This is a genomic window from Pseudomonas sp. OV546, from assembly GCF_900116845.1.
GTDB classification, from domain to species: domain Bacteria; phylum Pseudomonadota; class Gammaproteobacteria; order Pseudomonadales; family Pseudomonadaceae; genus Aquipseudomonas; species Aquipseudomonas petroselini.
In genome coordinates this window covers 284,470-341,633 of record NZ_FPCE01000005.1, presented here as the reverse complement: position 1 = coordinate 341,633, position 57,164 = coordinate 284,470, and the positions used below count along the sequence as shown (strand labels likewise).

Below are 57,164 nucleotides of genomic sequence, written 5' to 3'. Positions count from 1 at the left end.
TCATCAGTGGCATGGCCAAGGTCGACGGCAAATTCGTGATCGTGCTGGAAGTGGACAAGGTGCTGTCCATCGACGAGATGTCCAGCCTGGCCGAGGCCGGCCAGGCGCCAGCCCCTGACCTCGACCCGCGTTGAGGCTCGATCATGTCAGACACCGTCTCCATCGACGATCGCGAATTCGGTCAGTTCCAGGCCTGGCTGTACCGCGCGGCCGGCATCAACCTGTCGCCGGCCAAGAAAGCCTTGGTGGCCGGGCGCCTGTTCAAACGCCTCAAGCACTATGAGCTGCAGAGCTATGGTGAGTATTTCAAGCTGATCATGAATGACCAGCGCAAAGGCGAACTGCAGGTTGCACTGGATTTGCTGACCACCAACGAAACCTATTTTTTTCGCGAGCCCAAGCACTTCGACTTCCTGCGTCAGCACGTGCTGCCCAAGGCCGCGCCGGGCCGGATGTTTCGCGTGTGGAGCGCGGCCAGTTCCACGGGTGAAGAACCCTACAGCCTGGCGATGACCCTGGCCGAAAGCCTCGGCACCACGCCCTGGGAAGTGATCGGCTCGGACATCAGCTCCCAAGTGCTGGCCAAGGCGCGCACAGGGCATTACTCAATGGAACGCATCGAGACATTGCCCCAGCCGCTGCTGGTCAAGTATTGCCTCAAGGGCATTGGTCGCCAGGAAGGCACCGTCCTGATCGACAAGGCCTTGCGCAGCCGCGTCAATTTTGTCCAGGTCAACCTTAACGAAGCGCTGCCGGTTCTGGGGGAATTCGAGGTGATCTTCCTGCGCAACGTGATGATTTATTTCGATCAGCAGACCAAGAGCCAGGTGGTCGCGCGTCTGTTGCCGCTGCTTAAACCCGGTGGTTACTTGATCATCAGCCACTCGGAAAGCCTCCACGGTGTCAATGACACCTTGAAGCTGGTGGCGCCGTCGATTTACCGCAAGCCATGAAAAAGCCTGTGGGGACGACCGAAGTGATATTGGCACCTGGCCAAGTCAGCTTTGCGACGCGGCCGACGCGCCTGCGTACCTTGCTCGGCTCCTGCGTGGCGATCACCTTTTGGCATCCGCAACGGCTGATCGGCGGCATGTGCCACTTCATGCTGCCGGGGCGCCTGCGCAAGCATCAGCCCCTGGATGGCAGGTATGCCGACGAAGCCCTGGAACTGCTGCTGCGCCACGCGCAAGTCAATGGCACGCATGCACGGGATTACCAGGTCAAGTTGTTCGGCGGCGGCGAGATGTTTCCTGATCTGCACCGCCGCCTGCCGACGCAGGACGTGGCCAGCCTGAATATTCGCGCCGCGCTGGCCCTGGCCGAGCGCTATCACCTGCACCTGACAGCCCAGGACATGGGCAGTACCGGTTACCGCACGATCATGTTCGACCTGTGGAACGGCAACGTCTGGGTTCGGCACCAACCAATGGGATTACTTCAAGAAGATGCCTACCAAAAAAATCAGTGTGCTGGTGGTCGATGATTCGGCCGTGGTGCGCCAGGTACTGCTGGCGATTCTCAGCGATACGCCGGATATCCACGTCATGGGTGCCGCGTCCGACCCGATTTTCGCCATGGACAAACTCGCGCGGGAATGGCCGGATGTGATCGTGCTGGACGTCGAAATGCCGCGCATGGACGGCATCACGTTTCTCAAGAAAATCATGAGCGAGCGGCCGACGCCGGTGGTGATCTGTTCCTCGCTGACCCAGAAAGGCGCGGAAACCTCCCTGCAGGCGCTGTCGGCGGGCGCTGTGGAAATCATCACCAAGCCCTCAACCGGTTTAAAGAGTTTCCTGATTGAGTCGGCGGCCGAGTTGGTGGCAGCGATCCGGGCCGCAGCGAACTCCAACGTCAAGAACCTGGGAAAGCGCAGCGTCAGCCCGCCATTGACGCCGGCCAGCAAGCTCAGCGCCGATGCGATCCTGCCAGCCGGCAATGGCCATGCCATGGCCCAGACCACCGAGCGAATCGTCGCCATCGGCACCTCCACCGGCGGTACCCAAGCGCTGGAAGCCGTGCTGACGGCACTGCCGCGCGTGTGTCCAGGTATGGTTATCGTGCAGCACATGCCTGAGAAGTTCACCGCTTCGTTCGCCGAGCGCCTCAACAGCGTCTGCGCGATCGAGGTGCGCGAAGCACGCAATAGCGACCGTATCCTGCCCGGCCTGGCCCTGATCGCACCGGGCGGCAAGCACCTGATGGTCACCCGCAGCGGCGCCTATTATCACGCTCAAGTTATCGATGGACCGCTGGTCAATCGGCATCGGCCTTCCGTGGATGTGCTATTTCGCTCGGTGGCCCGGTTCGCCGGCAGGAATGCCACCGGCATCATCATGACGGGCATGGGCGACGATGGCGCGCGCGGGCTCAAAGAAATGCTTGAAGCCGGGGCCGCGACAGTCGCCCAGGATGAAGCCAGTTGCGTGGTGTTCGGCATGCCCAAGGAAGCCATCAAGCTCAACGCCGCTCAGCGCATCATGGCGCTGGAAGATATTTATCTGGCGATCTTGCATAAGTGAAGGTGGATGTTGGGCTGAGGTGAGAATTTTCTTCCTCCGAACGCTCGTAACGCGCCGGGCGGTACACCGGATATTGCTCGCCACAGGTATTCGATGGTTTGCGCTTTTTGTGTGCGCATGTCTGTGGTCTGTCGCTGTGCGTGGGAGCGCTTTGGGTCTGTCGGTGTCGTATTGTCCCGGTTTCTCAGCACGCGCAGAGCTGCTGTCCATTGCCATGAGAAATGGGGCTGGCGCTGTCGCGGGCAGGGCAGACCCCACAATGGATTGTGTTTCAGGTGTGTGGTGGGTGGTGAGTAGTCATTCCGCTGATAAGCCACTTTTCTGCAGGCGAAAAAAAGACCTTGAATTTCAAGGTCTTTTTTTAAGATGGGGCCCGAGGGAGACTGTCGGGCCCCATATAACCCGTGGTTTGCAGGTGGATGATACAGTTAGGGATACATGCTGGGATACAAACTCATCAGTCCTGAAGGTTTGAGGGGCAGTCGTAAGGCAAACAAGGTTGCTCACGAAGCCCTCGGATTCTGATTTACGTCGTGTGGCACGGGGCGCAGCAAAAGTAACAACCATTGATCCTCGCATCCGCGAACCTTCGCTTTGCTTCTGCAACGGCCCCAGTGCAGGTGAAATAACTTCCCAAAGGGATTTGGTTCTCCAGCAGAGGCATGAAAACGCAACTGGTTGTTGTGTTGTGTACTTCGTGATCACCGTTAGGCTGCTGGTTTTGATTAATGATGAAGGTCTGCATCTGTGCGGCCTCGCTTCCTTGTGGAGTAGATTGCCTAAGAAGAGCGCACCGCTGACACACCCTTACGGTAGGCACTCAACAGAATTGCAGGTTAGCTCGGAGCAGGCGTAACGCAACTGGGTGTGAGCTGAATCAGAGAATCCTTCTCAGGTCTTTTTACCTCTGTAACCTTTTATGCCTACAGCGCTCGCGCTGGTGAATTGCTTAAATGATGTCATCGCTTTCATTTTCGCTTGGAAAGCGCGCCGTTGACTGTCTTGCTTAAAAATTACGATCTCCCCTGGCGCGAGTGTGTCGTCGTCCAACAGATGTTTCCTAACATGCCAGAGGATGTCTCTCACATTGGGCGCAGTCGGATTATTGGTCAATGTTTTGGTGAGTAATTGAAGGACGTCAGTCGGTAGCCACAGATAGGCTTCGAATGTCAGCTTGTTCAGGGTCCGTTGGTCATCAGGGAAACTCATCCACTCAGCAAGGAGTGAAGCAATTGCTTCTGATTTTAGGCGAACCTGTTCTGATTTTTTCCACTCTTCGAGCTTTATCGCATACTCGTGTCCGATGGATTGTTTAATTCTCTCGGCAAACCAAGTACGCAGGAGCCAAAGAATCAACGCGGTTCCTGCGATGCCTCCAGCACTTCCGAGTAACGCTGCGAATAGAATATCCAAATTCAAGTACAACTCCTTAGGTCTCATATATACGGGTGCGCAAGCTGCCTAGGCGCTCGTGTTAAAATCCACATATACTTTTGTTTTGGAAGCGGAGCGTGCAGCTACCCGTTCATTTCTTAGACAAGAGGTGCATGAGCAATCTCCCTGCCTGCGAACTCGCTAGCTAAAAGATAAATGAATTGTTGAGGGATATTGGTAACTGTCTCCTGTATATGGCTACCAAACTTCCCTTTTAAAATTTCCTCGAATAAGTGCGGGCGGTATCGGGTGATCGAGCCAAAATAATAAAAGCAAGCATATACGGAAAGTAGTTGCTCGATGAGGTTGGGAACCTCATTGGGTGGGCAAAGATAAACATAATTTTTTCTGTAAGGCGGAATTCTAGTGGCAGTCACCCATAGTTTGTTTTTTATAAGATTTACTAGGTCCGAAATTTTGTCAGTTGCTCGGCCAGTGTAAGTCAGAGGTGTAATTTGTTCGAATTTTAAGAGTTTACGCCCATCGATTATTACGTTCGAAGCGACTTCGCGGAAGTTTTCCAGTAGCCCAGATTCTTCGAGGAGCCTTTTTCTAGTGATCCCAAAACGGCTAAGATCATCAGAAAATATATTGATGACTAACCATATCGATTTTGCTGTCTCGTTATGTATGTAGTCGATACGAGTTATTTCTACAAATCGCTCGTCTGCAGATGCGGCTTCACACCAAACTCGATGGCCTTGCAGTAATTGCGGAATTAATAGCTGCAGGTCATAAACTTTTCCTGAGGTTGGAAATTTGTTTCCGAAGAGGGCTTCTTGGAAATCATCAAAAACATTGGCGTCTGAAGGTTTTGATCTAAATGCTTTCAGAAACGAGCTATAAAATTCAGTGCCACCTGGATGTATTGCTTCTTGTATACCATGCTGCGCTCGAGAGTACTCCTGCTTTAAGCCTTTTAATAATACAAAAGCTTTTACTAGGTTCAAGAAGCAGTAGTAAATCAACAATGGTCGAGTTGTAACTAATGAGGAGTTGTTGGCAGATTTGAAGAAGTCTTCAGCCTGCGCTAAGAAGGCAATAGCTTGATCACGCGACACACCCGTTAGATTATCCTCAACTGCTTGCCGCATGACTCCCCAAGGGTTGGTGGAGAAAATACGAGACTGTAGTCCATAACGTCTATTAGTCCGAACGACTGGATGAAAAGAAAATGGAATGGGCCTACCTTTTACGGTTAAAACCGTGCCAGTTCTGGGAGTTGCTGTGCGGGACATGGTTCATCCTTGATTAAAATAGTTAGTCGTTTTTTCTCCCAGTCCATATGAAAGCGATCAGGAAGATTTGTGTATAAACTCACGCTCTGAGCTTATTTGTTCCTATGTTCCCGGAAATTTACTGATTTCGTGGAGGAACATCTTTTGTTTCGTTCCCTGGAATTTTGGTTCCCAATCATTATCTCGGCTATCACCTTTATAGCGATACTCGGTGCCAGAAATTATTATCTGGACGCCCGTCGCAGTGGCAAATATTTTTAGCGCTTCTATAAATCGTCCTAAATCGACGCCATGCATGTCTTGTTGTTTTGGTGTGTCGAAAATAATGAAAGATATTTTCTGTTTTTCCATCATGCAGAAACACTCCAGTAGAGCAGCATGATAAGCAAGAATCACCCTTATACGTGTGCTGCCGCCCAACTGCGAAATTCTTTCTCCACCAAAAACTGGAGTGAAATCGTTCTGAAACGTAATTTCGCTCGAAACATTATTTGTGTCCAGTATAGACATCCACTTCAACATACTGGAGTTGAGTGTATTGCGAAACTTTATGATCGAAGGATTGGTTTGTCCGCCAATTTCAAGTTCTTCTTTCACTGAAATTGCTTCATCTTGAAGTGTTAGCGCTTCCACATATTTGGTCGAGAGGGTTTCTAGGTGCAGTATTGATTGTTGCTCTTGCTCCAAGCTGAAAATTCTTGAGCTGGTTTGTGATACTGCTTCGACCAATGCCCTAATTTCCGAAGTGCCTGATAATCCATTTCGTTTATCAATTAGGGATGCTACTTGCTCCTTAAGCTCATGTCTTCGCTTTAGGATTTGCTCCGAGCGTAATTTGCCGATATTAACGTTTCGCTCCAAGTCTTTTAGCTGATCTTTGAGGTATAACAGGTTTTTCCCATAGGAATCTGAACTAAAAGAAAATAACTGGCAGCCCGCTGAGTTGCAAATTTCTTCAAAAGAGGTAAATACCCTTTTCGCTTCTTCGTTCAGGCTTAGAGTGTTAACTTCAGTTTCTATCTCCGCGTGGATCTGTTGAAAGCTTCGATCTCTTTTGGCAATGTCGGATAATTCTCTATCAAGAACTCTGATGGAGTCGTTGTTCATTCCGATGATTTCGTCTAGCGCCTCGGTGGAAGCATTTTTGTTAGCTGAGCTAGACTGCAGTTCTTCCAGTCGCTGATACAGTGCTTTCAGTTCTTGAGAGATTAATTCTTTATTCCCGGATCCGTGAATTTTGTGAGCGGCCTCGTATTCTTTTTTTAAAGAGTAAACCTGTCTATCCCGAACCTCTAATTCGCGTCTAGCGTCAATAAGCTTCTTTTTTTTGTCGAAAGCATTTTTTGGGGGGAGTCCGAGCAGTATCCGTAAAACTTCTGATGCTTGGTCTTTGAGAAATGAATGAGCAGGGCTGTAAAATTTACGATATCCGTCCTCTTGATCAAGATAAAAAATAGGTAGTAAAGAAGAGAAATAGGGATTTGCAGCTTTTTTTTTGTCTACTGCTACGAGAGGCTGTATGTCGAGATTGAGTATTTTAAATAAGTGTCGAGTGTAGTCGAGTTCGTTGTAGAAGCTTAGTGTCGGTTGGCCAGGGGTATATATATCTACATCAAAAGTCTTGGTAAAAGTTCGGCGCGCTGTAAATACTACCCCTTGTATGAATATTTCTAACTCCGCCCTTAGGCAATGGTCATAAATATCATCCCTGAAACTGCTTGGGTAGCCAAGGCAAAATACTATTGATTTTATAAGAGGAGATTTTCCGCAGCCGTTTGGTCCGAAAAGTTGAGTAACATCAGCTCCGAATTCCAAGTCTTCTGAGGCCCAGCCGTTTACACCGCGAGGCAGTATCCTCAGTCGTAAAAGTCTCATATTAACTCCATGTCTAATTGCCGATTCACACAAACGTTTCTATAAGCACGTCGTATCATGGAAAGGTTATAAGAAAGATCGTCGTCATTTGAAAAAGCACGCTCTATAACTTTTTGTCCTAAGGCTGTCGCTGTCATGCGGTTGTCAGATTTTCGAATTGTTACTAATTCTGAACGCTCTAGGAAACTTATTGCTTTGACGGTACGAATGCGCAATATCGCGGACCATCCGATGTGTTGCGAGGAACCCTTAAAGCCAACCATCGCGCTTTCAATCGATTCTCCTACCAGTTGGCCAATTTCGGTAATCGAAGGTTTTCTTTTTTCCTTTGATAATAATAATACGACTATTGCAATGAGTGGAAGTTGGAATAATGCTTCATTATTAAGATGATATTTTTTTTGGACTTCTTCGTTAGTGAACGAAATCTCTATGTTTCGTTTACTAACGCTTTCAAAAAACTGTTCATAATTCATGATTTGCATCTCACCAGAGCTGAAAAAAAACCTCCAAGTAAAAGGTTCGGGTCAAGGTCGAAGATAATACCTTGATCCGTGAGTCGCTTTTTCAGTTGAAGTATGATCGGATTGGCATCCGACAATTTTAAGCTCTTACCAGATTTGAAAATACTGTTGAATGATTCATCTATATAAGAATTTATGGAGATTATATCGAAGTCTGAAAGCCGATTGCGATTTTCTCTCAGCCATATATCCCAGCTGGTTTTGCATCTGGACGCATATTCTATTTCGTCATTGCTAGCGCCGGCAGATGCAAGTGCTCTTTGAATTACCGATGCTGATTTTATGGCTTTTGGATCGTCGCCTTTGAGTAGCGCCTGATATGCCTCTCTAGAAATACTTAAAAGGTCTAGTAGGTCGTTAATCTCTATTGACGCATTTTCATTGATAGTTGACTCACTCAGGTTAACTATTTTTCCTGAAGATTTTTTCGACGTCAGCTCTAACAATCCTATGATTATTTGTTTTGACTCGTTGTGGTCGAGATCAATCTCGCTATAATCATATATAGAGCTTCTTGCAAGGGATTCGAAGTTGTGATTTTTTTCTTTTATATATTGTACGTCTGTTTCAAATCTCAGTTTGGCCATTCTAGCCAAGGCATCATTTTTTCCAATCTTGGAGGGGCTGTCTGGATTGAAGCACTCATTAAATTTCTCAGAAAGGAATTTTACATACTCGTTTGTTGAATCTTCTGCGGTTAAACAATTTGCTATAGATTCAACCAAGTCGTCCACGTGCGAGTTAGTCATAAAGACTATTTCGGCACAAGTTTCTGGAAAAGTAATGGTATGTTGTAATAGTTTGCCGCCAAAGCTTTCCTTGACGAGCTTCGGATCTTGGGCTGCTTTTTTAGATTTGGTAGATTTTTTTAATCCGAATATTTCGTTTATTGTCCAGTTCTTATTTGCTTTGCCTCTAGTTTTGACTTGTACAAATAGATAATTGGGTCGGCCTAACTTTATTTTTCTAATGACGAAGTCATCATGATAATCGCAATATATCCTGTCAGTTTCTCCGCCTTCTAGTATCGCCAGTGCCGCTAAACTGGCGCCGCGCACCTGCGCTTTATAACGTGCAAATGTGTCGCGTCCTACTTGTTCTCTTGGCTTGGCAGAATAAAATTCGTCATCAACATCCATGATTGTTCCGTAATTTATCATTGCATCGTGCCCAGTTGGCCGTGCTGGCGTATTGCCCTGCCAGCTAGAATTAACCAAGTTGGCCACCCTCGCAAGTCTATTCGGAGGTAATGGCGGTTGCCTCCTTGTCTGGTCTGATACCGGGTCACCCTCTAGCAATCCGTCTTCACAAGCCTTCGGTACTGGTTGTGCATTCAGTATGTTCAGATCTGTGCGGTTGTCGAAATGAATATGCAAATATGACGCGAAGCTCTAGAAAAGACGGACATCGCTCTCAGAGTCTCAGCTAGAGGAAACCTGCGAGTCTGATAATCCGTGTAGGGCCCCCCCTTAGGGAGGCCCCGTAAAATCTGACCGTACGACTCCTTCGCCTGAGAGGAGTCGGACACATCAGATCGGCGGATCTGGAGCGATCCGTCGCGTCCGTTTGCGCTGAAGGTTCACGCCGTGAAAAGGGGCGAGGGGAGCGCTAATCCATAGGTAGCGAAAACGCGGTGTTCTATGTATTCCAAAAAACGCTAGACGCCAAGTAAATAAAGGCTTTCTGAGGTGGAACACCAAATGCGATAAACCGGAACACCCGTTACGCGGGGCATGTTTAGTGTTCCGCGAGTGATGTTCCGGTTTAGGGGGAGGAGCGTCACGACTGGTAGTCGCATGCTGGTGTCGAAGATCTTTCAAGGTCTGGTTACTCTCTGCAATGGCTGCTTCGAGTTTCTCCACTTCGTCTTTTAAAGCTGCGTTGCTGTTGCAACTCCCCGCTTGTCACGGGTTGCTTCTGCAAGCGTCTCTGAGGCTTGTCTGAGCGCCTTTTCCGCACGTTGTTCTTCCGCATCATCCCCATCGCTCAACGCAACGAAGTAGCTCGCTGCCGCTTGTTTTTCGACATATTGGGCCCTTTCAATTTCGGTACGTTTCTCTTCTTCCAGTCTTTCGAGTTTGCTCGAAAGCTTGGAGCGTTTCTCTTGCTGCTTTCGCAGATTGTTTTGCACCTGGCTGATTTCTTTACTGTGCCTTTTAATGTTGCTACCGGCAGATCGAATTCCGTCTTCCCAGTCGACCAACGTTTGCCGCCGTCTGATCTCGGGAGCATGGCGCGCTATTTCGGATTTCGCGTTGCTGAGATCATTGATCACGCCATGTGGATATGGCGCTCGATTGTGACGCGTATGGGCATACAGGCTCTTGGCTTCCTTGGCCGCTTTAGCAAATTTTGGTAGTTGCTTTTCGAGTTGTTCCATCTCGATTTGGTGATACAGGGATACAACGGATAGGGGGAGGCAGGGGTAAACAGACAGGCACAAAAAAACCGGCCAAGTGGCCGGTTTCTCTGGTGCTGAGAGTCTGGTAGAGACTTTCAGATACTGCTATATGGTGCCCCGAGGGAGACTCGAACTCCCACTCCTTTCGAAAACGGATTTTGAATCCGCCGCGTCTACCAATTCCGCCATCAGGGCTCAATGGCGGCGAAGTATAGAGATGAGATTACCGTTGGTCAATCACGTTTCATGGTCAATTTTGACTATTTCCGCTAGACTTCCCGGCCCTGCTAGACGAACCCCATCATGCGCGTTGCTGACTTTACTTTTGAGCTCCCTGATTCGCTGATCGCTCGCCACCCTTTGGCCGAGCGTCGCGCCAGTCGACTGCTGACCCTGGACGGGGTGAGCGGTGCCCTCGCACACCGTCAATTCACTGATTTGCTTGAGCATTTGCGCCCAGGCGACTTGATGGTGTTCAACAATACCCGGGTGATTCCGGCGCGGCTGTTTGGCCAGAAAGCTTCCGGCGGCAAGCTGGAAATTCTGGTGGAGCGGGTGCTGGACAGCCATCGTGTGCTGGCCCATGTGCGCTCCAGCAAGTCGCCGAAACCGGGCTCTTCGATCTTGATCGATGGCGGTGGCGAAGCCGAGATGGTGGCGCGGCATGATGCGCTGTTCGAGCTCAAGTTCGCCGAAGAGGTGTTGCCGTTGCTGGAGCGCGTCGGCCATATGCCGTTGCCTCCTTATATAGACCGCCCCGACGAAGACTCGGACCGCGAGCGCTATCAGACGGTGTACTCCCAACGTCTGGGTGCTGTCGCCGCACCGACTGCCGGGCTGCATTTCGACCAGCCGCTGCTGGATGCGATTGCGGCCAAGGGCGTCGAGACCGCCTATGTGACCCTGCACGTGGGGGCCGGCACGTTTCAGCCGGTGCGTGTGGATAACATCGAAGACCACCATATGCACAGCGAGTGGCTGGAAGTCAGTCAGGACGTCGTGGACGCGGTTGAAGCGTGCAAGGCGCGCGGCGGGCGGGTGATTGCGGTGGGTACCACCAGCGTGCGCTCGCTGGAGAGTGCGGCGCGTGATGGCGTGCTCAAGCCGTTCAGTGGCGACACCGATATCTTTATCTACCCAGGCCGGCCGTTCCATGTGGTCGATTGCCTGGTCACCAACTTCCATTTGCCGGAATCCACGCTGTTGATGCTGGTGTCGGCATTTGCCGGTTATCCCGAGACCATGGCCGCTTATCAAGCCGCCATCGACAATGGGTACCGTTTTTTCAGCTACGGTGATGCGATGTTTATCACCCGTAATCCGGCGCCACGCGGCCCAGAGGAACAACTATGAGTCGTATGTCGTTTGAATTGCTCGCCACTGACGGCAAAGCCCGTCGTGGTCGCCTGACTTTCCCGCGCGGCACCGTCGAGACCCCGGCGTTCATGCCCGTGGGCACTTACGGCACTGTCAAAGGCATGCTGCCGCGTGACATCGTCGCCACCGGCGCCGAGATCATCCTCGGCAACACCTTTCACCTGTGGCTGCGCCCAGGCACGGAAGTGATCAAGAAGCATGGCGACCTGCATGACTTCATGAAGTGGCAAGGTCCGATCCTGACCGACTCGGGTGGTTTCCAGGTGTTCAGCCTGGGTGCCATGCGCAAGATCAAGGAGGAGGGCGTGACCTTCGCCTCGCCGGTGGACGGTTCCAAGGTGTTCATGGGCCCGGAAGAGTCGATGCAGGTGCAGCGCGACCTGGGCTCTGACATCGTGATGATTTTCGACGAGTGCACGCCGTACCCGGCTGACGAAGACGTGGCGCGGATTTCCATGGAGTTGTCCCTGCGTTGGGCCCAGCGTTCGAAGAACGCCCATGGCGATAACACGGCGGCGCTGTTCGGTATCGTCCAGGGCGGCATGCACGAAAGCTTGCGTAAACGCTCGTTGGAAGGCCTCGACAAAATCGGTTTTGACGGCCTGGCCATCGGCGGTCTGTCGGTGGGCGAGCCCAAGCACGAGATGATCAAGGTGCTGGATTACCTGCCGGGCCTGATGCCTGCTGACAAACCTCGTTACCTTATGGGCGTTGGCAAACCGGAAGATCTCGTAGAGGGTGTGCGCCGCGGTGTGGACATGTTCGATTGCGTGATGCCAACCCGTAATGCCCGCAATGGGCATCTGTTCATCGATACAGGCGTGCTGAAGATCCGTAACGCGTTCCATCGCCATGATGATTCGCCGCTGGATCCCACCTGTGACTGCTACACCTGCCAGAACTTCTCCCGTGCTTATCTGCACCATCTGGACAAGTGCGGGGAAATGCTGGGTAGCATGTTGAATACCATCCACAATTTGCGTCACTACCAAGTCCTGATGGCTGGTTTGCGCGAGGCTATTCAACAGGGTACATTGGCCGCCTTCGTCGATGCCTTCTATGCCAAGCGCGGGCTCCCTGTGCCGCCCTTGGACTGAGTTTTCCGACCCTAAGATTCACTATTTGCAACTGGAGTGCTAAATGAGCTTTTTTATCTCTAACGCCATGGCTGATGCCGCTGCGCCTGCTGCTGCCGGCCCTATGGGCGGTGGTTTCGAGTGGATTTTCCTGGTCGGTTTCCTGGTCATCTTCTACCTGATGATCTGGCGTCCACAGGCCAAGCGCGCCAAAGAGCAGAAAAACCTGCTGGGCAGCCTGCAGAAAGGTGACGAAGTTGTGACCACCGGCGGCATCGCCGGCAAGATCACCAAGGTTTCCGATGCTTTCGTGGTGCTGGAAGTCTCTGACACCGTCGAAATGAAGTTCCAGAAAGGCGCCATCGCCGCCACGCTGCCTAAAGGCACGCTGAAAGCGATCTAAGTAACAACCTTTACCAATCGACGGGGCGCGCAAGGCGCCCCGCGTTATAAGCGGGCGGCGTGATGCTGAACAAATACCCTCTGTGGAAATACGTACTGATCCTGGCGGTGCTGGCGATCGGTTTTATTTATTCCGCTCCCAATCTCTATCCTGATGACCCTGCGATCCAGATCACGGGCGCCAGCACTTCGCTGCAAGTCAATCAGGCTGACCTGGAACGCGCGAGCAAAGCGCTGACCGATGCCGGTATCCAGGTTAAAGCGGCAACATTGGCAGCTGATGCGAAGGGCGGCTTGTTGCGCCTGACCAAGCAAGAAGACCAATTGCCGGCCAAAGATGTCGTGCGCAAGGCCATGGGCGACGACTATGTGGTCGCGCTCAACTTGGCACAGACCACACCCGCCTGGCTGCGCAGCATTGGCGCGCACCCGATGAAGCTGGGTCTGGACTTGTCCGGTGGTGTGCACTTCCTGCTGGAAGTCGACATGGACAAAGCCCTCGACGCGCGCCTGAAAGTCTACGAAGGCGACGTGAAGAGCCTGCTGCGTAAAGAGAAGCTGCGTTATCGCAGCCTGCCGCAGCTCAACGGTGCCATCCAGCTGGGCTTTGCTGACGAAGCTTCCCGCGAACAGGCCCGTGCGCTGATCCGCAAGAACTTCAACGATTTCGACATCGTACCGGCTGACCTCAATGGCCAGGCTGTACTGCGTCTGGCGATGAGCCCGGCGAAGATCGCGGAAATCCGTGAATACTCGATCAAGCAGAACTTGACCACGGTCCGTAACCGCGTCAACGAGCTGGGTGTGGCCGAGCCGATCGTGCAGCGCCAGGGCGCCAACCGCATCGTGGTTGAGCTGCCGGGCGTACAGGACACCGCTGAAGCCAAGCGTATCCTCGGTAAAACCGCCAACCTGGAATTCCGCTTGGCGGCTGAGCCGGGTGCTACCCGCGCCACTTCCGAAGAGTTTGAGTTCCGTGAAGGCAACCGTCCTCCTGCGTTGATCGAGCGTGGCTTGATCATCACCGGTGACCAGGTAACTGACGCCAAGGCCGGTTTCGGCGAGCACGGTACACCTGAAGTGAACATCCGCCTGGATGGCCATGGCGGCGAACTGATGAGCCGCGCCACGCGCAGCAACGTCGGTCGCAGCATGGCGGTGATCTTCATCGAGCAACGCCCGGTGACCACCTACACCAAGCAGATGGTCAACGGCGTCGAGAAAGACGTGCCGGTACAGACCTTCAAGGAAGAGAAGAAGATCATCAGCCTGGCGACCATCCAGTCGCCGCTGGGTGCTCAATTCCGTATCACTGGCCTGAACGGCCAGGGCGAGTCCTCGGAACTGGCCTTGCTGCTGCGTGCTGGCGGCCTGGCTGCGCCGATGTACTTCGCTGAAGAACGTACCATCGGCCCGAGCCTGGGTGCGGACAACATTACCAAGGGTGTCGATGCCGCCTTGTGGGGCATGCTGTTTGTGTCGCTGTTCATCATCGCCATCTACCGCTTCTTCGGCATCATCGCCACCGTGGCCCTGGCGGGCAACATGGTGATGCTGCTGGCCTTGATGTCGCTGCTGGGCGCTACGCTGACCCTGCCAGGCATCGCCGGTATCGTACTCACCATGGGTATGGCGGTGGACGCCAACGTACTGATCTTCTCGCGGATCCGTGAAGAGATCGCTGCGGGCATGACCGTACAGCGCGCAATCAACGAAGGCTTCGGCCGGGCATTTACCGCGATTCTCGACTCCAACCTGACCACATTGCTGGTCGGCGGGATTCTCTTTGCCATGGGCACCGGCCCGGTCAAAGGTTTTGCGGTAACCATGTCCCTCGGTATCTTTACCTCGATGTTCACGGCCATCATGGTGACCCGCGCAATGGTCAACCTGATCTTTGGCGGGCGTGACTTCAAGAAGTTGTGGATTTAAGGGGCTGCCATGTTACGTACAATCAACTTCATGGGCGTTCGCAACATTGCGTTCGGCGTCACCGTGCTCCTTACCGTTCTGGCGTTGTTCAGCTGGTTCCATAAGGGCCTGAACTACGGGCTGGACTTCACCGGCGGTACGCTCATCGAGCTGACCTACGAGAAGCCGGCCGACGTTACCCTGGTGCGCAGCGAGCTGGTCAAGGCCGGCTACCACGAGGCCGTGGTGCAGAGCTTCGGTGCCACCACCGACCTGCTGGTGCGTATGCCTGGCGAAGACCCGCAACTGGGTCACCAGGTTGCCGAGGCCTTGCAGAAGGTCGGCGGCGACAACCCAGCGTCGGTCAAGCGCGTCGAGTTCGTGGGCCCGCAAGTCGGTGAAGAGCTGCGCGACCAAGGCGGCCTCGGCATGCTGATGGCGCTGGTCGGCATCATGATCTACCTGGCGTTCCGCTTTCAGTGGAAGTTCGGTGTCGGCGCCATTGTGTCGCTGATCCACGACGTGATCGTGACCGTGGGTATCCTGGCGTATTTCCAGATTACCTTCGACCTGACCGTACTGGCGGCGGTGCTGGCGATCATTGGTTACTCCCTCAACGACACCATCGTGGTATTCGACCGGGTTCGTGAGAACTTCCGGGTACTGCGCAAGGCAACGTTGGTCGAGAACATCAACATCTCCACCACCCAGACCCTGCTGCGGACCATGGCGACGTCGATCTCCACCTTGCTGGCGATTGCGGCACTGATGATCTTCGGTGGCGACAACCTGTGGGGCTTCTCCCTGGCGCTGTTTATCGGCGTGCTGGCGGGTACCTACTCGTCGATCTACATCGCCAACGTGGTGCTGATCTGGCTGAACCTCAGCAGCGAAGACTTGATCCCTCCTGCCGCTACCGGCAAGGAGGTCGACGACCGCCCTTGATGGGGTGTCGTTGACTTGCTGTTACAAAGAAGGCACGAGGATTGAACTCGTGCCTTTTTTTTTGCTCCAAGGCTGGGTATAGCGCGGATCGTTCGGTCCGTTTGTGATGGTCAGGAGGTTCAACGTGAACAAGTCGTTACTGGTTGGTGCGGTATTGGGTGCTGTCGGTGTGACTGCCGGGGGTGCTGTTGCCACCTACAGCCTGGTAAAAAGCGGCCCTGAGTATGCGCAAGTGCTGGCGGTGCAGCCGGTGAAAACCCAGATTAAAACGCCGCGTGAGGTCTGCAAGGACGTCGCCGTGACTCGGCAGAAGCCCGTGCAGGATCAGCACCAGATCGTCGGTACGGTGGTCGGTGCACTGGCCGGTGGCCTATTGGGTAACCAGGTCGGTGGCGGTAATGGCAAGAAGCTGGCTACCGTAGCTGGTGCGGTCGGTGGCGGTTATGCCGGTAACAAGGTTCAGGAAGGTATGCAGAACCGCGATACCTACACCACCACGCAAACCCGTTGTAACACCGTCAACGACATCAGCGACAAGGTTGTCGGTTATGACGTGCGTTACACCTTGGATGGCAAGGAAGGTTCGGTGCGTATGGATCGTGATCCAGGCGGCCAGATTCCGGTCGACAAGGAAGGCCGCTTGGTGCTGGGCCAGAACCAGCAGTGATCCCACGCCTGGTACAGATGCAAAAAATTGTGTGAGTTCAAAATGTGGGAGGGGGCTTGCCCCCGATAGCGGTGGATCAGTCAGCTTGTTAGGTGCTGACCCACTGCAATCGGGGGCAAGCCCCCTCCCACAATTGATTTGTGTTGTTGCTGGAGTCGCGGCAAACCTCAAATCCCAGGCATAAAAAAAGCACCCCTCGGGGTGCTTTTTTGTGCCTGCTCGCTTAGCGCTTCAGCGAAGCTGGCAGGTGCGGCTGGATCGCCGTCAGTACTGCCTTGAAGCATTTGGTGTTGCCGGCAACCACGTGGCCTTTTTCAAGGAAGTCGTGACCGCCGGTGAAGTCGCTCACCAAGCCGCCTGCTTCCTGGATCAGCAGCGCGCCTGCAGCCATGTCCCACTCGGACAGGCCCGACTCCCAGAACGCATCAAAACGACCGGCAGCTACGTACGCCAGGTCCAGGCTTGCCGCGCCAGCGCGACGGATGCCAGCGGTCTGGCCAACCAGGGCGCGGAACATGCCCAGGTAGTTTTCAAGGTTGTCCATCTGGTCGTCACGGAACGGGAAGCCGGTACCCAGCAGGGCGCCGTCCAGGCTGGTACGACCGCTGACGCGCAGGCGGCGACCATTGAGTTGGGCGCCACGGCCACGGCTGGCGGTGAATTCTTCCTGGCGGACCGGGTCCAGCACAACGGCGTGTTCCAGGCGGCCACGGTATTTGCACGCGATGCTCACGGCAAAGTGCGGGATGCCGCGCAGGAAGTTGGTGGTGCCATCCAGTGGGTCGATGATCCAGAGGTAGTCTTCGCCTTCGCCGCTGCCTTTGTGCATACCGGTTTCTTCGCCGAGGATGCCGTGGGTAGGGTAGGCCTTGCGCAGAGCGTCGATGATTTTCTGTTCGGCGGCGCGATCCACCTCGGATACGTAATCCTTGGCGTCTTTTTCGTCGACCTTGATGGTATCCAGGCGCTCGATGGAGCGGAAGATCAATTCACTGGCGCTGCGGGCGGCGCGCAGCGCGATATTCAGCATGGGCTGCATGGATGTGTCACCTAAGGTTGTTAAAGAAAGCCGAGCATTCTAGCAGAAACTTTCTTCAGGTGAAGGACGACGTTAGCTTTCATGGCATAACCTTAGGCTGTTCTGTAAGATTTGCTCCCCTTTCCCGTGTCCGAGAGCGCCTCCCTTGCTGCAAAACATTCGTGTCGTCTTGGTCAATACCAGTCATCCCGGCAACATCGGCGGGGTGGCGCGAGCCATGAAGAACATGGGGCTGACGCGCCTGGTGCTGGTCGAACCGCGTCTGTTCCCGCACCACGAGGCTGATGCCCGTGCGTCCGGCGCCAATGACATCCTGGAAAAAGCCCAGGTCGTCGCCACCCTGGAAGACGCCCTGGTCGGCTGCAACCTGGTACTCGGCACCAGTGCGCGCGACCGGCGCATCCCCTGGCCGCTGCTGGATCCGCGCGAATGCGGCACCAAAGTGGTTGAAGAGGCGGCCGGCGGCGCTGAAATCGCCCTGGTGTTTGGCCGTGAAGACTCCGGCCTCACCAATGAAGAGCTGCAGCGATGTCATTACCACGTGCACATTCCATCAGACCCTGACTTCAGTTCGCTGAACCTCGGGGCAGCGGTGCAGGTGTTGAGTTACGAAGTGCGCATGGCCTGGCTGGCCGCTGAAGGGCAGCCGAGCAAGGTCGAGAAGGATGAAGTGGCGTCGATCAAAAGTGGCGAGTTGGCCACGATGGACGAGCTGGAGCGGTTTTATGAGCACCTGGAACAAACCCTGGTGGCCATCGAATTCCTCGATCCGGAAAAACCACGGCACTTGATGGCGCGCCTGCGCCGCCTGTACGGGCGCAGCTCGGTCAGCCGGGCGGAAATGAATATATTGCGTGGCATCCTCACGGAAACCCAGAAAGCGGCCCGTGGCGAGCTTCTTAAGCGGAAGGATTAAAAATGTTCGAGCGTTTGCGAGAAGATATCCAAAGTGTTTTCCACCGTGACCCGGCGGCGCGCAATGCCTTTGAAGTGCTGACCTGCTACCCGGGCATGCATGCGATCTGGATCCATCGCCTGTCCGGCGCCCTGTGGGGTATGGGTTGGAAGTGGCTGGCGCGCGTGGTGTCGAACTTCGGTCGCTGGTTGACCGGGATCGAGATTCACCCAGGGGCCAAGGTCGGTCGTCGCTTTTTTATCGACCATGGCATGGGCATTGTGATCGGCGAGACTGCCGAGATTGGCGATGACGTGACGCTTTATCAGGGTGTGACCCTGGGCGGCACCAGCTGGAACAAAGGCAAGCGTCACCCAACGCTGGAAAATGGCGTGGTGGTAGGGGCGGGCGCCAAGGTGCTCGGCCCATTCACCGTCGGCGCCGGTGCCAAGGTGGGCTCGAATGCGGTGGTGACCAAGGCTGTGCCGCCTGGCGCAACCGTGGTGGGTATTCCGGGTCGCATCATCGTCAAGCCCGAAGTCGGCGACGAGCAAGAAGCCAAGCGCAAGGCCATGGCCGAGAAAATCGGCTTCGATGCCTATGGTGTCAGCGAAGACATGCCCGACCCGGTGGCCCGCGCCATCGGCCAGTTGCTCGACCATCTGCAGGCGGTGGACGGCAAGTTGGACGGCATGTGCGGCGCGCTGAAGGACCTGGGCAGTTCGTACTGCGCGAAAGATCTGCCTGAGTTGCGCGAAGAAGACTTCGCCGAGATCAAGGATGAAGCATCAGTCACCAAGGCAGGCTGAGATCTCGTCACCATCACAGGACCCCTGTGGGAGGGGGCTTGCCCCCGATAGCGGTGTGTCAGCCACAGATTTATTGGCTGCTGCACTGTCATCGGGGGCAAGCCCCCTCCCACATGATGATCTCCATAGGGGTTGAGATTCCTGCTTGGCCTTATCCCCGCTGTTCGTCCCCACCCCATCCTGCTATGATTCGCGCGCCCTTTTTACGGGTAATCCCGACTAAAGCACTAGGTCTTATAGTTGACTTAAATACTCGGGAATCGCATACTCGCTCCCATTCTGAAACACCTTGGTACTTGTCCATGAGACTGACTACAAAAGGCCGATACGCGGTGACCGCCATGCTTGACCTGGCTTTGCACGCGCAAACTGGGCCGGTGTCCCTGGCCGATATCTCCGAGCGCCAAGGCATTTCCCTGTCCTACCTTGAGCAGCTGTTCGCCAAATTGCGCCGCAGCAATCTGGTTTCCAGCGTTCGTGGGCCAGGCGGCGGCTATCAACTGTCCCGCGACATGCAGGGCATCCAGGTAGCCCAGGTGATCGACGCAGTCAACGAATCCGTCGACGCGACCAAATGCCAGGGGCTGGGTGACTGCCACGCCGGCGACACCTGCCTGACGCACCACTTGTGGTGTGACCTGAGCCTGCAGATCCATGAGTTTTTGAGTGGTATCAGCTTGGCTGATCTTGTGACTCGCCGTGAGGTGCAAGAAGTAGCCCAGCGTCAGGACCAGCGCCGTTGCAACACCAAGGCGCCGCGTCTGGACAAGATCGAAGCGTCCGCCGTCGAGTGACAGCCGAAGAGCTAACGGCACGCCAGCCAGCCTGATTTAGGAGAAAGTCCATGAAATTGCCGATTTACCTTGATTACTCAGCGACCACCCCGGTTGATCCGCGTGTCGCGCAAAAGATGAGCGAATGCCTGCTGGTTGACGGAAACTTCGGCAACCCTGCCTCCCGTTCCCACGTGTTCGGCTGGAAAGCCGAGGAAGCGGTCGAGAACGCTCGTCGCCAGGTTGCCGACCTGGTCAACGCTGATCCGCGTGAAATCGTCTGGACCTCCGGTGCCACCGAGTCCGACAACCTGGCTATCAAGGGCGCGGCGCATTTCTACGCGACCAAAGGCAAGCACCTGATCACCACCAAGATTGAGCACAAGGCTGTCCTCGACACCATGCGCCAACTGGAGCGTGAAGGGTTCGAGGTCACCTACCTCGAGCCGACCACCGACGGTATCGTCACTCCGGCCATGATCGAAGCCGCGCTGCGTGAAGACACCATCCTGGTGTCCGTGATCCACGTGAACAACGAAATCGGCACCATCAACGACATTGCAGCCATCGGCGAGCTGACCCGTTCTAAGGGCATTCTGCTGCACGTCGACGCTGCTCAGTCCACCGGCAAGGTCGACATCGACCTGTCGAAACTGAAAGTCGATCTGATGTCGTTCTCCGCCCACAAGACCTACGGTCCTAAAGGCATCGGCGCCCTGTACGTGAGCCGCAAGCCACGCGTGCGCATCGAAGCCACCATGCACGGCGGCGGTCACGAGCGCGGCATGCGTTCGGGCACCCTGGCGACCCACCAGATCGTCGGCATGGGCGAAGCCTTCCGCGTAGCCAAAGAAGACATGGCTGCCGAAAACGTGCGCATCAAGGCCCTGAGCGACCGCTTCTACAAGCAGGTCGAAAACCTTGAAGAGCTGTACATCAATGGCAGCATGACTGCCCGTGTACCGCACAACCTGAATTTGAGCTTCAACTACGTCGAAGGCGAGTCGCTGATCATGGCGCTCAAGGACCTGGCGGTTTCGTCCGGTTCGGCCTGCACCTCGGCGTCCCTTGAGCCTTCGTATGTACTGCGTGCCCTGGGCCGCAACGACGAACTGGCACACAGCTCGATCCGCTTTACGTTCGGCCGCTTCACCACCGAAGAACAAGTCGACTACGCCGCGCAGAAAGTCTGCGAAGCCGTCAACAAACTGCGTGTACTGTCGCCGCTGTGGGACATGTACAAAGACGGTGTCGACATTTCCAAGATCGAGTGGGCGGCACACTAACTATAGAAGCCGCCACCCCAGCTCTGTAGCAACGTGGCGGAAAACGCAGGCGTTTCTACAGGGTTCCAGAGCGGCCCTGATGAGTGAGGATTCAGTACCATGGCTTACAGCGAAAAGGTCATCGACCACTACGAAAACCCGCGCAACGTCGGCAAGATGAACGCGGAAGACCCTGATGTCGGCACCGGCATGGTCGGCGCTCCGGCGTGCGGCGATGTGATGCGCCTGCAGATCAAAGTCAACGACGCTGGCGTTATCGAAGACGCCAAGTTCAAGACCTACGGCTGCGGTTCGGCCATCGCCTCCAGCTCCCTGGCGACTGAATGGATGAAAGGCAAGACCCTGGATGAGGCTGTCACTATCAGCAACACCCAGCTGGCCGAAGAACTGGCCCTGCCGCCAGTGAAAATCCACTGCTCCGTACTCGCTGAAGACGCCATCAAGGCGGCCGTTCGCGACTACAAGCAGAAGAAAGGCTTGATCTAAGCATTTGGCGACGAGTAAGGAGTCAACGATGGCTATCAGCATGACAGAAGCGGCTGCGCAGCACATTCGCCGCTCCCTGAATGGGCGCGGTAAAGGTGAGGGGATTCGTCTGGGTGTTCGCACCACGGGCTGTTCCGGCCTTGCCTACGTGCTGGAGTTTGTCGACGAGGTGGTTGAAGAGGATCAGGTGTTCGAAAGTCACGGCGAGAAAGTGATCATCGACCCTAAAAGCCTGACCTACCTGGACGGCACCGAACTCGATTTCGTCAAGGAAGGGTTGAACGAAGGCTTCAAGTTCAACAACCCCAACGTACGCGGTGAATGTGGCTGCGGCGAAAGCTTCAACATCTGAGGCTATACGTGGGTACTCCTTGTCATTTCGCTTTATTCGAGCTGCAGCCGAGCTTTCGGCTGGACCTTGAGCAGCTTGCCACGCGCTACCGAGAACTGGCGCGTGGGGTGCATCCGGACCGCTTCGCTGACGCTTCCGAGCGTGAGCAACGCCTGGCGCTGGAGAAATCGGCCAGCCTCAATGAGGCCTATCAGACGCTGAAAAACCCGCCCAAACGTGCGCGCTATCTGCTCGCAATGAATGGTGGCGAGGTGCCGATTGAAGTCACGGTGCACGACCCGGACTTCCTGATGCAGCAGATGCAGTGGCGCGAAGAACTCGAAGACTTGCAGGACGAAGCCGATGTGGCGGGTGTCGCAGTCTTCAAGCGTCGTCTGAAAGCGGCCCAGGATGAGCTCAACGAAAGCTTCGCAGCTTGTTGGAATGATGCAGCGCAACGCGAACAGGCCGAACGCCTGATGCGGCGCATGCAGTTCCTCGACAAGCTCACCTACGAAGTGCGCCAGCTAGAAGAGCGCCTCGACGATTAACCCAGTGTGCTGCCCGTGATGCACGCCTGATAGACAGATAAGACCTGATTACCATGGCATTACTGCAAATCGCCGAACCCGGCCAAAGCCCTCAACCGCACCAGCGTCGCCTGGCGGTGGGGATTGACCTGGGCACCACCAATTCCCTGGTTGCTGCCTTGCGCAGCGGCCTGTCCGAGCCGCTGCCCGACGCTGATGGCCAAGTGATTCTGCCGTCTGCCGTGCGTTACCACGCTGATCGCACCGAAGTGGGCGAGTCGGCCAAGTTGGCGGCCTCTGCCGATCCTTTGAACACCGTGCTGTCGGTCAAGCGCTTGATGGGTCGTGGTCTGTCCGACGTCAAGCAACTGGGCGACCAGCTGCCGTACCGCTTTGTCGGCGGTGAATCCCATATGCCGTTTATCGACACCGTCCAGGGCCCGAAAAGCCCGGTGGAAGTGTCGGCCGATATCCTCAAGGTGCTGCGCCAGCGTGCAGAAACCACCCTGGGCGGCGAATTGGTGGGGGCGGTGATCACCGTTCCGGCGTATTTCGATGACGCCCAGCGCCAGGCGACCAAGGACGCGGCGAAACTCGCCGGCCTGAACGTGTTGCGCCTGCTCAACGAGCCGACCGCTGCTGCGGTGGCTTATGGCCTGGACCAGCACGCCGAAGGCCTGGTCGCAATTTACGATCTGGGCGGCGGTACCTTTGATATTTCGATCCTGCGCCTGACTGGCGGTGTCTTTGAAGTGCTGGCCACCGGTGGTGACAGCGCCTTGGGTGGCGATGACTTCGATCATGCCGTCGCGGGCTGGATCATCAGCAGTGCCGGCTTGTCGGCCGACCTGGACCCAGGCGCGCAGCGTAATCTGCTGCAAACCGCCTGTGCCGCCAAAGAAGCGCTGACGGATGCTGCAACTGTTGAAGTGTCCTACGGCACCTGGTCGGCCCAGCTGACTCGCGAAGCCTTCGATGCGTTGATCGAACCGATGGTCGCTCGCAGCCTGAAAGCTTGCCGCCGTGCCGTGCGTGATTCCGGTGTTGAGCTGGAAGACGTCGGTGCCGTGGTCATGGTCGGCGGTTCCACCCGCGTTCCGCGCGTTCGTGATGCCGTGGCTGAGGCCTTTGGTCGCCAGCCGCTGACTGAAATCGACCCGGATCAAGTGGTCGCCATCGGTGCCGCCATCCAGGCCGATACCTTGGCCGGTAACAAGCGTGATGGTGGCGAACTGCTGTTGCTCGACGTGATTCCGCTGTCTCTGGGGCTGGAAACCATGGGTGGCTTGATGGAGAAGGTGATTCCACGCAACACCACCATCCCCGTCGCCCGCGCCCAGGATTTCACCACGTACAAAGATGGCCAGACGGCCATGATGATTCATGTGCTGCAAGGCGAGCGCGAGCTGATCAGCGACTGCCGCTCCCTGGCGCGCTTTGAATTGCGCGGCATTCCGGCGATGGTGGCCGGTGCCGCGAAGATCCGCGTGACCTACCAGGTCGACGCCGATGGCCTGCTCAGTGTCGCTGCGCGCGAATTGGCCTCGGGCGTTGAAGCCAGCATCCAGGTCAAGCCGTCCTACGGCCTCACCGACGGCGAAATCGCCAAGATGCTCAAGGATTCGTTCCAATACGCCGGTGACGACAAGGTTGCTCGCGTACTGCGTGAGCAGCAAGTCGACGCCCAGCGCCTGCTCGAAGCCGTGCAGGGTGCCTTGGATGCTGACGGCGAGCGCCTGCTGGACGCCGAAGAGCGCATGGTTATCGACCTGCAGATGCAGGAACTGGCCGAACTGATAAAAGGCACCGATGGCTACGCCATCGAGCAACAGACCAAGCGTCTGTCGCAAGTGACCGATGCCTTTGCCGCCCGCCGTATGGACCAGTCGGTAAAAGCCGCCCTGGCGGGACGCAATCTGAATGAACTCGAGGAATAATTAATGCCGCAGGTCATTTTTCTGCCACACGCCGAGCATTGCCCGGATGGTATGGTCGTGGAGGCTGAGACCGGCAAGTCCATCCTCGAAGTTGCCCATGACAACCACATCGAAATCGAAAGCGCCTGCGGCGGTGTGTGCGCCTGCACCACCTGTCATTGCGTCATTCGCGAGGGCTTCAACAGCCTTGAAGAGGCCGATGAGCTGGAAGAGGACTTTCTTGACCGTGCGTGGGGCTTGGAAGCGACTTCGCGTCTAAGCTGTCAGGCAAAGGTCGGAACTGAAGACATCACCGTCGAAATCCCGAAATATTCCCTCAACCATGCAGCCGAAGCGCCGCATTGATTCAAGGAAGTGTCATGAGTCTTAAATGGGTTGATGTGCAAGAGATCGCTATCCTGTTGGCCGACGGCAACCCGGATCTGGATCCTTATTCCCTGAACTTTGTAGCTTTGCGTGACATGGTCATGGCGTTGCCAGGGTTTGAAGATGAGCGGGATCGTGGCGGTGAAAAGGTCCTGGAGGCCATCCAGACTGCCTGGAAAGAAGAGCAGGACTGACGCCTCCCTTACGCAGTTAGGCAATACCCAATAACCCGCGTATAATTCGCGGGTTTAATTTTTCGTAAATTACCGTTTCTGGAGTTACACCATGGCTGTTCAACGTACTTTCTCCATCATCAAGCCTGACGCTGTTGCAAAAAACGTCATCGGCGAGATCACCACTCGTTTCGAAAAAGCCGGCCTGAAGGTTGTAGCTTCGAAACTCAAGCAACTGTCCAAGGCTGAAGCTGAAGGCTTCTACGCTGAGCACAGCGCTCGTGGCTTCTTCGGCGACCTGGTTGCCTTCATGATCTCCGGTCCTGTTGTTGTTCAGGTTCTGGAAGGCGAAAACGCTATCGCTTTGAACCGCGAACTGATGGGCGCTACCAACCCTAAAGAAGCCGCTGCCGGCACCATCCGTGCTGACTTCGCTGAGTCCATCGACGCCAACGCTGTACACGGTTCGGACTCCGAAGCTGCTGCTGCTCGCGAAATCTCGTACTTCTTCGCCGCTACTGAAGTAACCGCTCGCTAAGCATCGGCTTAAAGAGTGAGGGTGAATCCATGACTACATCGACTGTTAAAACCAACCTGCTGGGTCTGACCCAGCCGGAAATGGAGAAATTCTTCGACTCAATCGGGGAGAAGCGTTTCCGTGCCGGTCAGGTAATGAAGTGGATTCACCACTTTGGCGTCGACGATTTCGACGCCATGACGAACGTCAGCAAGGCCCTGCGCGACAAGCTCAAGGCCATTGCTGAGGTCCGTGGTCCTGAAGTGGTCAGCGAGGACATCTCCAGCGATGGCACCCGTAAGTGGGTGGTGCGCGTGGCGTCCGGCAGCTGCGTCGAGACCGTCTACATTCCCCAGGGCAAGCGCGGTACTTTGTGCGTTTCGTCCCAGGCAGGCTGTGCCTTGGACTGCAGTTTCTGCTCCACCGGCAAGCAAGGCTTCAATAGCAACCTCACCGCCGCCGAAGTCATCGGCCAAGTGTGGATTGCCAACAAATCCTTTGGCAGCGTCCCGGCGACCGTCGACCGTGCCATCACCAACGTGGTGATGATGGGCATGGGTGAGCCGCTGCTGAACTTCGACAACGTGATTGCGGCCATGCACCTGATGATGGACGACCTGGGCTACGGCATCTCCAAGCGCCGTGTGACCCTGTCGACCTCCGGCGTGGTACCCATGATCGATGAGCTGGCCAAGCACATCGACGTCTCCCTGGCGTTGTCGCTGCACGCACCCAATGACGCATTGCGTAACCAATTGGTGCCGATCAACAAGAAGTATCCGCTTAAGATGCTGCTCGAATCTTGCCAGCGTTATATGGCGACCTTGGGTGAGAAACGCGTGCTGACCATTGAGTACACCATGCTCAAGGACATCAACGACAAGGTCGAACACGCGGTCGAGATGATCGAGTTGCTCAAGAACACCCCGTGCAAGATCAACCTGATTCCGTTTAACCCGTTTCCACATTCTGGCTACGAGCGGCCGAGCAACAACGCCATCCGCCGTTTCCAGGATCAACTGCACCAGGCCGGCTACAACGTCACCGTACGCACCACCCGTGGTGAAGACATCGACGCCGCCTGTGGCCAATTGGTAGGGCAGGTGATGGACCGCACCCGCCGCAGCGAGCGTTATATCGCCGTGCGTGAATTGAACGCCGCCGACGATCTGCCGCAAATTGCTGTGAATCGAATCTGAGAGAGGATCTCTATGCCCTTGCGCCTTGCGCTGCTGTTGCTTGTTACCGGCCTTGCGGCCGGTTGTGTTTCATCGGGCCATGACAGCCCTTTGCAAACCGGTAAAGGCCGTGATGAGGCGCGAGTTGCCTATGTGCAATTGGGCTTGGGTTACCTTCGGCAAGGCATGAGCGAGCAGGCCAAGGTTCCGCTGAAAAAGGCCCTTGAGCTGGACAGCGACGATGCCGACGCCAATGCCGCACTGGCCCTGGTGTTCCAGGCCCAGGCCGAGCCTGAGCTGGCCGAACAGTATTTTCACAAGGCCCTGGCCTCCCGTCCTGCCGACCCGCGGCTGCTGAACAATTACGGCAGCTTCCTGTTCGAGCAAAAACGGTATGACCAGGCCGCCCTTTATTTCCAGCAAGCCAGCGCCGATACCCTCTATCCTGAGCGCTCTCGGGTATTCGAGAACCTTGGGGTGACCTCGATGCGCCTCGGCCAGCGCGACAGCGCCCGCCGACAGCTGGAAAAAGCCCTGCACTTGAACGGTCGCCAGCCTCGCGCATTGCTCGAAATGGCTGAGTTGTCCTACGAAGACAGGCATTATGTGCCGGCACGTGACTATTACGAGCGTTTTAGCCTGCTCAGTGGGCAAAATGCACGTAGTCTATTGCTCGGTGTGCGCCTGGCGACGGTTCATGAAGAACGCGACACGGCCGCACGTTTTGGCCAGCAACTCGAACGACTCTATCCCGGTACGCCGGAATATCAGCAATACCTGTCGGAGCAATGATGAAAGCGGCGCACCCGGAAGTTGTAGCAGCTAATCGCGTAAACCCAGGCGACACCTTGCGTCAGGCCCGCGAAAGCAATGGTTGGTCGCTGGCGGAAGTGGCCCTCAAGCTCAATTTGACCACCACGTCCCTTGGCAACCTGGAAGCCGGCGCGTTCGATAAGCTGCCTGGGCATACCTTCGCCCGCGGCTATATCCGCGCCTACGCCAAGTTGCTGGGCATTGACCAGACCGTGCTGGTCCAGGAGTTCGACCAGTTCACCGGTACCGACTCCCAGGGCAGTAATGTCCATGGCCTGGGTCGTATTGAAGAACCGGTACGGGTTTCCCACACGATTTTGCGAATTGTCAGCCTGTTGCTGCTGATCGCGGTCATTGGCGGTGGCTTTGTCTGGTGGCAAGACCAGGCCTCCCAGCGCACCAAGGACCTGACCAGTAACGCCATGGAGCACGTCGAAGTCGAAAGCGCCGACGGCACCACGCAGATTCATCCGCTGGATGAGCCGGAAGACCAGGCGGTTGTCGAAGGTCAGGCCGCCCCTGAAGCGCCGCTTGCTACCGAGCAGCCAGCGCCGGAAACAGCCGCTTCCGCCACCGCCCCTACGACCCCGGCGGCACCCGCACAAACACCGGCTGCCCCGGTTGCCCAGGCGCATACACCGGCCGCTCCCGTGCAGGCGCCTGCGACTGCCACGCCAAGCGCGCCGGCCATTTCGCCACCCACTACCCCTGCGTTGATCGCCGGTGATGGGCGCGTGCAGATTACCTTCGTCGCTGACTGCTGGACGCAAGTCACCGATGGCAACGGCAAAGTGCTGGCCAGTGGCCTTAAGCGTAAGGGAGATACGCTCGACCTGGGCGGCAAGCCTCCTTTGACGCTGCGTCTGGGCTTCGCCCGTGGCGCGCAAGTGGCCTACAACGGCCAGCCTGTGGACGTGGCGCCGTTCACCACCGGCGAGACCGCTCGCCTGAAGTTGGGACAATAGTCATGCACGGCGAATCTCCAATCAAACGTCGCGTATCGCGCAAGATCTGGGTCGGCTCGGTGCCTGTGGGTGGCGATGCCCCCATCGCGGTACAGAGCATGACCAACAGCGACACCAATGACGTCGCCGCTACGGTCGCCCAGATCAACCGTCTGGAAGCCGCCGGCGTAGACATCGTGCGGGTGTCTGTACCGGACATGGACGCTGCCGAAGCCTTCGGTCGCATCAAGCAACTGGTCAAGGTGCCGTTGGTGGCCGACATTCACTTCGACTACAAGATCGCTCTGCGCGTAGCCGAACTGGGTGTGGACTGCCTGCGTATCAACCCGGGCAACATCGGTCGCGAAGACCGTGTGCGCGCCGTGGTGGATGCAGCCCGTGATCGCGGCATTCCAATCCGTATTGGCGTCAACGCCGGTTCGCTGGAAAAAGACCTGCAAAAGAAATACGGCGAGCCCACCCCGGCGGCGCTGGTTGAATCGGCATTGCGCCACGTTGAACACCTTGAACGCCTGAATTTCCAGGACTTCAAGGTCAGCGTAAAGGCCTCCGATGTGTTCATGGCGGTAGAAGCCTACCGCCTGCTGGCCAAGGAAATCGTGCAGCCGTTGCACCTGGGTATCACTGAAGCGGGTGGTTTACGCTCAGGCACAGTGAAATCTGCGGTGGGTCTCGGTATGCTGCTCGCCGAAGGGATTGGCGATACTATCCGCATCTCCCTGGCGGCAGACCCGGTAGAGGAAGTGAAGGTCGGTTACGACATTCTCAAATCCCTGCATTTGCGTTCCCGTGGCATCAACTTCATTGCCTGCCCGAGCTGCTCGCGGCAGAACTTCGACGTGGTGAAAACCATGAACGAACTGGAAGTCCGCCTCGAAGACCTGCTGGTGCCATTGGATGTTGCAGTGATCGGTTGCGTGGTCAACGGGCCGGGCGAAGCCAAAGAGGCGCACGTAGGCCTGACCGGCGGCACACCGAACCTGATTTACATCGACGGCAAGCCGTCGCAGAAGTTGACGAATGACAATCTGGTGGATGAGCTCGAAAGGCTGATCCGCGAGAAAGCGGCCCAGAAGGTCGCGGCTGACGCAGCGCTGATCGCGCGCGGCTAAGAACGAATTTAAGGATTTGATGTGAGCAAGTCTCTGCAAGCCATTCGTGGCATGAACGACATCCTGCCGGAGCAGACGCCACTGTGGCGCTACTTCGAGAGCACGGTCGCGCGCCTGCTGGATAACTACGGTTACAAGCAGATCCGCATGCCGATCGTCGAGTTCACCGAGCTGTTCAAACGCTCCATCGGTGAAGTGACCGACATCGTCGAAAAAGAGATGTACACCTTTGAAGACCGTAACGGCGACTCCCTGACCCTGCGTCCGGAAGGTACTGCCGCCTGCGTGCGCGCCGTGCTCGAGCATGGCCTCACCGGTGGCGGTCAGCCGCAGAAACTGTGGTACATCGGCCCGATGTTCCGCCACGAGCGCCCGCAGAAAGGTCGTTATCGCCAGTTTCACCAGATCGGCCTTGAGGTGTTCAACCTCGACGGTCCGGACATCGACGCCGAGCTGATCGTGCTGACCTGGCGCCTGTGGGGCCTGTTGGGCATCCGCGATGCGGTCAAGCTTGAACTCAACAGCCTGGGCACCAGCGAATCCCGGGGCCGCTACCGCGTTGCCCTGGTTGAGTACCTGTCCGCCCACCTGGACAAGTTGGACGAGGACAGCCAGCGCCGTCTGAAGACCAACCCGTTGCGCGTCCTCGATACCAAGAACGCCGACACCCAGGCCGTGCTGGTCAACGCGCCAAAAATGGCCGATTACCTGGACGACGAATCCCGTACGCACTTCGAGGGCCTCAAGGCTCGTCTGGATGCGGCCGGTATTCCCTACGTGATCAACCCGAAATTGGTGCGTGGCCTCGACTACTACAGCAAGACCGTGTTCGAGTGGGTCACCGACAAACTCGGCGCCCAGGGCACCGTGTGTGCCGGTGGCCGCTATGACGGCCTGGTCGAGCAGATGGGCGGCAAGCCGACCACGGGCGTAGGTTTTGCCATGGGCATCGAGCGGCTGATCCTGCTGCTCGAAACCCTGGAGCAGGTCCCGGAAGAGATCTCCCGTCAGGTGGACGTGTACCTGTGCGCCTTTGGCGAGGCGGCCGAACTGGCGGCCCTGGCCCTGAGCGAAAAAGTCCGCGACCAACTGCCGAACCTGCGCCTGCAGATCAATGCCGGCGCCGGCAGCTTCAAGAGCCAATTCAAGAAGGCCGACAAGAGCGGTGCACTGTATGCACTGATCCTCGGCGAAGACGAACTGGCCCAGCAAGTGATAGGTTTCAAACCCCTGCGTGGCCAGGGCGAGCAACAGAACATTGCCTTTGATGCGCTCGCCGCGCACTTGGCCACCTGCGTCGTGCAGGGTTGAAGCTGTCGAACAGCCGAATTTAGCGATTAAGGAGTATTGGGGTGTCGAGTACTGATGATGAGCAACTGGCCGAGTTCAAGGACTGGTGGCAGCGTAACGGTAAGCCCCTGGTAACTGGCGGCCTGCTGGCTTTAGTGGTGGTGTTCGGCTGGCAAGCCTGGACCAAGTATCAGGCCAACCAGTCCCAAGGCGCCTCGATCCTCTATCAGCAATTGCTGGAAACCACCCTGACGCCGGACGGCAAGCCTGATCCTGCGCAGGTCGCAGACCTGGCCGGCAAGCTGAAGAACGAATTCGGCGGTAGCACCTACGCCCAATACGGCAGCCTGTTCGTCGCGAAAGTCGCGGTCGACACCGGCAAGCTGGATGACGCAGCCGCTGAACTGAAGGCCATCGCCGACAAGCCGACCAACCCGACCCTGGGTGAAATCGCACGTCAGCGCCTGGCTCAGGTACTGGCGGCACAGAACAAGGCTGACGAAGCACTCAAACTGCTCGACGGCGATGCTGACAAGGCATTTGTAGCCACTCGCGAAGAGCTCAAGGGCGACCTGTTGGTCCAATTGGGTCGTACCGACGAAGCCAATGCTGCGTACCAAAAAGCCAAGGCGGCGCTGTCTGATGAAGCGGCGGTCGGTGGCTTACAAATCAAGCTGGACGACTTGGCCAAAGGGGATGCGTGACGTGATCCGTTGGAAACATGCAGCATTGCTGGCTCTGGCCGTTCTGGCCGCGGGTTGCAGCAGCAACAGTAAAAAAGAACTGCCTCCGGCCGAGCTGACCAGCTTCAAGGAAGAAGTGATCCTGCAAAAGCAGTGGAGCCGCTCCATCGGTGACGGCCAAGGCGACACCTACAACATGTTGGTACCGGCAATCGACGGTGAAAACATTGTGGCCGCTGACGTCACCGGCGTAGTGATCTCCATGGATCGCATGAACGGCGATGTGAAGTGGAAGAAAGACCTCGAATTGCCAGTCTCCGGCGCCGTAGGCGTGGGTTACGGCATGGTCATGCTCGGCACGCTGAAAGGCGAAGTCGTGGCCCTGGATTCCAGCACCGGTGAAGAGAAATGGCGCGCTCGCGTGACCAGTGAAGTCCTCGCACCGCCTGCCACCAACGGCGATATCGTCGTGGTGCAGACCCAGGATGACCGTGTGATCGGCCTCGACGCCAGCACTGGCGAACAGCGTTGGTTGTACGACAGCACCCCGGCGGTGCTGACGCTGCGCGGTACCAGTGGTCCGATTGTGACCAATAATCTGGCCGTTGCAGGCCTGTCGACCGGTAAAGTGGTCGCCCTGGATACCCAGAACGGCGTGCCGGCCTGGGAAACCCGTGTGGCCATTCCCCAAGGTCGTTCCGAGCTGGACCGCGTAGTGGACATCGACGGCGGCTTGCTGCTGTCCGGTGAAACCCTCTACGTCGCGACTTACCAGGGCCGTGTTGCGGCGCTGGACCTGCAGAGCGGCCGCGTCAACTGGCAGCGTGATGCTTCCAGCTACGCCGGTGTCGCCCAAGGCTTTGGCAGCGTCTACGTAAGCCTGGCGTCCGGCACCGTTGAAAGTGTCGACGAGCGTTCCACCACTGCACTGTGGAGCAACGATTCCCTGGCTCGCCGTCAACTGTCGGCACCGGAAGTGTTCTCCAGCTATGTAGCGGTAGGTGACTTCGAAGGCTACCTGCACCTGCTGAGCCAGGTGGACGGTCGCTTCGTCGGTCGCGAGCGTATCGACAGCGACGGCCTGCGTGCCCGTCCGCTGGTGGTGGGTAACATGCTTTATGTGTTTGGTAACAGCGGCAAGCTGGAAGCCCTGACCATCAAGTAAGAACTATGCTTGGGGTAACACCCAGGCGGCCCCGCTTCGGCGGGGCATGCGGCATTTGATTATGCTGCCCCGAGCACCAGCCGCTGCCTTGCAGCGGCTTTTGTATTTTCTGAAATAACGAAGTGGAGAGCCGCATGGTTCCCGTAATCGCCCTGGTGGGCCGACCTAACGTCGGCAAGTCCACCTTGTTCAACCGCCTGACCAGGACTCGCGACGCCATCGTCGGCGACTTGTCCGGTCTGACCCGTGATCGCCAATACGGTGAGGCAAAGTGGCAAGGGCGCTCCTACATTATTGTCGACACCGGTGGTATCTCCGGTGACGAGCATGGCATGGATGAAAAGATGGCCGAGCAGTCGCTGCTGGCCATTGAAGAAGCCGATGTCGTGTTGTTCCTGGTGGACGCCCGTGCGGGCTACACCGCTGCCGACCAGATGATCGGCGAGCACCTGCGCAAGCGCAACAAGCGTTCCTATCTGGTCGCCAACAAGATCGACAACATCGATCCTGAGCAGGCCCGTGCCGAGTTCAGCCCGATGGGCCTGGGCGACGCGATCCCGGTCGCCGGTGCCCACGGTCGCGGCATCACCCAGATGCTGGAAATTGCCCTCAGCACCTTCCCGAAGGATGACGATGAGGAGGAAGAGGGTGAAGAAGAGATCGTCGCCGAAGGTGAGGAAGCCAAGCGCATTCCTGGCCCGAGTGAAAAAGACGGTATCAAGATCGCCATCATCGGTCGCCCTAACGTCGGCAAGTCGACCCTGGTCAACCGCATGCTCGGTGAAGACCGGGTCATCGTCTACGACGAACCCGGCACCACCCGCGACAGCATCTACATCCCGTTCGAGCGTAACGACGAGAAGTACACGCTGATCGACACCGCCGGTGTGCGCAAGCGCGGCAAGATCCACGAGGAAGTTGAAAAGTTCTCGGTGGTCAAAACCCTGCAAGCGATCAAAGACGCCAACGTGGTGATCTTCGTGATGGACGCCCGCGAAGGCGTGGTGGACCACGACCTCAACCTGCTGGGCTTTGCCCTGGAAGCCGGTCGAGCCTTGGTCATCGCGATCAACAAGTGGGACGGCATGACGCCGAGCGAGCGCGATTTCGTCAAGATCGAGCTGCAGCGCCGACTGTTCTTTGTCGAGTTCGCCGATATTCACTTTATCTCGGCACTGCATGGTACCGGCGTGGGCAACCTCTACGCGTCCGTGCAGAACTCGTTCAAGTCCGCGGTTACCCGCTGGCCGACCAACCGCCTCACCCAGATCCTGGAAGACGCCGTTGGCGAGCACGCGCCGCCGATGGTCAACAACCGCCGGATCAAACTGCGTTACGCCCACTTGGGCGGTGCCAACCCGCCGATTATCGTGATCCACGGTAACCAGATCGAGAAGGTGCCGAAGTCCTACGTGCGTTACCTGGAAAACACCTACCGCCGTGTCTTGAAACTGGTCGGTACGCCGATCCGTATCGAGTTCAAGGGGGGCGAGAACCCGTACGAAGGCAACAAGAACACACTGACGGACCGTCAGGTGAACAAGAAGCGTCGTTTGATGACTCACCACAAGAAGGCCGACAAGAAGCGCCGCGACAAGCGCTGATTCCGACCTCGCAAAAAGGGCTCTTGATGAGCCCTTTTTTGTGCCCGCAGGTTTGTGCCTTGACCCGATGCGGCTGGCAGCTTAAAACTTGGGGCTCACCTGCAGGGGCCTCCGATGATCACCAGCAAGCTGCCGAATGTCGGCACGACGATTTTCACCACGATGTCGCAACTCGCCGCCGAAACCGGTGCGCTCAACCTGTCCCAAGGCTTCCCGGACTTCAATGGCCCTCAGGGTTTGCTTGACGCGGTCGGCAAGCATATCGCCCTCGGTCACAACCAATATGCACCCATGACCGGCCTGCCGGTGCTGCGTCAGCAGGTGGCCGCCAAGATCGCCCGCAGTTATGGCGCCACGGTCAATGCCGACAGTGAAGTGACCATCACCCCTGGGGCCACCGAGGCGATCTTCTGCGCAATTCAAGCGGTGATTCGTCATGGCGATGAGGTCATCGTGTTCGACCCGTGCTACGACAGCTACGAGCCCTCGGTCGAGCTGGCCGGTGGCCGTTGCGTGCACGTGCAACTGAGCCTGGATGGCTTTGCCCTCGACTTCGAGAGGATCCAGGCGGCGCTGTCGCCGCGTACGCGCATGATCATCCTCAACACACCGCACAACCCGACGGGCGCGCTGATCAGTCGCGCCGAGCTTGATCTGTTAGCGGCATTGATCCGCGACCGCGATATCTACCTGGTCAGCGACGAGGTTTACGAGCACCTGGTATTCGACGCCGTGCCCCACGTCAGCGTACTGGCCCATGAGGAGCTTTATCAGCGCGCCTTCGTGGTCAGTTCCTTCGGCAAGACCTACCACGTCACCGGCTGGAAAACCGGCTACGTCGTCGCGCCACCGGCCCTGACAGCCGAACTGCGCAAGGTGCACCAATACGTCAACTTCTGCGGCGTCACCCCGTTGCAGTACGCGTTGGCCGACTTCATGGCCGAACATCCGGAGCATGTCGAGGAACTGCCGGCTTTTTACCAAGCCAAGCGCGACCTGTTCTGTGACTTGCTGGCGCCATCGCGTTTCAGCTTTACCCGCGTCACCGGCACCTACTTCCAACTGGTGGATTACTCACAGATCCGTCCGGACTTGGACGACGTCGCCATGTCGCTGTGGATGACACGTGAACACGGCGTGGCCACCATCCCGGTCTCGGTGTTCTACCAGAACCCACCCCAAGGCCAGCGCCTGGTGCGCCTGTGCTTTGCCAAACGCGAGGAAACGCTGCAACAAGCAGCCAAAAAACTATGCGTGATCTGAATGCATTGCCGAACCTGAACATCGCCCTGGTCCAGACCACTCTGGCCTGGCACGACCGACAGGCTAACCTTGAGCACTTCGAATTGTTGTTGGAGCAAGCCAAAGGCGCCGACCTGATCGTGCTGCCAGAGATGTTCACCACCGGTTTTTCCATGGAATCCGAGACGCTCGCCGAGCCGGAAAACGGTCCGACCCATCGCTGGTTACGAAACCAGGCGGCCAAGTACAACGCGGTCATTACCGGCAGTGTGATCATCCAGGCCGCCGACGGCAGCCACCGCAACCGCCTGCTGTGGGCGCGGCCGGATGGCGAGGTGCTGCATTACGACAAGCGCCACCTGTTCCGCATGGCCGGCGAGCACGACCATTACACCCCCGGCGAGCGCCAGGTGCAGTTCGAATTGAAGGGCTGGCGCATTCGGCCGTTGATTTGCTACGACCTGCGTTTTCCGGTGTGGAGCCGCGATGCCCAGGACACTGACTTGCTGCTATACACCGCCAACTGGCCCGGAGCGCGGCGCTCGCACTGGAACCGCCTGCTGCCGGCGCGGGCCATCGAGAACCTGTGCTACGTGGCGGCGGTGAATCGGGTGGGGACGGACGGGAAGGGGTTTGCCTACACCGGTGACAGTCAGGTGTTGGACTTCCAGGGTGAGACCTTGCTGAGTGCGGGGGAGGCGGATGGGGTGTTCCAGGTGAACCTGGATGCGGCGGAATTGGCGGCGTATCGCACGCGGTTTCCGGCGAACCTGGATGCCGATACTTTCCAGTTTGTCTGACAGACCGCTATCGGGGGCAAGCCCTAATGCCAGTCAGTTAAGAAGCAGCAAGAGCGAACAGTAACCTGTGGCGAGGGAGCTTGCTCCCGCTGGACTGCGCAGCAGTCCCAGTCTTTTGAAACAAAGAGCTGGGGCCGCTTCGCGACCCAGCGGGAGCAAGCTCCCTCGCCACAGGTACGGTGCTCACCCTTAACTGACGGGCATTAGGGCAAGCCCCCTCCCACACGTTGATCTGTGAATACATTCAAAATGTGGGAGGGGGCTTGCCCCCGATGAGGTCCTCACAGACATCACAAAACCAAAAAAAGGCCCCTGGACTCCTATCCAGGGGCCTTTCACATTTAAGCAGACTGCTTAAGCCGCTTTGGCTTCCTGCTGGCTCAACGAGCGATTAAGCGCACTGAACAGGGCCTTGAAGCTGGCCGTGGTGATGTTTTCATCAATACCCACGCCATGCACCGGACGCTCGCCGTTCACACGCAGTTCGATGTATGCCGCCGCTTTAGCATTGGTGCCGGCACCGATTGCGTGTTCGTTGTAGTCCATGATCTCCACGCCAATCGGCAGGCCCGCCACCAGCGCTTCCAGCGCGCCGTTGCCTTTGCCTTTCCAGTGCAGGTTGGTTTCGCCCTGGCCTTTGCCCGAAACTTCCACCTCGACAAAGCTGTTGCCGTTCTCTTCCTGCAGGCGATGGCTGACCAGCGCATACGGGGTGTTGGCTTGCAGGTATTCACGCTGCAGCAAGGCGTAGATCTGCGGTGCGGTCATTTCCAGGCCGACGCGGTCGGTTTCGGCCTGTACCACCTGGCTGAACTCGATCTGCATGCGACGCGGCAGGCTGATGTCGTATTCCTGCTCCAGCAGGTAGGCGATGCCGCCTTTGCCCGACTGGCTGTTCACGCGAATCACCGCTTCGTAGCTGCGGCCAATGTCGGCTGGGTCGATCGGCAGGTACGGTACTTCCCACAGCGCGTCGTCTTTCTGTTGGGTGAAGCCCTTGCGGATTGCGTCCTGGTGCGAACCGGAGAACGCGGTATGCACCAGGTCACCGACGTATGGGTGACGCGGGTGAACCTGGATCTGGTTGCACTCCTCGACGACTTTGCGCACGCCATCGATGTCGGAAAAGTCCAGTTGCGGGTCGAGGCCCTGGGTGTACATATTCAGCGCGACGGTGACGAGGTCGACGTTACCGGTACGCTCGCCGTTGCCGAACAGGCAGCCTTCGACACGGTCGGCGCCGGCCATCAGGCCCAGTTCGGTGGCGGCCACGCCGGTGCCACGGTCGTTGTGGGTGTGCAGGCTGATGATCACGCTGTCACGACGGTTGATATGGCGACCGAACCATTCGATCTGGTCGGCATAGATGTTCGGCGTGGCGCATTCTACGGTGGCCGGCAGGTTGAGGATCATCTTGTGCTCAGGCGTCGGGTTCCACACCTCGATCACCGCGTCACAGACTTCCTTGGCAAATTCCAGCTCGGTGGCGCTGAAGGTTTCCGGGGAGTATTCGAAGGTCCACTGGGTTTCCGGCTGCTGGGCGGCGTATTTGACGAACAGCTTGGCCGCGTTGACCGCAATGGCCTTGATGCCTTCCTTATCCTGGTTGAATACGATGCGGCGGAACGACGGCGACGTGGCGTTGTACAAGTGCACGATGGCTTTCTTGGCACCGCGCAGGGATTCGAAGGTCCGTGCGATCAAGTCTTCACGGCCCTGGGTCAGCACCTGGATGGTGGTGTCCTCGGGGATGTGGTTGTCTTCGATCAGGGTACGTACGAAGTCGAAGTCGGTTTGCGAGGCGGCCGGGAACGACGCTTCGATTTCCTTCACGCCAACGGCGACCAGGGTCTTCCAGAAACGCAGCTTTTTCACGGCATCCATCGGCTCGATCAACGACTGGTTGCCATCACGCAGGTCGGAGCTGCACCAGATCGGCGCTTCGGTGATGGTCTTCGATGGCCAGGTGCGGTCCGGGATATCGATGGTCGGGAACGCGCGGTACTTCGAAGACGGGTCTTTGAGCATGCTCATCGGGAAATCCTTTGTAGTAGGGGCCGAGAAAAGGCGGCCTGCCGTAGAACTGTTTTTAGGGATAAAACGTAAGGACGAGGCAGATCGATTCAGCCTGGCAGTCGTGCGCTGACGAGGCACAGGCTGCGGTGCTGGCGGAGCTGAATGAGGGTGTGAGAGGTTTTCATAAGCTCAACCCTAACCGCCGGGGTGAAAGATGGCAAGCAGTCGCTAAAAATTGAGAGAAGTTCTTCTATCTGCGTAGGAAACGAGATTTTATGCTTGTGGATGAGTGGCAGGCTGGTTTTAATTGCGCGCCCATTATCGGGCGCGCAATTGAGCGTTTCAGGGTTGGAACGCGCCGATAAAGATCGCCGGGTCAACCCGTGCGTCGTTCAGGCTGACATTCCAGTGCATGTGGGGCCCCGTCGCGCGGCCCGTCGAACCGACCTTGCCCACCACTGCGCCGCGTGCCAGTTGCTGGCCCACTTTCACGTCGATCTTCGACATGTGGCAGAACATGCTGATAAAGCCCTGGCCATGGTCGACGAACACCGTATTGCCGTTGAAGAAGTAGTTGCCCACCAGAATCACTTTACCGTTCGCCGGCGTCTTGATCGGCGTACCGGCGGGCACGGCAAAGTCCAGGCCCGAGTGGGGGTTGCGCTCTTCACCGTTGAAGAAACGACGCACGCCAAACTTGCTCGACAGCGGCCCGTTCACCGGTTTGTCCAGCACCAGGTTGCTCGGCAGGTTCGGGCTGAAGCTGCGGTAGGCCTTGATCTGCACTGCCAGCTCCGCCTCGATGCGTTTGAGCTGCGCCGGGTCGGGGTTCACCTGGCTTTTGTTTTTCAGGGTGATGCGTTGTTCCGGGTACTGCTTGTAGCCGACGATAAACGGCAGGCTGCGCCCACCACTGCTGATGCGCTCGTTGCCCGGCTTGACGGTCAGAGGGATGCCGACAATCGCCAGCCAGTTGTCCGCCTCTTTCACCACCAGCACCGGCTTGCCTTGGTACGTGGCTTTCGGTGCGGCGACCGAAGGGCCCAGCTCGACCACGGCCACACCCCCTGGCACCGGTTTGTTCAGGGTACGGGTGATGTAGCTGTCGGCGTGGGCGTTAAACGTGAGGCACAGCAGCATCAACAGGCTAAATAGACGTGGCATCAATCAATCCAATAACGAAAGGGTGACGGGTGTCAGGTGGTTGTCTTCCACCCGCACTTGCAATTGGCCCTCACCGAGGCGTGCGGTCAGGCGCTGTCCGGTGTGGGTCTGCGCGGCACTGCGAATAGCCTGGCCGCGCTCGTCCAGCAGGATGCTGTAGCCACGGCCCAGGGTCGCCAGCGGGCTGACCACGTGCAGCGTCTGCACCTGGCTTTGCAGCTGCAGGCGCCGCGCCTTGAGGCCTTCGCGCATGGCGCGAGGCAGGCGTTCGGCGAGGCTCTCCAGGCGTTGGCGCAGCAGGGCCAGTTGACGGCCTGGGTGTTGGCCGGCGAGGCGGGTTTCCAGGCGGATCAGCCGTTCGCGCCGGGTATTGAGGCTGCGCTCAAACGCGCGACGCAGGCGCATGTCCAGGTCGTCCAGGCGCTGGGCCTGTTGGCGCAGGCGTTCGCCGGGGTGACGCAGGCGCCGGGCCATGCCTTCCAGGCGCAGGCGGTCATGGCTCAGGCGGTTGCGCATCAACATCACCAGGCGGCGGTGCAGGTTTTCGACCTGGCGCACCAGGTGGCTGGCGTCTGGCGCGAGCAGTTCAGCCGCGGCGGAGGGGGTAGGGGCGCGCACGTCCGCCACGAAATCGCTGATGGACACATCGGTCTCATGCCCGACAGCGCTGACGATGGGCGTGATACAGGCGTCCACAGCACGGGCCACCGCTTCCTCGTTGAAGCACCAGAGGTCTTCCAGTGAGCCGCCGCCACGGGCCAGGATCAGCGCGTCGAAGCCACGGGCATCCGCCAGTTTCAACGCGCGCACAATCTGAGGGATGGCTTCGCGGCCTTGCACGGCGGTGGGGATCAGCGTCAATTCAATGTTCGGCGCCCGACGGCGGAACACGCTGATGATGTCGCGAATGACCGCGCCAGTCGGCGAGCTGATAATACCAATGCGCCGAGGGTGCGCAGGCAACGGTACCTTGCGCTCGGCACTGAACAAGCCTTCGGCGCTGAGCTTTTCCTTCAACGCATCGAACGCCAGGCGCAACGCCCCATCACCGGCTGGCTCGACGGTATCGAGGATCAGTTGGTAGTCGCCACGGCCCTCGAACAGCGACACCTTGCCGCGCACTTTCACGGCCAGGCCATCTTTCAATGCCTGGCGCACCCGTGCTGCGTTATTGCGGAACAGCGCGCAACGCACTTGGGCGCCACTGTCCTTGAGGGTGAAATACACGTGGCCGGAGGCCGGGCGGGCGAGGTTGGAGATCTCGCCTTCTACCCAGATATTGGTGAACACGTCTTCCAGCAACACCCGCGCGCGGCCGTTGAGCTGGCTGACAGTCAGGACTTCGCGGTCCAGGCCCAGTCGGGCAAACGGGTCTTTAATCATGAGGAGCGATCTTTAATCATGGGCGGCAGTTTATAGGCATTCGCGCAAGGTTTGGCAGAATTGCTCCACGAGCGCGCTCGGCGTCTGTGCGCAGGCCAGCGCCACGGTGCTGAGGCAGTCCGGGTCGGCCAGGGGCAAAAAATGCACGTTGGCCGGGGCAATGTCCTGCATGGATTTTGGTAACAAGGCAATGCCGAAGCCGGCCTGGATCAGCTGCAGCTGGGTGGTCTTGCGCGACATCACTTGCGCGGCCTTGGGGAAAAATCCCGCGCGCATGCACAACTCGGCTGACAGATAACTCAGGCCGCCGCGTTGTGGGTGGGGGATCGAGATAAACGCTTCGTCCCGCAATTGCTCCAGCTCGATGGGCGCAGGACTGCGCGCCAGCGCATGATTGGGCGGCACCGCCAGCAGCAGTTGTTCGCTGTATAAAGGCACCACCCGCACCCCCTCACGCTGGCGCAGCACGGGCAAGCGCAGCACGCCGACTTCCAGGCGACCGTCGGCGATTTCTTCCAACTGCGCTTCGGAGGACAGTTTGACGATATCCATCGACACCCCAGGGCAGCGGTCCAGCCAGGTGCTGATGCCTTGCAGCAGCGGGCCGCTGATCGGCACGGTGCTCGAATGGCTCAGGCGCAGCGTGCCGAGTTCGCCATTGCCCACTTGGGTTGCCAGCTCGCTGGCCTTGAGTAATTCACTCAGCAGGTTGCGTGCTCGCGGATAGAAGGCCTCACCCGCAGCCGTGAGTCGCGGTTGGCGTGCGGTGCGTTCGAACAGCGGGGTGTGCAGCTGGGTTTCCAGCGCTTTGATCTGTCGACTCAGGGCCGATTGCGCCACGAACAGGCGCTCGGCGGCGGCACTGAAACTGCCGCTGTCAGCGATTTCGACGAAGTAGCGCAGTTGGCGGGTGGAAATCACACGTCATGCCTTTTCGAGATGAGTGGAGGGCTTTGAAGATATTAGTCGCATCGCTCGCCGATGGCTAAAGTGATGACTGTCTCTAACAAGGAATTCCCCATGAGCCCGGTTGAGCTGATGAGTCAGTGGTCGTTTGGTGGTGCGGATTGGCTGCTGATCGGCGTGGGTGTGGTGGTGGCCTACATCGTGTTTGGCATCGCGGGTTTCGGCACTGCGCTGGTCGCGGGCCCGATCCTGATTCTATTTATGCCGCTGTCGAAAATCATCCCGTTGCTGGTGCTGTTGGACTTTGTCGCGGCGTTTGGCAACCTGCTGCAATCGCGGCGGGATGTGAACACGCCGGAGCTGCTGCGATTGCTGCCATGCATGGCCATCGGTTGCACGCTGGGTGTGGTGTTTTTGCTCAATCTGCATTCCGACGTGTTGCTGCTGTTGATGGGCCTGTTTATCAGCGCCTATGCGCTCTACAGCCTGATGGTCAAGGCGCGGCCCGCGCAGCTGGCGGCGGGGTGGTCGATTCCGATGGGGACGGTGGGCGGCTTATTCGGCGCGTTGTTTGGCAGTGGCGGCTTTTTATATGCGATCTACTTGAACAGCCGCCTGCCCAAGGACACGGCGCGTGCCACCCAGAGTGCGTTGATCAGTTGCAGCACGGTGGTGCGCTTGAGCCTGTTTTTGATTGCCGGGGTGTATGCGGATCTGCCGTTGCTGATGTTGGCGCTGTGCCTGTTGCCCGCGATGGCGCTCGGGCTGTGGTGTGGGCGCAGGTTGACCATGCGTATGTCGCGTGAGGCATTTGTGCGGTTGGTGACATGGTTGGTGCTCGCCAGTGGAATTGCGTTGATTGGACGGTATTTGAGTACTTGACCTGTGTGGGGCAGGGATTAAGCTGCCAGCCTTCAGGGCCTCTTCGCGGGCAAGCCCCTCCCACCTTTGAAGGTATTCACCCTTCAAAAATGTGGGAGGGGGCTTGCCCCCGATGACGCCAGACGCCACACCGCAGGACTCCCATGAATTCCCAAAGCATCCTTGTCCCGAAAATCTCCACCTTGCCCGTCCACGAACCCCGCGCCCGGGCGATCGTGCGTTGGCTGGTGCGCAAGAACATCATCAAGGAAGAGCTGACCACCTGCGGTCGCACCGGCAACCGCATGGCCTACGCCCTGGCCGATGGCGCTCGCGCCGTGGTGCTGCACCCCGAGGCGTTGCCGTTCAACGAGCCCATCAACGGGCTGGAAATCATCTACAAACGCTGCATCTACACCCCGGCCAAAGGCTTTCTCGAGGAAGCCGGTTGCCCGGAATGCCTCAAGGAAGTCGGCGAAGCGCTGTTCGAAAGCCTGGAAGACTGGATGCCCGGCCACACCGACAACTTCACCTGCCCGCTGTGTGGGCATGAAGACGACATCAACGGGTTCCTGTTCCTGCAGGAATGCGGTTTTTCCAACCTGGGATTCATCTTCAACAACTGGGCGGAGGCGGGGTTCAAGCAGAGCTTTATCGACGAATTCGCCGATTGGCTGGACCAGAAGATGAGTTGGGTCAAAGTCGAGCTTTAACCCATCTATCAGTATTACCAAGTTTGTCAGAGTTTTACATTGAGCCCGGCAGGGTGCATGTATATAATGGCGCGCTTCCATTTTCCCGCTCGGGAGCCCCCGCGATGCTGCGTATCAGCCAAGAAGCTCTGACATTCGACGACATTCTCCTAGTGCCCGGTTATTCCGAGGTGCTTCCTAACGAAGTCAGTCTCAAGACCCGCCTAACCCGTGGCATCGAGCTGAATATTCCCCTGGTTTCCGCTGCCATGGACACCGTCACCGAAGCCCGTTTGGCAATTGCCATGGCTCAGGAAGGCGGCATCGGCATCATCCACAAGAACATGACCATCGAGCAGCAAGCTGCCGAAGTGCGCAAGGTCAAGCGTTACGAAGCCGGTGTGGTGAAAGATCCAATCACCATCGAAGCCGACGCTACCGTGCGTGACCTGTTCGAACTGACCCGCCTGCACAACATCTCCGGCGTTCCGGTGCTGCACGATGGCGACCTGGTCGGCATCGTCACTTCCCGTGACGTGCGTTTTGAGAACCGTCTTGAAGTCACCGTCCGCGAAGTGATGACGCCTAAAGAGCGTCTGGTCACGGTCAAGGAAGGCGCCGACAAGAACGATGTGCGCGAACTGCTGCACAAGCACCGCATCGAGCGCGTGCTGATCGTCGACGACAAATTCGCCCTCAAAGGCATGATGACCGTCAACGACATCGAAAAAGCCAAGGCTTACCCGCTGGCCAGCAAGGATGACCAAGGTCGTCTGCGCGTCGGCGCTGCAGTCGGTACCGGTAAAGACACCGGCGACCGCGTTTCGGCGCTGGTTGCTGCCGGTGTTGACGTGGTGGTGGTCGACACTGCCCACGGTCACTCCAAAGGCGTGATCGACCGCGTGCGCTGGGTCAAACAGAATTTCCCTGACGTACAAGTGATCGGCGGCAACATCGCCACCGGCGCAGCGGCCAAGGCGCTTGCCGAAGCCGGCGCTGACGCGGTCAAGGTCGGTATCGGCCCTGGCTCGATCTGCACCACGCGTATCGTCGCCGGTGTCGGCGTGCCGCAAATCAGCGCCATCGCCAATGTCGCCGCTGCCCTTGAAGGCACTGGCGTCCCGTTGATCGCCGACGGCGGTATCCGTTTCTCCGGTGACCTGTCCAAGGCCATTGTGGCCGGTGCTTCCTGCGTGATGATGGGCTCGATGTTCGCCGGTACTGAAGAAGCGCCAGGCGAGATCGAACTGTTCCAGGGTCGTTCCTACAAGGCTTACCGCGGCATGGGTTCGCTGGGCGCCATGTCCCAGGCGCAAGGCTCTTCCGACCGTTACTTCCAGGACTCCTCGGCAGGCGCCGAGAAGCTCGTTCCGGAAGGCATCGAAGGCCGTGTGCCGTACAAAGGCACCCTGAGCGCGATCATCCATCAACTGATGGGCGGCCTGCGTTCCTCGATGGGCTACACCGGCAGCGCCGACATCGAAGAAATGCGCACCAAGCCAGAGTTCGTACGGATCACCGGCGCCGGCATGGCTGAATCCCATGTCCACGACGTGCAGATCACCAAGGAAGCGCCAAACTACCGCGTAGGTTGAGGCTTCCAGCAAAATGTTAAGTAACCGGGGCTGTTCTTCAGCCCCGAGTTGTTTCTGATTCATTAGACGAGACTGACTTCATGGCCCTCGACATTCACGCCCACCGCATCCTGATCCTCGACTTCGGTTCCCAGTACACCCAGCTGATTGCCCGCCGCGTGCGTGAAATCGGCGTGTACTGCGAACTGCACCCGTTCGACATGGATGACGAAGCGATCCGCGAATTCGCACCGAAAGGCGTCATCCTCGCCGGTGGCCCCGAGTCCGTGCACGAAGCCAACAGCCCGCGCTGCCCGCAAGCCGTATTCGACCTGGGCGTACCGGTCTTCGGCATTTGCTACGGCATGCAGACCATGGCCGAGCAACTGGGCGGCAAGGTTGAAGGTTCCGAGCTGCGTGAATTCGGTTATGCCCGTGTGGACGTGGTCGGCAAGAGCCGCCTGCTGGACGGTATCGAAGACCACATCGACGCCGACGGCCTGTTCGGCCTCGACGTGTGGATGAGCCACGGTGACAAAGTCACCAAGATGCCGGAAGACTTCCACATCCTGGCCAGCACCCCGAGCTGCCCGATCGCCGGCATGTTCAGCGACGAGCGTCGCTACTACGGCGTGCAGTTCCACCCGGAAGTGACCCACACCAAACAAGGCGGCCGCATCCTGTCGCGCTTCATTCTCGACATCTGCGAGTGTGAAGCCCTGTGGACCCCGTCGAAAATCGCTGAAGACGCCATCGCCCAGGTTCGTGCCCAGGTCGGCACCGACAACGTATTGCTCGGCCTGTCCGGCGGCGTTGACTCCTCCGTTGTCGCCGCGCTGCTGCACAAAGCCATCGGCGACCAACTGACCTGCGTCTTCGTCGACAACGGCCTGCTGCGCCTGCACGAAGGCGAGCAAGTGATGGCCATGTTCGCCGAGAACATGGGCGTCAAAGTGATCCGCGCCAACGCCGAGGACCAGTTCCTCAACAACCTGGCCGGCGAGTCCGACCCCGAGAAGAAGCGCAAGATCATCGGTCGCACCTTCATCGACGTCTTCGATGCCCAGTCCAACAAACTGGACAACATCAAGTACCTCGCCCAAGGCACCATCTACCCCGACGTGATCGAGTCGGCCGGCGCCAAGAGCGGCAAGGCCCACGTGATCAAGTCCCACCACAACGTGGGTGGCCTGCCTGAGGAAATGAACCTCAAGCTGGTAGAACCGCTGCGCGAACTGTTCAAGGACGAAGTCCGCCGTCTGGGCCTGGAACTCGGCCTGCCGTACGACATGGTCTACCGCCACCCATTCCCAGGCCCAGGCCTGGGCGTACGCATCCTCGGTGAAGTGAAAAAGGAATACGCCGACCTGCTGCGTCGCGCCGACCACATCTTCATCGAGGAACTGCGCAAGGCCGACTGGTACCACAAAGTCAGCCAGGCGTTCGTGGTCTTCCAGCCAGTTAAGTCGGTTGGCGTAGTAGGCGATGGCCGTCGTTACGCATGGGTTGTGGCCCTGCGTGCCGTAGAAACCATCGACTTCATGACCGCGCGTTGGGCACACCTGCCGTACGAACTGCTGGAGACTGTCAGCGGCCGTATCATCAACGAGATCGAAGGTATTTCGCGCGTGACGTATGACGTGTCGAGCAAGCCGCCGGCGACGATTGAGTGGGAGTGATCCTGCGTTAGCAGGTAAATGCTGAACAACAAAACCCCGGCCATGTGCCGGGGTTTTGTGTTTCATGGAAGTAAAAAGGAGGGTTAGGCTTGGTATGCAGTGCTAACGGATTTCACGATCCGGAGCCTATGTAATCGATCTTGAGCAGGCTAAATTCTTCCCAAGTAACCCGCTAGGTCGCTGGGTCTGATTTCGTTGGGTGACGCGAGAACAATGTACCCGTGGCGAGGGAGCTTGCTCCCGTTGGACTGCGTAGCAGTCCTAGGCTCTTTCAAAGAGCGGGGCCGCTTCGCGACCCAGCGGGAGCAAGCTCCCTCGCCACAGGGGGGCTTTGCGTCCTTCCTATCTCTTGCGTGACGGCCTTACCGACTTGAATCGGGTGTAGAGATAGGTATCGAGGGTACGTTCAGCATCAGAAAAACTTATCCAGCAGACAATAGAACTTCATACGCTGCTCATCGGGCTCAACACCGTAAAGCTCAAAGAACGCTTTCACCCAGGCCTGACCAAGATTGATTAAGAACCTCCGCAAGGCCGCCGGACTTTCACAACGCCAGCTCGCACAACGGCATGGCATGAGTCGCGCCACCATCTCGGGGATTGAAAACAATACCATCCCGGAAGTGGGGATTCGCAAGGTCGCAGCCATTCTTGAGGGGTTGGGATATGAGTTGACTGCCATCCCCAAGCGTCGGCGCATGACCCTTGATGAGCTGAAAACAGGAAACTTCCATGACGAGTCAAAGTGATCGGCTGTCTATCGGTGTAGGCGGTGTGCCTGTTGGCACACTTGGGTGGGGTCAGGAGAGCAGGCGCGATTCGGTTTTTGCGTACAGCGATACTGTTGCTGAAGTGAATGCAGTTTCCTTAACCATGCCGGTGCGCTTGGAGAGTTACAACTGGGAGTATGGGCTCCATCCTCTGTTCGAGATGCACATACCCGAGGGCCATCTCAAGGATGAGCTTGTGCGGCGCTTCAGCAAGTCAGTGCGCGGCTTTGACGACTTCGCTTTGCTGGGTATCGTGGGCCCACACCAGTTGGGTCGTATCAGTGTTGCCCATGACGCAGGTGGTGAGCCACTGCCTGAGATCAAACTGTCCGCGCTATTGGTCTACGACGGGGCGAAAGACCTGTTTGATGATCTTCTGAGAACCTACGCAGCCTACTCGGGGGTGTCGGGTGTTCAACCCAAAGTGTTGGTACGCGACGTTGACGACATGGTCCCCGGCATTGAACGTCTCACCCCTCGGGGCGCGACGCATTTGGTGAAGGCGTTCAACGAGTCTGATTTTCCTCAGTTGGCGGCCAATGAGTTTTTCTGCATGCGGGCCGCATTCCATTGCGGCCTTGAGGTGCCTGAATTCAAGCTCAGCGAGCACGGTAAGCTCCTTGTGGTGAAACGGTTCGACATCAGTGAAGGCACCTACCTCGGTTTCGAGGACATGTGCGTTTTATCGGGATGGGGAACCGCGAAGAAGTACGACGGAAGCTACCAGGGATGCGCGAAGCTGATCAGGTCATTTGTCACGCCCAGCCGTGTCACCAGAACACTGGAAGATTTTTTCTTAATGGTGGCGCTTTCTGCCGGCATCCAGAACGGTGACGCACACCTGAAAAACTTCGGCCTGTTGTATGAGAATTGCGCAGAGGACGCGGACGTTTGGCTAGCACCGGCTTACGATCTGGTGACCACCACCGTGTACAGCAGCAACGACATCATTGGCTTGCTGCTAGGCGGTTCGAAGGCAAGATGCTGGTCCAGTTCGGGCGCAGTGCGTGCAGCTTGACTGAAGCTCGCTGCAACGAACTGCTTGCCAGAGTGCAAGACGGCATGACCCGCGCGATGGCGGAGCTTTCAGAATACCGAAGCACTTACCCAGAGTTCGAAGCGGTTGGGGAAAAGATGACCGCTGCCTGGGCAGCAGGACTGGCGAAGAGCATCACAGTGCAATGATCTTCCCAACTTATGCTCAACGCCGCGCAATATCCGAAAAGTAAAACTTATCCAACGTATGCCGCGACTCGGTGTACTCGAACTGCCGCCCGTCCTGCAAAAACGTCTGGTTGCTCACCACGATCACGTGGCTTTGGCCCTCGAGGTCGAGGTGCGTCTGGTCGTCTTTGCCGCGCGGCAGGGCCTCGATGGTGCGTTGGGCATAGGCAATTTGCAGCTGCAGCGTCTGTTCGATAAACGCGTAGATCGACTGCTCGGCAATCGCGCGGTCCAGGCCGGGGATCACGTCGGCCACGAAGTGGTTGATGTCGAGGATCACCCGTTTGCCGCCGATGCGCCGTACCCGTTTGATGCGGGTGATCAGGGCGCCCGGTTCGGCTTCGATGTGTTGCAGCAGTGAACCTTCCAGTGGGAACTGGGTGAATTCGACCACTTCGGTGCGTACGTCATCGCCCAGGTCGGCGTGGGTTTCGTGGAAGCTGACGATGCCGCCCAGTTGGAACTCGATCGGGTTGGGCGACAACACGAAGGTGCCCTTGCCGTGGATCTTTTGCGCAAACCCACGCTCCTGCAGCTGCTCGATGGCCCGACGCACGGTGCCTCGGCTGGCCTGGTAGCTGTCCATCAATTCGGTTTCGGAGGGAAGGCGCGTGCCGCGCTGCAGGCGTTCAGTGGTGATGCTGGCAAGCAGATCCGTATAGATCTGGTTGTATTTGCTCATGGGGATGGCTCTTTGCCGGGGTTGCGGTCAAGGCAGGAACCTTAGTGGCAGAGAGGGGGTTTGTCCATTAGACCCTTGGATTTATGCGGCTTGCAGCGATGCGGCGGCCTACAGGAAATAAACAAAATTAAACTCGTACAGACGAGTTGTTGCTTTAACTCGTACAGACGAGTACTTTTGCCCTCGGCGTGCTGCCAATGACTGCCCCTCAAATAAAAAAATCAAAGTGGAAAACAAGCATGAGCCACGACTATTCGAACATTGCCCGCGAGATCCTCGAAAACCTCGGGGGCAGCGACAACCTTGAGCAAGCTGCCCACTGTGTGACCCGTCTGCGCCTGGCGCTCAAGGACCCGAGCCTGGTCAACAGCAGCGCGCTGAACCAGGTCGATCTGGTCAAGGGTTCGTTCTTTACCGGTGGCCTGTTCCAAGTGGTGATCGGCCCCGGCGAAGTGGAAAAGGTCTACGCCGCCCTGCGCGAACAGACCGGCCTCGCCGCCGCCACCATCGCCGATGTGAAGAAGAAGGGCGCCGACAAGACCAATGCCATGCAGCGCCTGGTAAGGGTGTTCTCCGATGTGTTCATGCCGATCCTGCCCGCACTGATCATCGCCGGCCTGTTGATGGGCGTGAATAACCTGATGGGCGCCAAGGGCATGTTCATCGAGGGCAAGACGCTGCTGGAGGCGTATCCGAACCTGGATGGCCTCTGGAGCCTGATCAACCTGATGGCCAACACCTCGTTCGTGTTCCTGCCGGCGTTGGTCGGTTGGTCGGCGGCCAAGCGCTTTGGCGGCAGTGAAATCCTTGGCATCGTGCTCGGCCTGATGCTGGTGCACCCGGACCTGCTCAACGCCTGGAACTATGGCAAGGCAGTGGCCGGGCTCGACGGTCAAAGCTTGCCGTACTTCGATATTTTCGGTTGGTTCCAGATCGAGAAGGTGGGCTACCAAGGGCAGATCCTGCCGATCCTGATGGCGGCTTATGTGATGAGTGTGATCGAGAAATGGCTACGTGCGCGGGTGCCCAATGCAATTCAACTCCTCGTCGTGCCGATCACCACCATTGTCGTGACCGGTGTGCTGGCCCTGGCCATCATCGGCCCGGTGACCCGTCACCTTGGCATCCTGATCACCGAAGGCGTGGTCACCCTGTTTGACCTGGCGCCGATGGTCGGCGGGGCGATTTTCGGCCTGCTGTATGCGCCGCTGGTGATCACCGGCATGCACCACATGTTCCTCGCCGTGGACCTGCAGCTTATCTCCACCCAGGGCGGCACCTTTATCTGGCCGATGATCGTCATGTCCAACCTGGCCCAAGGCAGCGCCGCGCTCGCGGTGTTCTACACCACCCGCAATGCGCGGGACAAAAGCATGGCGTCGACCTCGGCGATTTCCGCGTACTTCGGCATCACTGAACCGGCGATGTTCGGGGTGAACCTGCGCTTCAAATTTCCGTTTTATGCGGCCCTGGTGGGCTCGGCGCTGGGCAGCATTTTCCTGTCGCTGAACAAGGTGCAGGCGTCGGCCATCGGCGTGGGGGGCTTGCCTGGGTTTATTTCGATCGTGCCGCAATCCATCGCGGTGTTTGTGATCGGCATGGTCATCGCGATGGTCGTGCCGTTTGTTTTGACCTGTGCGTTGAGCATGAAGATTGTTCGGCCTGGGTACAGGGTTGCTTGATCTACCGCAATCGGGGGCAAGCCCCCTCCCACATTGAAACGCATTTCAAATGTGGGAGGGGGCTTGCCCCCGATGAGGCCCGAAAGGCCTGCACAAAAATCAACTGAAGGAACCCACCATGCAAAACTGGCAACACTCGGTGATCTACCAGATCTACCCCAAAAGCTTCCACAGCCACGCGGGTAACGCCACCGGTGACCTGCTGGGCATCGTGGACAAACTCGACTACCTCAAATGGCTGGGTGTCGACTGCCTGTGGATCACGCCGTTCCTGCGCTCGCCACAGCGCGACAACGGCTACGACATCAGCGACTACTACGCCATCGACCCCAGCTACGGGACCATGGCCGACTGCGACCTGCTGATCAGCGAAGCGGCCAAGCGTGGCATCAAGCTGATGCTCGATATCGTGGTCAACCACACGTCCATCGAACACGAGTGGTTCCAGCAGGCGCGCAGCAGCCTCGACAACCCGTACCGCGACTTCTACATCTGGCGCGACCAGCCGAACAACTGGGAATCCAAGTTCGGTGGCTCGGCCTGGGAATACGAGGCGCAAACCGGGCAGTACTTCCTGCACTTGTTTGACCACACCCAGGCCGACCTGAATTGGGACAACCCCAAGGTGCGCGCCGAGGTGTTCAAGCTGATGCGCTTCTGGCGCGACAAAGGCGTGGGCGGTTTCCGCCTGGACGTGATCAACCTGATCTCCAAGCCCGCCGATTTCCCCGAAGACAGCAGCGACGGCCGTCGCTTCTACACCGACGGCCCGAACGTGCACGACTACCTGCAGGAAATGCACCGCGAAGTCTTCGAAGGGCACGACCTGATCAACGTCGGCGAGATGTCATCCACCAGCCTTGAACACTGCATCCGCTACTCGCGGCCGGAGTCGAAAGAGCTGTCGATGACCTTCAACTTTCATCACCTGAAAGTCGATTACCCGAACCTTCAGAAGTGGGTGAAGGCCGACTTCGACTTCCTGCAGCTCAAGCAGATCCTCTCGGATTGGCAACTGGGCATGCAGGCCGGTGGCGGCTGGAACGCGCTGTTCTGGTGTAACCACGACCAGCCACGGGTGGTCTCGCGGTTCGGCCATGACGGTGAGCACCGTGTGGTCTCGGCCAAGATGCTGGCGACCGCGCTGCACTTCCTCCAAGGCACGCCATTTGTGTACCAGGGCGAAGAGCTGGGCATGACCAATCCGGGCTTCGACAGGATCGAGCAGTACCGCGATGTGGAGACCCTCAACATCTTCCGGCTCAAGCGCGATGCGGGCGAGTCCGAGGCGTCGAGCATGGCCGCGATCATGCAGAAGTCCCGCGACAACGGCCGCACGCCGATGCAGTGGAATGCCCAGGCGAACGCCGGTTTCAGCAGCGGCGAGCCGTGGATCGGCATCCCGGCCAATGCGGCGCAGATCAACGTCGAGCGCCAGCTGGATGACCCGGATTCAGTGCTGCATCACTACCGTGCGCTGATCGCCTTGCGCCGTCACGAGCCGCTGATCCAGGCCGGTGTTTATCGCCAGTTGCTGCAAGACCATCTGCAGGTCTGGGCCTACCTGCGCGAAGGCCATGGCGAGCAGCTGCTGGTGCTGAACAACTTCTACGGCACGCCCTGCGAAATCCAACTGCCGGACGGCGTCATCAACCCGGCCAGCGAACAACGCCTGCTGATCAGCAACTACCCGGACTGCCCGGTGCGTACGGGCACGGTAGCGCTGCGCCCGTACGAATCGTTTGTGTTGCACCTCAAGGACTGAGGCCCGTTGTAACCCCGTGTGGGAGCACGGGGCGCGTTGAAAAAAACATAATAAAAATATCGGAGTGCTGCATGAAAACAACAATAAAGCTGGGCCTCGTTGCGTCTTGTCTGAGCCTGCCGTTTGGCGCTGAGGCGTTGGAATTCGCCGGTTACTTGCGCAGCGGCGCGGGCACTTCAACGGGCAGCGGCCCACAGCAATGTTTCCAACTGCCGGGGGCACAAACCAAGTACCGTCTGGGTAACGAATGCGAGCAATACGCCGAGCTGGAACTGCGCCAGGACCTGCTCACCCTTGATGACGGCTCGGTGCTCAGCGTCGATGCAATGGCTTCGCTCTACAACAAGTACGATCGTGAGCTGAAATTCCAGGGCGAAAACAACGGCACCGCGCGCATGCCGCAGCTGTATGCACAATGGTCCAACCTGCCCAGCCTCAATGGTGGCTCGCTGTGGGCCGGTCGGCGTTACTACAAACGTAACGACATCCATATCTCCGACTTCTACTACTGGAACCAGAGCGCCACGGGCGGCGGGATTGAGGACGTGCTGATCGGCGACCTCAAATACAGCTACGCCATTTCGCGCAAGGACAACCTGTACCAGAAGGCATACGCCACCCGTCACGACTTCAACGTCGCGGGCTTCAAGACCAACCCCGGCGGCGAGCTGGAACTGGGCCTGAGCTACATCGAAAAAGCTGGCGGGCGTGACACCAACAGCGGCTGGGCGATCACTGCGCAGCATGTGCAAAAACCTTTCCTGGGTGGCAAGAACAAGTTCGCCTTGCAGTACGGCGAAGGGCCCGGCACCGGCCTGGGCTACACCGGCAATACCTTCCTGGACAACAGCAGCAAAAGTTACCGCGCCGTGGAGTTTTTCGACTGGCAGGTGACCCCGCGTTTTGGTGGACAGGTCGAGGCGGTGTACCAGAAGCATATTCGTCCCGGCAGCCAGGACCAGACCTGGATGTCCATCGGTGTGCGCCCGGCGTATGCGATCAGCGAGCAGTTCAAACTGGTCACCGAGCTTGGGCATGATCAGGTCGACGCCACTGGCGGCACCCGCAAACTGAGCAAATTCACCTTCGCCCCGACCTGGTCCCCCAAAGGCCCGGAATTCTGGGCGCGGCCGGAGGTGCGCTTGTACTACACCTATGCAACCTGGAACGAGGCGGCCAAGCGCGCGGCGAATGAATTGGCGGCGGGGTCGGCGTTATCTGATACCGGTTCCTATGGCACGGCGCGGCATGGGTCGAACGTGGGTGTGCAAGTCGAATACTGGTGGAAATAGCGCGAACTCATGTGAATGCGCTTTGTGTGGGAGCTGGCTTGCCTGCGATGCGGGCGACTCGGTCTTTCAGTAAAACCGAGGCGATGCTATCGCAGGCAAGCCAGCTCCCACATTGGATCGTCGTCATCTTGGGGTTGCATCACCCAATGATTTTTACAGAACAAAACAGCAGGTGAAGTCATGACCCCATCTAAACCCCTGGAACTGCTGGCGCCCCTATCCGGTGTGCTGCTGGCACTGGACAAGGTCCCCGACCCGGTATTCTCCAGTCGCGTGATCGGCGACGGCCTGTGCATCGACCCGACCTCGCAGACCTTGTGTGCCCCGTTGGCTGGGGTGATCAGCAATATCCAGGACAGCGGGCATGCCGTCAGCATCACCGACGACAACGGCGTCCAAGTGCTGCTGCATATCGGCCTGGACACCGTCAACCTGGCAGGCCAGGGCTTCACCCGGCGGGTGCAGGAAGGCCAGCGGGTGGAGGCCGGGCAGGCGCTGATCGAATTCGATGCCGACTACGTGGCACTCAACGCACGCAGTTTGCTGACCTTGATGCTGGTGGTCAGCGGCGAGCCGTTTAGCGTATTGGCAAGCGGTCTTGTGGCGTCCGGCCAGCCACTGTTGCAGTTATCCCCAAGTGAAGCCATTGACGTGATGGACGAGGAGGAGGGCGAGGCACTGTTTTCCAAGCCGCTGACCTTACCCAACGCCAACGGCCTGCACGCTCGCCCAGCGGCGGTATTCGCCCAGGCGGCGAAGGGCTTCAAGGCCAGCATCTACCTGCACAAGCAAACCCAGAGCGCCAACGCCAAGTCGTTGGTGGCGATCATGGCGTTGCAAACGGTGAAGGGCGACACCCTGCAAGTGAGTGCGGCGGGCGAGGATGCCGAGGCGGCGATCAAGGCACTGGTGGCCTTGTTGGCGCAAGGCTGTGGCGAGGCGGTGGCGACCGTTGCCGAACCGGCCGCGACGGTATTGTCGGCGACGTTGCTTAAAGGCGTGTGCGCCTCACCGGGTTCGGCATTTGGCCAGGTGGTTCAGGTGATCGAGCCCGAACTGGCCATTCCTGAACACGGTACGGATGAAGCGACGGAGCGTGCCGCCCTGGCGCGTGGCTTGCTGGCTGCCACCGAGGCCCTGCGAACGTTGCAAGACAAGGCTTGCGGCAGTGCCCAGGCGGAGATTTTCCGCGCTCATCAGGAATTGCTCGAGGACCCGACCTTGCTCGAACAAGCCCACAGTCTGCTGGCTGACGGCAAGAGCGCCGCCTTTGCCTGGAACCGTGCCACGCTCGCCACAGCCAAGCTGTTCCAGGGTTCAGGCAATGCCCTGTTGGCCGAACGTGCGGCAGACTTGGCGGACGTCGGCCAGCGTGTACTGAAGCTGATCCTGGGGATTCAGGACAGCGCCTGGGACTTGCCGGAACGTGCAATCCTGATCGCCGAGCAACTGACGCCTTCGCAGACTGCCAGCCTGGATACCCGCAAAGTGCTGGGGTTCGTCACCGTCGGCGGCGGCGCGACCAGCCATGTCGCGATCCTCGCCCGTGCCCTTGGCCTGCCGGCCATTTGCGGTGTTTCGGCCGACGTGCTGGGGTTGGCCAATGGCAAACAAGTGCTGCTCGACGCCGACAAAGGCGAGCTGCACCTGGAGCCGAACCTGGCCGAGATCGCACACCTGGAGGCCGCGCGCAAACAGCAGGTGCTGCGCCATCAGCGCGACGTGGCGCAGGCGTCGTTACCGGCCACCACCCGCGACGGCCATCACGTCGAAGTCACCGCCAACGTGGCCTCCTTGCAAGAAGTGGAGCACGCCCTGACCCTCGGCGGCGAAGGTGTCGGCCTGTTGCGTTCGGAGTTCCTCTACCTGGACCGCCACCGCGCGCCGAGCCCCGAGGAGCAAGCCGGCACCTACACCGCGATCGCCCGCGCCCTGGGCTCCGAGCGCAACCTGGTAGTGCGCACCCTGGATGTTGGCGGCGACAAACCGTTGGCCTATGTGCCCATGGAGGCTGAGACCAATCCCTTTCTTGGCCTGCGCGGCATTCGCCTGTGCCTGGAACGTCCTGAGCTGCTGCGCGAACAGTTCCGCGCGATCCTCGCCAGTGCCGGGTTTGCGCGGCTGCACATCATGTTGCCGATGGTCAGCCTGCTGTCGGAGCTGCACCAGGCGCGCAAGATCCTTGAAGAGGAAGCGCTGGCGCTGAAGCTCACCGAGTTGCCGAAGCTGGGCATCATGATTGAAGTGCCGTCGGCGGCGCTGATGGCGGACGTGTTCGCCCCCCATGTGGACTTCTTCTCGATTGGCACCAATGACCTGACCCAGTACACGCTGGCCATGGACCGCGACCACCCGCGATTGGCCAGCCAGGCCGACAGCTTCCACCCGGCGGTGCTGCGCTTGATCGCCACCACGGTCAAGGCCGCGCATGCCCATGGCAAGTGGGTCGGTGTGTGTGGCGCGTTGGCGTCCGAAGCGCTGGCCGTGCCGGTGCTGATCGGGCTGGGCGTGGACGAGTTGTCGGTCAGCGTGCCGTTGATCCCCACCATCAAGGCCACCGTGCGCGAGCTGGACCTGGCTGACTGCCAGATCATCGCCCGCCAGGTGTTGGGCCTGGAAGAAGCCTCCCAAGTGCGTGAGGCCCTGCGCCAATATCACGCGGCTACCGTTGAAACCTCACCTGTCGTGGAGCACTGAGCATGTTCGAGAAATTACAGCGGGCGTTCTGGAAGGCGCTGACGCCAGATTTGATTGCAGAGACCGTCACTGCGCCGAAGCAAAGTCTGTTGTCGGCCGACATGCTGAGCGCATTGGGTGGCGCGGATAATCTCAAGTCGCAGCAGCGTGTGGCGCTGACGCGGGTGCGGGTGCAGTTGCAGGACGCGGGGCGGGTGGACGAGGCGGCGTTAAGGGCGGCAGGTGTGTCTGGGGTGATGGTGTTGGCGGGCGGCGTAGTACATCTGCTCACCGGCCTCTAAGCCAGGTGGAGATCCAAATGTGGGAGGGGGCAAACCCCCTCCCACATGAGGTTTGCTGTGTTCTTACAACTGCGGGTTATCTTCCGGCGGCTTGGTCTTGTCCACGCCCGGCACATGCAAGTTGCCTTCG

The 57,164-nt window shown here is 58.1% G+C and carries 54 protein-coding genes, 1 tRNA gene and 1 pseudogene (2 of these 56 only partly in view); 42 read left to right on the top strand and 14 right to left on the bottom strand.

Translation table 11 applies throughout. The features are described 5' to 3' along the window. The 4 genes in view from BM403_RS14290 to BM403_RS14275 are tightly spaced (at most 9 nt apart) and all read left to right on the top strand, a layout consistent with a single transcriptional unit that may run on beyond the window. Positions 1–134 carry the final stretch of a chemotaxis protein CheW gene (locus tag BM403_RS14290; protein ID WP_015885769.1) on the top strand. The gene continues 406 nt to the left of window position 1, outside the view, so the window shows 134 of its 540 coding nt (coding positions 407–540); its start codon lies off the left edge, out of view; its stop codon occupies positions 132–134. A gap of 9 nt (positions 135–143) precedes the next feature. Next, on the top strand, positions 144–953 hold the full coding sequence (locus BM403_RS14285; RefSeq protein WP_093543311.1) for a CheR family methyltransferase: 810 nt from the start codon (positions 144–146) through the stop codon (positions 951–953). After that, positions 950–1,483 (top strand): chemoreceptor glutamine deamidase CheD, encoded by a 534-nt coding sequence (cheD, locus tag BM403_RS14280; RefSeq protein WP_015885767.1) that lies wholly within the window; start codon positions 950–952, stop codon positions 1,481–1,483. The genes BM403_RS14285 and cheD overlap by 4 nt, the downstream gene beginning before the upstream one ends. Then, positions 1,446–2,522, top strand: a complete 1,077-nt coding sequence (locus BM403_RS14275) for a protein-glutamate methylesterase/protein-glutamine glutaminase (RefSeq protein WP_093543309.1) — start codon at positions 1,446–1,448, stop codon at positions 2,520–2,522. The genes cheD and BM403_RS14275 overlap by 38 nt, the downstream gene beginning before the upstream one ends. Positions 2,523–3,413: 891 nt before the next feature. Here the strand turns inward: BM403_RS14275 and BM403_RS14265 are convergent. The 7 genes from BM403_RS14265 to BM403_RS14235 form a co-directional block, all read right to left on the bottom strand. Continuing rightward, the gene (locus BM403_RS14265; RefSeq protein WP_093543305.1) at positions 3,414–3,941 is read right to left on the bottom strand and encodes a hypothetical protein; all 528 of its coding nucleotides are present in this window, start codon (positions 3,939–3,941) and stop codon (positions 3,414–3,416) included. Positions 3,942–4,054: 113 nt separating this feature from the next. Next, positions 4,055–5,194, bottom strand: coding sequence for a YaaC family protein (locus BM403_RS14260; protein ID WP_093543303.1), 1,140 nt, complete (start codon positions 5,192–5,194; stop codon positions 4,055–4,057). A gap of 102 nt (positions 5,195–5,296) precedes the next feature. Further along, positions 5,297–7,069 carry a hypothetical protein gene (locus BM403_RS14255; protein WP_093543301.1) on the bottom strand — a complete coding sequence of 591 codons (1,773 nt, stop codon included), beginning with the start codon at positions 7,067–7,069 and terminating at the stop codon, positions 5,297–5,299. Then, positions 7,066–7,545 carry a hypothetical protein gene (locus tag BM403_RS14250; protein ID WP_093543299.1) on the bottom strand — a complete coding sequence of 160 codons (480 nt, stop codon included), beginning with the start codon at positions 7,543–7,545 and terminating at the stop codon, positions 7,066–7,068. The genes BM403_RS14255 and BM403_RS14250 overlap by 4 nt, the downstream gene beginning before the upstream one ends. Next, the gene (locus BM403_RS14245) at positions 7,542–8,810 is read right to left on the bottom strand and encodes a dsDNA nuclease domain-containing protein (protein ID WP_139237970.1); all 1,269 of its coding nucleotides are present in this window, start codon (positions 8,808–8,810) and stop codon (positions 7,542–7,544) included. Before BM403_RS14245 ends, BM403_RS14250 begins: the two co-directional genes overlap by 4 nt. 653 nt (positions 8,811–9,463) lie before the next feature. After that, a complete protein-coding gene (locus BM403_RS31485; RefSeq protein ID WP_139237969.1) occupies positions 9,464–9,973 on the bottom strand; it encodes a hypothetical protein in 510 nt (169 codons plus the stop codon). 131 nt (positions 9,974–10,104) lie between these two features. Further along, a tRNA-Leu gene (locus tag BM403_RS14235) sits at positions 10,105–10,189 on the bottom strand. Positions 10,190–10,297: 108 nt separating this feature from the next. Between BM403_RS14235 and queA the strand changes: the two genes are divergently transcribed. From queA to BM403_RS14205, 6 genes are all read left to right on the top strand, one after another. After that, a complete protein-coding gene (gene queA, locus BM403_RS14230) occupies positions 10,298–11,347 on the top strand; it encodes a tRNA preQ1(34) S-adenosylmethionine ribosyltransferase-isomerase QueA (RefSeq protein ID WP_015885754.1) in 1,050 nt (349 codons plus the stop codon). Between the two features lie 5 nt (positions 11,348–11,352). Beyond that, a complete protein-coding gene (gene tgt, locus BM403_RS14225) occupies positions 11,353–12,468 on the top strand; it encodes a tRNA guanosine(34) transglycosylase Tgt (protein WP_003175976.1) in 1,116 nt (371 codons plus the stop codon). 43 nt (positions 12,469–12,511) lie between these two features. Then, complete coding sequence (gene yajC, locus BM403_RS14220) at positions 12,512–12,850, top strand: preprotein translocase subunit YajC (protein ID WP_003175975.1); 339 nt, start codon at positions 12,512–12,514, stop codon at positions 12,848–12,850. Positions 12,851–12,912: 62 nt separating this feature from the next. Beyond that, on the top strand, positions 12,913–14,781 hold the full coding sequence (secD, locus tag BM403_RS14215; protein ID WP_043205853.1) for a protein translocase subunit SecD: 1,869 nt from the start codon (positions 12,913–12,915) through the stop codon (positions 14,779–14,781). A 9-nt stretch (positions 14,782–14,790) separates the two neighbouring features. After that, positions 14,791–15,705, top strand: coding sequence for a protein translocase subunit SecF (secF, locus tag BM403_RS14210; protein WP_064053767.1), 915 nt, complete (start codon positions 14,791–14,793; stop codon positions 15,703–15,705). A gap of 124 nt (positions 15,706–15,829) precedes the next feature. After that, positions 15,830–16,372 (top strand): glycine zipper 2TM domain-containing protein, encoded by a 543-nt coding sequence (locus BM403_RS14205; protein ID WP_015885750.1) that lies wholly within the window; start codon positions 15,830–15,832, stop codon positions 16,370–16,372. Positions 16,373–16,595: 223 nt separating this feature from the next. Here BM403_RS14205 and suhB read toward each other — a convergent pair whose 3' ends face one another. Then, positions 16,596–17,411 carry a type III secretion system regulator SuhB gene (gene suhB / locus BM403_RS14200; RefSeq protein WP_015885749.1) on the bottom strand — a complete coding sequence of 272 codons (816 nt, stop codon included), beginning with the start codon at positions 17,409–17,411 and terminating at the stop codon, positions 16,596–16,598. A 145-nt stretch (positions 17,412–17,556) separates the two neighbouring features. Between suhB and trmJ the strand changes: the two genes are divergently transcribed. The 21 genes from trmJ to BM403_RS14095 all read left to right on the top strand — a co-directional run bounded on the left by trmJ (position 17,557) and on the right by BM403_RS14095 (position 36,366). Continuing rightward, complete coding sequence (trmJ, locus tag BM403_RS14195) at positions 17,557–18,327, top strand: tRNA (cytosine(32)/uridine(32)-2'-O)-methyltransferase TrmJ (RefSeq protein WP_015885748.1); 771 nt, start codon at positions 17,557–17,559, stop codon at positions 18,325–18,327. Positions 18,328–18,329: 2 nt separating this feature from the next. Then, positions 18,330–19,115, top strand: a complete 786-nt coding sequence (gene cysE / locus BM403_RS14190) for a serine O-acetyltransferase (RefSeq protein ID WP_015885747.1) — start codon at positions 18,330–18,332, stop codon at positions 19,113–19,115. A 302-nt stretch (positions 19,116–19,417) separates the two neighbouring features. After that, positions 19,418–19,909 (top strand): Fe-S cluster assembly transcriptional regulator IscR, encoded by a 492-nt coding sequence (iscR, locus tag BM403_RS14185; protein WP_003194020.1) that lies wholly within the window; start codon positions 19,418–19,420, stop codon positions 19,907–19,909. A gap of 50 nt (positions 19,910–19,959) precedes the next feature. Beyond that, positions 19,960–21,174 (top strand): IscS subfamily cysteine desulfurase, encoded by a 1,215-nt coding sequence (locus BM403_RS14180; RefSeq protein WP_010207898.1) that lies wholly within the window; start codon positions 19,960–19,962, stop codon positions 21,172–21,174. Positions 21,175–21,273: 99 nt separating this feature from the next. Beyond that, positions 21,274–21,660 carry a Fe-S cluster assembly scaffold IscU gene (iscU, locus tag BM403_RS14175; protein WP_003175965.1) on the top strand — a complete coding sequence of 129 codons (387 nt, stop codon included), beginning with the start codon at positions 21,274–21,276 and terminating at the stop codon, positions 21,658–21,660. A 28-nt stretch (positions 21,661–21,688) separates the two neighbouring features. After that, the gene (gene iscA / locus BM403_RS14170; protein ID WP_003209680.1) at positions 21,689–22,012 is read left to right on the top strand and encodes an iron-sulfur cluster assembly protein IscA; all 324 of its coding nucleotides are present in this window, start codon (positions 21,689–21,691) and stop codon (positions 22,010–22,012) included. A gap of 8 nt (positions 22,013–22,020) precedes the next feature. Next, positions 22,021–22,542 carry a co-chaperone HscB gene (hscB, locus tag BM403_RS14165; RefSeq protein WP_093543293.1) on the top strand — a complete coding sequence of 174 codons (522 nt, stop codon included), beginning with the start codon at positions 22,021–22,023 and terminating at the stop codon, positions 22,540–22,542. A gap of 53 nt (positions 22,543–22,595) precedes the next feature. After that, positions 22,596–24,458 carry a Fe-S protein assembly chaperone HscA gene (hscA, locus tag BM403_RS14160; RefSeq protein ID WP_093543290.1) on the top strand — a complete coding sequence of 621 codons (1,863 nt, stop codon included), beginning with the start codon at positions 22,596–22,598 and terminating at the stop codon, positions 24,456–24,458. A 3-nt stretch (positions 24,459–24,461) separates the two neighbouring features. After that, the gene (gene fdx / locus BM403_RS14155; protein ID WP_015885743.1) at positions 24,462–24,803 is read left to right on the top strand and encodes an ISC system 2Fe-2S type ferredoxin; all 342 of its coding nucleotides are present in this window, start codon (positions 24,462–24,464) and stop codon (positions 24,801–24,803) included. A 14-nt stretch (positions 24,804–24,817) separates the two neighbouring features. After that, the gene (gene iscX / locus BM403_RS14150; protein WP_003194015.1) at positions 24,818–25,018 is read left to right on the top strand and encodes a Fe-S cluster assembly protein IscX; all 201 of its coding nucleotides are present in this window, start codon (positions 24,818–24,820) and stop codon (positions 25,016–25,018) included. 91 nt (positions 25,019–25,109) lie between these two features. After that, on the top strand, positions 25,110–25,535 hold the full coding sequence (ndk, locus tag BM403_RS14145; RefSeq protein WP_003175956.1) for a nucleoside-diphosphate kinase: 426 nt from the start codon (positions 25,110–25,112) through the stop codon (positions 25,533–25,535). A gap of 29 nt (positions 25,536–25,564) precedes the next feature. Further along, a complete protein-coding gene (gene rlmN / locus BM403_RS14140; RefSeq protein ID WP_003238464.1) occupies positions 25,565–26,713 on the top strand; it encodes a dual-specificity RNA methyltransferase RlmN in 1,149 nt (382 codons plus the stop codon). Positions 26,714–26,725: 12 nt separating this feature from the next. Further along, the gene (gene pilW / locus BM403_RS14135; RefSeq protein ID WP_015885741.1) at positions 26,726–27,484 is read left to right on the top strand and encodes a type IV pilus biogenesis/stability protein PilW; all 759 of its coding nucleotides are present in this window, start codon (positions 26,726–26,728) and stop codon (positions 27,482–27,484) included. Further along, a complete protein-coding gene (locus BM403_RS14130) occupies positions 27,484–28,470 on the top strand; it encodes a RodZ domain-containing protein (RefSeq protein ID WP_093543288.1) in 987 nt (328 codons plus the stop codon). The genes pilW and BM403_RS14130 overlap by 1 nt, the downstream gene beginning before the upstream one ends. A 2-nt stretch (positions 28,471–28,472) precedes the next feature. After that, positions 28,473–29,582 (top strand): flavodoxin-dependent (E)-4-hydroxy-3-methylbut-2-enyl-diphosphate synthase, encoded by a 1,110-nt coding sequence (gene ispG, locus BM403_RS14125; RefSeq protein WP_015885739.1) that lies wholly within the window; start codon positions 28,473–28,475, stop codon positions 29,580–29,582. Between the two features lie 21 nt (positions 29,583–29,603). Then, positions 29,604–30,893, top strand: a complete 1,290-nt coding sequence (gene hisS / locus BM403_RS14120; protein ID WP_064053761.1) for a histidine--tRNA ligase — start codon at positions 29,604–29,606, stop codon at positions 30,891–30,893. Positions 30,894–30,934: 41 nt separating this feature from the next. Further along, positions 30,935–31,576, top strand: a complete 642-nt coding sequence (locus tag BM403_RS14115) for a YfgM family protein (RefSeq protein ID WP_015885737.1) — start codon at positions 30,935–30,937, stop codon at positions 31,574–31,576. Beyond that, positions 31,569–32,720 carry an outer membrane protein assembly factor BamB gene (gene bamB / locus BM403_RS14110; RefSeq protein WP_064053760.1) on the top strand — a complete coding sequence of 384 codons (1,152 nt, stop codon included), beginning with the start codon at positions 31,569–31,571 and terminating at the stop codon, positions 32,718–32,720. Before BM403_RS14115 ends, bamB begins: the two co-directional genes overlap by 8 nt. Before the next feature lie 134 nt (positions 32,721–32,854). Further along, on the top strand, positions 32,855–34,324 hold the full coding sequence (gene der, locus BM403_RS14105; protein WP_043205850.1) for a ribosome biogenesis GTPase Der: 1,470 nt from the start codon (positions 32,855–32,857) through the stop codon (positions 34,322–34,324). A gap of 114 nt (positions 34,325–34,438) precedes the next feature. Beyond that, positions 34,439–35,587: a pyridoxal phosphate-dependent aminotransferase gene (locus BM403_RS14100; RefSeq protein ID WP_093543285.1), complete on the top strand. Its 1,149-nt coding sequence runs from the start codon at positions 34,439–34,441 to the stop codon at positions 35,585–35,587. Continuing rightward, positions 35,575–36,366, top strand: coding sequence for an amidohydrolase (locus tag BM403_RS14095; RefSeq protein ID WP_093543283.1), 792 nt, complete (start codon positions 35,575–35,577; stop codon positions 36,364–36,366). Before BM403_RS14100 ends, BM403_RS14095 begins: the two co-directional genes overlap by 13 nt. A gap of 354 nt (positions 36,367–36,720) precedes the next feature. On the opposite strand, the gene leuA is transcribed toward BM403_RS14095, so the two are convergent. From leuA to BM403_RS14070, 4 genes are all read right to left on the bottom strand, one after another. Continuing rightward, positions 36,721–38,400: a 2-isopropylmalate synthase gene (gene leuA / locus BM403_RS14090; protein WP_015885732.1), complete on the bottom strand. Its 1,680-nt coding sequence runs from the start codon at positions 38,398–38,400 to the stop codon at positions 36,721–36,723. 324 nt (positions 38,401–38,724) lie between these two features. Next, positions 38,725–39,546 carry a M23 family metallopeptidase gene (locus BM403_RS14080; RefSeq protein ID WP_093543281.1) on the bottom strand — a complete coding sequence of 274 codons (822 nt, stop codon included), beginning with the start codon at positions 39,544–39,546 and terminating at the stop codon, positions 38,725–38,727. Positions 39,547–39,549: 3 nt separating this feature from the next. Then, complete coding sequence (gene xseA, locus BM403_RS14075) at positions 39,550–40,929, bottom strand: exodeoxyribonuclease VII large subunit (protein WP_093543279.1); 1,380 nt, start codon at positions 40,927–40,929, stop codon at positions 39,550–39,552. Positions 40,930–40,959: 30 nt separating this feature from the next. Further along, positions 40,960–41,850, bottom strand: a complete 891-nt coding sequence (locus BM403_RS14070; RefSeq protein ID WP_093543277.1) for a LysR family transcriptional regulator — start codon at positions 41,848–41,850, stop codon at positions 40,960–40,962. Between the two features lie 99 nt (positions 41,851–41,949). Here BM403_RS14070 and BM403_RS14065 point away from each other — a divergent pair, with 99 nt between their 5' ends. The 6 genes and pseudogenes from BM403_RS14065 to BM403_RS14035 all read left to right on the top strand — a co-directional run bounded on the left by BM403_RS14065 (position 41,950) and on the right by BM403_RS14035 (position 48,596). After that, on the top strand, positions 41,950–42,717 hold the full coding sequence (locus BM403_RS14065; protein ID WP_093543275.1) for a sulfite exporter TauE/SafE family protein: 768 nt from the start codon (positions 41,950–41,952) through the stop codon (positions 42,715–42,717). 143 nt (positions 42,718–42,860) lie between these two features. After that, positions 42,861–43,409, top strand: coding sequence for a hypothetical protein (locus BM403_RS14060; protein ID WP_015885727.1), 549 nt, complete (start codon positions 42,861–42,863; stop codon positions 43,407–43,409). Positions 43,410–43,513: 104 nt separating this feature from the next. Next, positions 43,514–44,983: an IMP dehydrogenase gene (gene guaB, locus BM403_RS14055; RefSeq protein ID WP_015885726.1), complete on the top strand. Its 1,470-nt coding sequence runs from the start codon at positions 43,514–43,516 to the stop codon at positions 44,981–44,983. 80 nt (positions 44,984–45,063) lie between these two features. Next, positions 45,064–46,641 (top strand): glutamine-hydrolyzing GMP synthase, encoded by a 1,578-nt coding sequence (guaA, locus tag BM403_RS14050; RefSeq protein WP_015885725.1) that lies wholly within the window; start codon positions 45,064–45,066, stop codon positions 46,639–46,641. Positions 46,642–47,153: 512 nt separating this feature from the next. Next, positions 47,154–47,390, top strand: coding sequence for a helix-turn-helix domain-containing protein (locus BM403_RS14040; RefSeq protein ID WP_046035241.1), 237 nt, complete (start codon positions 47,154–47,156; stop codon positions 47,388–47,390). Continuing rightward, positions 47,374–48,596: pseudogene (locus tag BM403_RS14035) on the top strand (type II toxin-antitoxin system HipA family toxin). The gene BM403_RS14040 and the pseudogene BM403_RS14035 overlap by 17 nt, the downstream one beginning before the upstream one ends. 16 nt (positions 48,597–48,612) lie before the next feature. Here the strand turns inward: BM403_RS14035 and treR are convergent. Further along, positions 48,613–49,317 carry a trehalose operon repressor gene (treR, locus tag BM403_RS14030; protein ID WP_015885723.1) on the bottom strand — a complete coding sequence of 235 codons (705 nt, stop codon included), beginning with the start codon at positions 49,315–49,317 and terminating at the stop codon, positions 48,613–48,615. A 239-nt stretch (positions 49,318–49,556) separates the two neighbouring features. Between treR and treP the strand changes: the two genes are divergently transcribed. The 5 genes from treP to BM403_RS14005 all read left to right on the top strand — a co-directional run bounded on the left by treP (position 49,557) and on the right by BM403_RS14005 (position 57,034). Next, on the top strand, positions 49,557–50,999 hold the full coding sequence (treP, locus tag BM403_RS14025) for a PTS system trehalose-specific EIIBC component (protein WP_015885722.1): 1,443 nt from the start codon (positions 49,557–49,559) through the stop codon (positions 50,997–50,999). A gap of 118 nt (positions 51,000–51,117) precedes the next feature. Continuing rightward, positions 51,118–52,764 carry an alpha,alpha-phosphotrehalase gene (gene treC, locus BM403_RS14020; RefSeq protein ID WP_015885721.1) on the top strand — a complete coding sequence of 549 codons (1,647 nt, stop codon included), beginning with the start codon at positions 51,118–51,120 and terminating at the stop codon, positions 52,762–52,764. Positions 52,765–52,835: 71 nt separating this feature from the next. Further along, complete coding sequence (locus BM403_RS14015; RefSeq protein ID WP_093543273.1) at positions 52,836–54,056, top strand: maltoporin; 1,221 nt, start codon at positions 52,836–52,838, stop codon at positions 54,054–54,056. 180 nt (positions 54,057–54,236) lie between these two features. Then, on the top strand, positions 54,237–56,753 hold the full coding sequence (gene ptsP, locus BM403_RS14010) for a phosphoenolpyruvate--protein phosphotransferase (protein ID WP_093543270.1): 2,517 nt from the start codon (positions 54,237–54,239) through the stop codon (positions 56,751–56,753). 2 nt (positions 56,754–56,755) lie between these two features. Next, a complete protein-coding gene (locus BM403_RS14005; RefSeq protein ID WP_093543268.1) occupies positions 56,756–57,034 on the top strand; it encodes a PTS sugar transporter subunit IIB in 279 nt (92 codons plus the stop codon). A 63-nt stretch (positions 57,035–57,097) separates the two neighbouring features. On the opposite strand, the gene mltF is transcribed toward BM403_RS14005, so the two are convergent. Continuing rightward, positions 57,098–57,164 carry the 3' end of a membrane-bound lytic murein transglycosylase MltF gene (gene mltF, locus BM403_RS14000; RefSeq protein ID WP_015885718.1) on the bottom strand. It continues 1,394 nt past the right edge of the window, so 67 of the gene's 1,461 nt are visible here — the last part of the coding sequence; its start codon lies beyond the right edge, outside the window; the stop codon is at positions 57,098–57,100.

What these genes read in the sequence shown, in the direction of transcription:
- BM403_RS14285 (WP_093543311.1), top strand. Translation starts at nt 144, where the DNA reads ATGTCAGACACCGTCTCCATCGACGATCGCGAATTCGGTCAGTTCCAG.
- cheD (WP_015885767.1), top strand. Translation starts at nt 950, where the DNA reads ATGAAAAAGCCTGTGGGGACGACCGAAGTGATATTGGCACCTGGCCAA.
- BM403_RS14275 (WP_093543309.1), top strand. Translation starts at nt 1,446, where the DNA reads ATGCCTACCAAAAAAATCAGTGTGCTGGTGGTCGATGATTCGGCCGTG.
- BM403_RS14260 (WP_093543303.1), bottom strand. Translation starts at nt 5,194, where the DNA reads ATGTCCCGCACAGCAACTCCCAGAACTGGCACGGTTTTAACCGTAAAA.
- BM403_RS14255 (WP_093543301.1), bottom strand. Translation starts at nt 7,069, where the DNA reads ATGAGACTTTTACGACTGAGGATACTGCCTCGCGGTGTAAACGGCTGG.
- BM403_RS14250 (WP_093543299.1), bottom strand. Translation starts at nt 7,545, where the DNA reads ATGAATTATGAACAGTTTTTTGAAAGCGTTAGTAAACGAAACATAGAG.
- BM403_RS31485 (WP_139237969.1), bottom strand. Translation starts at nt 9,973, where the DNA reads ATGGAACAACTCGAAAAGCAACTACCAAAATTTGCTAAAGCGGCCAAG.
- queA (WP_015885754.1), top strand. Translation starts at nt 10,298, where the DNA reads ATGCGCGTTGCTGACTTTACTTTTGAGCTCCCTGATTCGCTGATCGCT.
- tgt (WP_003175976.1), top strand. Translation starts at nt 11,353, where the DNA reads ATGTCGTTTGAATTGCTCGCCACTGACGGCAAAGCCCGTCGTGGTCGC.
- yajC (WP_003175975.1), top strand. Translation starts at nt 12,512, where the DNA reads ATGAGCTTTTTTATCTCTAACGCCATGGCTGATGCCGCTGCGCCTGCT.
- secD (WP_043205853.1), top strand. Translation starts at nt 12,913, where the DNA reads ATGCTGAACAAATACCCTCTGTGGAAATACGTACTGATCCTGGCGGTG.
- secF (WP_064053767.1), top strand. Translation starts at nt 14,791, where the DNA reads ATGTTACGTACAATCAACTTCATGGGCGTTCGCAACATTGCGTTCGGC.
- suhB (WP_015885749.1), bottom strand. Translation starts at nt 17,411, where the DNA reads ATGCAGCCCATGCTGAATATCGCGCTGCGCGCCGCCCGCAGCGCCAGT.
- cysE (WP_015885747.1), top strand. Translation starts at nt 18,330, where the DNA reads ATGTTCGAGCGTTTGCGAGAAGATATCCAAAGTGTTTTCCACCGTGAC.
- iscR (WP_003194020.1), top strand. Translation starts at nt 19,418, where the DNA reads ATGAGACTGACTACAAAAGGCCGATACGCGGTGACCGCCATGCTTGAC.
- BM403_RS14180 (WP_010207898.1), top strand. Translation starts at nt 19,960, where the DNA reads ATGAAATTGCCGATTTACCTTGATTACTCAGCGACCACCCCGGTTGAT.
- iscU (WP_003175965.1), top strand. Translation starts at nt 21,274, where the DNA reads ATGGCTTACAGCGAAAAGGTCATCGACCACTACGAAAACCCGCGCAAC.
- iscA (WP_003209680.1), top strand. Translation starts at nt 21,689, where the DNA reads ATGGCTATCAGCATGACAGAAGCGGCTGCGCAGCACATTCGCCGCTCC.
- hscA (WP_093543290.1), top strand. Translation starts at nt 22,596, where the DNA reads ATGGCATTACTGCAAATCGCCGAACCCGGCCAAAGCCCTCAACCGCAC.
- fdx (WP_015885743.1), top strand. Translation starts at nt 24,462, where the DNA reads ATGCCGCAGGTCATTTTTCTGCCACACGCCGAGCATTGCCCGGATGGT.
- iscX (WP_003194015.1), top strand. Translation starts at nt 24,818, where the DNA reads ATGAGTCTTAAATGGGTTGATGTGCAAGAGATCGCTATCCTGTTGGCC.
- ndk (WP_003175956.1), top strand. Translation starts at nt 25,110, where the DNA reads ATGGCTGTTCAACGTACTTTCTCCATCATCAAGCCTGACGCTGTTGCA.
- rlmN (WP_003238464.1), top strand. Translation starts at nt 25,565, where the DNA reads ATGACTACATCGACTGTTAAAACCAACCTGCTGGGTCTGACCCAGCCG.
- pilW (WP_015885741.1), top strand. Translation starts at nt 26,726, where the DNA reads ATGCCCTTGCGCCTTGCGCTGCTGTTGCTTGTTACCGGCCTTGCGGCC.
- BM403_RS14130 (WP_093543288.1), top strand. Translation starts at nt 27,484, where the DNA reads ATGAAAGCGGCGCACCCGGAAGTTGTAGCAGCTAATCGCGTAAACCCA.
- ispG (WP_015885739.1), top strand. Translation starts at nt 28,473, where the DNA reads ATGCACGGCGAATCTCCAATCAAACGTCGCGTATCGCGCAAGATCTGG.
- bamB (WP_064053760.1), top strand. Translation starts at nt 31,569, where the DNA reads ATGCGTGACGTGATCCGTTGGAAACATGCAGCATTGCTGGCTCTGGCC.
- der (WP_043205850.1), top strand. Translation starts at nt 32,855, where the DNA reads ATGGTTCCCGTAATCGCCCTGGTGGGCCGACCTAACGTCGGCAAGTCC.
- BM403_RS14100 (WP_093543285.1), top strand. Translation starts at nt 34,439, where the DNA reads ATGATCACCAGCAAGCTGCCGAATGTCGGCACGACGATTTTCACCACG.
- BM403_RS14095 (WP_093543283.1), top strand. Translation starts at nt 35,575, where the DNA reads ATGCGTGATCTGAATGCATTGCCGAACCTGAACATCGCCCTGGTCCAG.
- leuA (WP_015885732.1), bottom strand. Translation starts at nt 38,400, where the DNA reads ATGAGCATGCTCAAAGACCCGTCTTCGAAGTACCGCGCGTTCCCGACC.
- BM403_RS14080 (WP_093543281.1), bottom strand. Translation starts at nt 39,546, where the DNA reads ATGCCACGTCTATTTAGCCTGTTGATGCTGCTGTGCCTCACGTTTAAC.
- xseA (WP_093543279.1), bottom strand. Translation starts at nt 40,929, where the DNA reads ATGATTAAAGACCCGTTTGCCCGACTGGGCCTGGACCGCGAAGTCCTG.
- BM403_RS14065 (WP_093543275.1), top strand. Translation starts at nt 41,950, where the DNA reads ATGAGCCCGGTTGAGCTGATGAGTCAGTGGTCGTTTGGTGGTGCGGAT.
- BM403_RS14060 (WP_015885727.1), top strand. Translation starts at nt 42,861, where the DNA reads ATGAATTCCCAAAGCATCCTTGTCCCGAAAATCTCCACCTTGCCCGTC.
- guaB (WP_015885726.1), top strand. Translation starts at nt 43,514, where the DNA reads ATGCTGCGTATCAGCCAAGAAGCTCTGACATTCGACGACATTCTCCTA.
- guaA (WP_015885725.1), top strand. Translation starts at nt 45,064, where the DNA reads ATGGCCCTCGACATTCACGCCCACCGCATCCTGATCCTCGACTTCGGT.
- treR (WP_015885723.1), bottom strand. Translation starts at nt 49,317, where the DNA reads ATGAGCAAATACAACCAGATCTATACGGATCTGCTTGCCAGCATCACC.
- treP (WP_015885722.1), top strand. Translation starts at nt 49,557, where the DNA reads ATGAGCCACGACTATTCGAACATTGCCCGCGAGATCCTCGAAAACCTC.
- treC (WP_015885721.1), top strand. Translation starts at nt 51,118, where the DNA reads ATGCAAAACTGGCAACACTCGGTGATCTACCAGATCTACCCCAAAAGC.
- BM403_RS14015 (WP_093543273.1), top strand. Translation starts at nt 52,836, where the DNA reads ATGAAAACAACAATAAAGCTGGGCCTCGTTGCGTCTTGTCTGAGCCTG.
- ptsP (WP_093543270.1), top strand. Translation starts at nt 54,237, where the DNA reads ATGACCCCATCTAAACCCCTGGAACTGCTGGCGCCCCTATCCGGTGTG.
- BM403_RS14005 (WP_093543268.1), top strand. Translation starts at nt 56,756, where the DNA reads ATGTTCGAGAAATTACAGCGGGCGTTCTGGAAGGCGCTGACGCCAGAT.